This window comes from Ketobacter sp. GenoA1 (assembly GCF_003671475.1).
Taxonomy (GTDB): Bacteria; Pseudomonadota; Gammaproteobacteria; order Pseudomonadales; family Ketobacteraceae; genus Ketobacter.
On sequence record NZ_RCHM01000044.1, the window covers coordinates 230,687 to 288,357 of the forward strand.

Here is a 57,671-nt window from a genome sequence, read left to right on the forward strand (position 1 = left end):
TGTGGCAGGATTACCTGGAACAGTTAAAGCAGGCCGGGGCCAAACGGGAACCGGACATGATCGGCAGCTGGAAGCCACAATAGTCCGCCTGCCTCAGGCGGCTTTCTTTACCGTTTTACCCACGGCCTTGCTGTCTGCCTGCTGTAACGCCGCCACCGTTCGCTGAATACCTTCCTCCAGGGATACCCGGGGCTTCCAGCCAAAATCCCGATACGCCTTTTCAATTGAGAAATAATGATGGGTGACCATATAGCGCACGGAGAAACGCGTTAAGCCGTTTTCCGCATTCAGCGTACCGCCTTTCAAGGTATCAATGCCTTCTGCCAGGGCCGCCACGGAATAAGCCAACCAATAGGGAACCTTGCCGGTGATCGGTGGATACCCCAGCGCCACCAGCACCTTTTCAACAAAATCAAAAAACGCCATGGGTTCGCCATTGGTAATAAAATAGGCCTGTCCGCTCACCGGTGAGCCGTCCACCAGTTTATCTTCTGCCATCACCACCGCATCCACCAAATTGGACACATAGGTAAAATCCGACAGCTTATCCCGATTGCCGATGGCGCGTTTCAGTTTTCCCGCCTGCGCCTTTTGCAGAATGGCCGGCATAAACCGATTATCACCGGCACCGAACACCACATGAGGGCGAATCGCACAGCATTGGGTAACACCGGTGCCACTGAAAGCCAACACATCTTTTTCTGCCTGGATCTTACTGTCAGCGTACGGGGCCTGGGATATAGAGGAATAAGGCAGGGTTTCATCACCGTAGGCAATGTCCTCCCCCTCATAGACGGCGCTGGCGGAGCTGATGTACACCAGCCGCGCAATACCATGCCTGCGGCAGGCCTCCATCACATTGAGGGTTCCCTGGTGATTCACCGCCCAGATCACCGATTCCTGGTTGTGCTTGGTATGCACCAGGGAGGCATTGTGCACAATGGAATCCATGCCGGCGCAGGCATCCACCACGGCCTCCCGGTCACAAATATTGATGTCCAGGAAGGTTACGTCATCGTGAAAGGGCCGCCCGCCAAAATCCAGCACCGTGACATTATGACCGGCATCCAGCAAACCATTCACCAGGTTGCTGCCGATAAACCCACACCCACCGGTCACCAGAATGTTTCTCTTTTCCATCATCGCGTTCCTTTTTTATTAGATTGCTCAATCTACGCGTCAGTGCCAAACATCTGATCCCAGAATGGGAAGATGGAAGCGTAGTTACGGTTAAGGTGTTTACCATGATGAATATCGTGTTTCAGCGCCCAGAAATTGAATAACTTGAAAACCGGATGCGGCAACACCAGATTGGAGTGCACCAGAATATTCACCACATGATGAATGAAAAACACCAGCAGGAATGACACAGGACTGATGGGGCCGACTATGGCGATGGCCAGGCAGAGCAGCCCCAATCCCGCCAGATTTTCCACCGGATGCAGAAAAATGCTTTCCGCTGACGTGGGAAAACGAACATAGTGATGGACACCGTGCACGTGCTTCATGAACATTGGATGGTGCATGCCACGGTGCAGGAAGTAATACATAAAGTCATACAGCATTAATGCCGCCAGCACCTCGCCAAACACCAACACCCCCGGCACGGCTACGGAGAGGTGTTGATCGACTATGAGGCTGCCGCCAAAATAGGTAAACACAAAGGCAAAGAACGACAACGCCAACACCCCGTTCAAGCCAATATTGACGGCTTTACGGACGGTGCTGATGCGCTGCCGATCCGGTGTCCGAATGCGATAGCGGGCAAAACGCGGAGCCTGTACCGCCCAGGCAAAAAATGCCATCACCACACCATCGAACACCAGAATACAGGCCAAGGCAATGAAGAATCCGGTTGTCATTTTGATTACCTCCTGCTTGATGAGCCCGATATGGATAATCGGATCAATCTGAACAAACTGCCCAACTTCACCCATGGACGACTGGAATACATGAGGCGCACGGTCTCTCGCCCCTTGTCATAATCACCTGGCCGCACCGGAAACAGTTTGGGGGGAACACCAAAACCAAAGCGATCACTGAGCACAGCCTTTTGATTGGTGTAGGCACGCAGCCCGTCTCGCCCGTTCATGCGGCCAAAACCGGAATACTTCACACCGCCAAAAGGTAAATCCTGATTCAAATAGCAAAGCCCGAAATCGTTTATACAAGTAGCACCCGCCTCCAGTTGCGAGGCAATTCGCTCGGCCCGTTGCGCATCATTGCTCATCACGGTGGAATGCAATCCAAATTCGGTGCCGTTGGCCATCTCGATAGCCTCAGCTTCGTTCCGCACTTTGAACACCAGCATCACCGGGCCAAACACTTCGCGACAGGCAATCTCCATATCCGGTGTGACATCCACCAGGATGGTGGGTGGGTAGAACTGGCCATTGCCCCCATGGCGGAGTGCGCCACCGCACAATGCACGTGCCCCCTGCTGGATGGCGTTCCGCACCAGCCGGTCTATTACTTCGATTTGCAACGGCGAGGTAATGGCGCCCACATCAACATTGCCATGGCGATCCGGCACGCCCTGCCGCAGGGCGGACGCATGGCGCACCAGTTCGGTAACAAACCGGTCGTACACCGTATCGAAGACCAACAGTCGTTCCGCGGCAATGCAATTCTGCCCCAGGTTGATAAAGCTGCCGCCCAGGGCAGAATGCACGGCACGCTCCATATCCGCATCGGCACAGACAATAAACGGATCCTTGCCACCCAGCTCCATTACCACAGGGGTCAGGTGTTCGGCACTGCCTTCGATGATGCGGCGGCCATTGTTCACAGAGCCGATAAACAGAATCTTCTGCACACCGGCCCGCACCAGGGCCGCACCGGTATCGCCATAACCGTTGATGATCTGCACCAGATCCTTGGGGAACCCGGCCTGCTCCAGGGCCTGATCCGTAATGCGCTGAAATCGCGCACTGGACCAGGCCACCATTTCAGATGCCTTCACAATCACGGCATTACCCGCCATCAAGGGTGCCACCAGAGAGCTCACTATATTCTGCAATGGATAGTTCCAGGGAATAATGCAGGCCACCACTCCCAAGGGGTGGTACTCGATGCGGCCTTTCTTGTGCAGCAGCAGGCCAGAACGCACTGATTCCGGCCGTAGATATTTCTCCCCATTGCGGAGCGTCCACTTAAGCTTATTGCATATGGGAAGAATCTCGCCCAGCATGGCGTTTTCATAGGTCTTGCCGGAATCGGTAACAATTTCATTGCATAATTCATCGGCGTGCTGCAAAACAAACTCCATGATGTTTTTCAGCACAGCTCGGCGCTGGGCAAAAGTACTGCGCGCCCATTGTTGCTGGGCGGCCCTGGCCCTGGCAACACATGCCGGTACCTGTTCCGGCAAGGTCACCGCCACCTCGCCCAAACTCTCACCGGTGGCCGGGTTGATGCAGGGGATCGCATCGCGAACATCAGATTGCGCTTGATGAGGTGGAGACTTAATGGGGGCTTCTGCCGTCATAACTTATCCTTCCGCAGCTTCACGCTTGCTGTTGTTGGTTGAAGCGGTTTTGCTTCGCTTTTGTTGTTGTTCCGCCTTGGCTTGCTGCAATATGAAATCCGCCACGCGCCAGCCGATCATCATGCTGGGCGCATTGATCGCCGACACCGGTATATAGGGAATCACCGAGGCATCGGCAACCCGCAGGCCGGTCACACCCTTGACCCGCAACTGGGTATCCACCGGATGCTCAGCCGCCTCCCCCATGGCGCAACTGCCGCAAAAATGGAAGGTGGTCATAGTGGCACGTTTGATCCAGCCCACCACTTTATCCGGTTGCCGGTATCGATTGGCCTGCACCAGACCCCGACTTCCCCATTGCACCATCTCATCCTGTTGCGCGATGGCTTTCGCCATTTCCACTCCGGACAACAGCGTCTCGATGTCCGCCGGATGCCGGTAGTAAGCCGGATCAATCAAAGCCTGATCTTCGGGCCGGTTGGAGGCCAGCATCACCGAACCCCGCGACAGGGGTTTACCCAGTATCACCACGATGCCATAGACACGGGCCACATACGCCTGCAGGGGCGGCAGTAAAAACGCCCATGCAATCAATTTTCTGATCAGCTGCCGCAGCCAACGCTGTCGATACAGCAGGGCCGGCAGCAACATCAGTGGCAACATGCGTTGCATGGAACGCATGAGGGTTGACGGTGCCGAGAACAATACAAAGCAGGTATCCGGGTGAGATTTGGGGAGATGGCCGGCCGGGCTGACATGATGAAAGCCATACAACTGGGGGTAGTCGAAATCAATCGGGTGGCGGGCGCGATAGAACAGGCACACGTTGGGATGATCCTGCAGATTCTGCCCCACACCATCGGCGCGCTGTACCACGGCAATCCCGTGGCGCTGCAACTGCCAGTGGGGGCCGACACCGGACAGCATCAACAACTTGGGTGTTTCCAGGGCGCCGGCACAGAGCACAATTTCCTTGGCCGCCCGCGCCACACCCACTCGACCATCCCGTTCATATTGAACGGCAACCGCCCGTTTGTTTTGAAACAGGATGCGCTGGCAACGGGCGCGGGTGATGACGGTGAGATTTTTCGGTGGAGACTCCCGCACAAACGCGACATAAGAGCTGCGGCGGAAGGCACCGGCGTAATTCATATCGTTGTAACCGATAACCCCATTGAGATCGCCATCGTTCATACCATCTTTGCGACGAAAACCCAATGATTGCGCTGCACGAATGAACAGGTCAGTGAAATGGCTGCCCGCCCGCGGCCGGGGCCGCAGACGTTTTTCCAGTTCTGTGAACACCGGCACCACATCTTCCCACTGCCACCCCGTTGGCCATTGCGCGTAATCCTGCCGGTCGCCCCGGGTATACACCATTCCATTTACGGCGCCACTGCCCCCCATACCCGTTCCCGTACCTGCATACAGGGCACGCCGGGAGCAATTTTCCTGGGGCGCCGTCATGCGATCCCACATCAGGCGGTCATTTGCAAACGCCTCCTTGAAACCATCCGCGGAAAGCGTTTCCGGATTCAGATCAGCGGCAGCCCCGGCTTCCAGCAGCAGCACTCTGCCGCCTCCGGCTTGCGCCAGGCGAGCGGCGGCCACACAACCGGCTGAACCACCACCCACAACAATGTAATCGTATTCATCCGTGTTCATATTATCCTTTTACCAATTTCGCTATGGTGGCCGCGGAGGGCGTCAAACCCAACGCCGGCAACAGGCGCCGACAGAGGAAAGCCCGCATTTCAGCATCACTGCGTTTTTTCTCGCTTTTTATCGTCAACAACGACAACAGAAAGCGTGAAGTGACTTCCACTATTTCGTCCAGTTCATCGTCATCCACATTCATACCTTTGAAAATCAGCTTAAAAATGGAACGCCGAATATCATTGCCCTCTTTGGTCCGCAGGGCATGCTCGTTCATGATGTTGGCCAGCCCGGAATCGGACATCAGCTCCAATGAGGGCTCATGGGGCAGACGCTTAAGGGAAAACATCATGGCTTCAATGACCCGGCACTCCACCGATTCATAACGCTCAATGTGGCGCAACAACTTCTGGGCAAAACCATAGGCTGATTGCAATAACGCAAATTGCACCACTTCATCCCGGTTACTGAAGTAGCTGTACACCGTGGGCCGGGTAACCCCTGCCTCCTTGGCAATGTCGTTCAATGTCACCTTCTCAATACCCCAGCGTTTAACACACTGCACTGCGGCCTCCACGATGCGCCCCTGGGTATCGATGTTGTGGTTTTTGGCTGGCTTCATGATTCCACCTTACTGCTGATCATTGACTGCTGGCATTCGATAAAATCCGATTCTACACACTTTACATCTATACACAATATGTAAAGTCGTTTAGTATCAAAAAATCGAGGGAGCGGCGCCTTACCCCCACCACAACAATCAATAAGGGAGTATGAACCGATGGCAAATGCTGAAGCGTTCAATAACAATCACTTAGCCGGCAAGGAGCCCCCCGGGATGCGGGGCGGGCTGCCTCTGCTGGGCCACATCATCCCTTTCGCGCGCAATCCGTTTCTGTTCATGAAGCGGGTTTCGGATACCCTGGGTGAAATAGCGCAGTTCAGAATTTTCAACCAACGCATGATTCTGCTGACCGGTGATGACGCCAGCAAACTGTTTTATCGCTCCAGTGACAAGCAACTGGACCAATCGGCCGCCTACAAGTTGATGACCCCTATCTTTGGCGAAGGCATCGTATTTGACGCACCCATCGATCGTAAGAACCAGCAGCTGCGCATGCTGATGCCGGCGCTGCGTGGTGAAGCCATGCGCAACCACGCCGACAAAATCCTGATGGAGATCGAGGATCTTTCACAGCAGTGGGGCGATGAGGGTGAAGTGGACCTGGTGGCCGCCATGAAGCAGCTCACCATCAACACCGCCAGCCACTGCCTGCTGGGCAAAGAATTCCGCTATGAACTGACCGATGAATTCGCGGCCATTTACCATGATCTGGAAAAAGGGGTGAACGCCCTGGCCTACAGCTTTCCAAACCTGCCACTGCCCTCCTTCCGCAAACGGGATCAGGCCCGTCGCAAACTGCATGAGCTGGTGAAAGGCATCGTGCAAAAACGTGAACGACAAACCGACAAACCCACTGACATGTTCCAGATGCTGATCGACACCCATTATGATGATGGCAGCAAACTCAGCAGCGACGAGATCACCGGTATCCTGGTGGCGGCCATCTTCGCCGGCCACCACACCAGTTCCGGAACCGCCGCCTGGGTGTTACTGGAGCTGCTGAAGCATCCCCAGATACTGCAAGAGGTGCGCGAGGAACTGGACACCCTGTTCGGGGCCGATGGTGAGGTCACCTTCCAGCGCCTGCGCGAAGTCCCCAAACTGGAAAACACATTGAAAGAGGTACTGCGCCTGCATCCGCCATTGATTGTCCTGATGCGGCAGGTAACTGAGGATATGCCGTTCAAGGATTATGTAATTCGGGCCGGTGATATGGTCTGGGCCAGCCCACCGGTCACCCACCGTATGCAGCACCTGTTTACCAACCCGGAACAGTTCGACCCCGATCGCTATGCCGAAGCACGGGCAGAAGACAAAAACCTGATGGCCTACCAACCCTTTGGCGGCGGCAAACACAAATGTTCCGGCAATGCCTTTGCCATGTTTCAGATCAAGGCGATCTTTGCCGTGCTTCTACGGCGTTATGATTTTGAACTGGTGAATCCGCCAGACACTTATGTGGATGATTACGGTGAAATGATCGTGCAACCAAAATCCCCCTGCCGTATACGTTATCAGCGCCGCACGGTGCGCCCTGCCCACAGCGCCCACGCAACGCACAGCCACAGCGCCAGCATATCCTGCCCGCAGCCGCACCGGCCTGCAGAACGTTTCCGCATTCATGTGGACACTCAACTGTGCCAGGGACACGCCATGTGCATGGGGGAAGCACCACATCTGTTTCAGGTGGACGCCAACAACGAACTGCAGGTACTCGACTCTACACCCTTGATGCAGAATTTGGAGCAAGCGCAACAGGCCGTGCGAAACTGCCCCAACCAGGCCATCCGCATTGAACTCAACCACCACGAAGGAACTCCGTCATGACCGCCCAAGAAACCAATATTCCCGCCTGCACCCGGCAAGAACTGGAAGACATGGTGGAACGCTGGCTGCAAGCCAACCGTGACGCCGAACAAGAAGGCAACTGGACCAAATATCTGGGCCCGATGTATACCGAAGATGCCGAATACGGCTGGAATATCGGCCCCAACGAAGAGTTTATCGCCCACGGCCGCCAGGAAATCTGCGATATTGCACTGGGTTATCAGATGCGCGGTTTTGAACAATGGCAATACCCCTATCACGACATCATCATCGATGAAAAACGCGGCACGGTTATTGGCTTCTGGAAACAGCGGGCGCCCTACAAGCGGCCTGATGGCAGCGATTATGAAATTGCCGGCATAGGCGGTTCCTGGTTTGAATACGCCGGCAACTATCAATGGAAATGGCAGCGTGATTTTTTTGATCTTGGTAACGCCAAGGCGATGTTTTTCGAGCTGGCTGGCGCGGGGCTACTGGAACCCGTCGTCAAAGAAAAAATCCACCGCCAGGCGCAAGGTGAGTTACTGCCGGGCCACCGTAAACTGCGACCGGATCTGTCTCGCTGGCAAAAATTCCGCAATTTTTCCGCCATGGTGCGCATCGCCATGACCGGCAGGTAATCACCATGACATCACCCCCTGCCACGCTGGATAGCATCACACCCGGCTCCAACTTGTCGCTCTGGCTCTCCCCCAATTCGGATCGCGCCTGGGCGGAAAAGTTCTTTCTGGCCTACAGCCCGGTCTGGATGCTGTCCATGGGGCTGATGATGGTGACCGGCTGGCAGGGCACATTCAGTGATGGCGCCCTGTTATTGCACTCGCTCTCGGTCGCCCTGCCACTCTGGATTCTGCCCGCGCTGCTCTACCCGTCTGCGCGCCTCGGTAAACGCTGGCACAAGAGCTACTGGTTCAAAGCCAATCTGTACATCGGCCTATTCAGTATCTTTGGTAACTATTTCGGCTCGGAATATTTTTTTGATGTGCTGGGGATGGTCTACCAATTCCCCAACGCCACCACCACCCTGGACCCTGCCCTGGTTGGACATAATGAAAAATCCGTACCGGTGATCATGTATCTGTATACACACGCGTATTTCATGACTTATCACACCACCGCCGTTATGGTGCTGCGGCGGTTGATGAATTCCGGCCTGCCGTTCAAACCACTGTTGTTTCTGCCACTGACATTATTGGTGGGCTACACCTGGGCCTGGCTGGAAACCAAGGCCATGGCCAACCCCATGATGGCCACCAGTTTTTACTACGAAAACATGGAGGCCATGCTGGCCTTCGGTTCATTGATCTATGCCACCTACTTTATTGCCAGCTTTCCCATTTTCTATTTTATGGATGAAAGCAAAACTAAACCCTGGTCGTTGCTGCAGGTTAGCGCTGCCGGGCTCAGTGCCAGTATGCTGGTGTTTTATCTGCTTGAGATCTGCGCCCATCAGGTAAACAGCCTGTAGAATTGGCGCAACAAACAAAAACTTTGTCAGCATTAGCCAGTTAACCACGCTTGCTGCCCCTATCCACGCCCCCATAAACTGATAACATTCTAACTATTTCAATTTGGGGCTTGGGGTTATGGTGTGGTGCGCATCATTCAAACGCAATCTGTCGAGCGTCTTTGTTCGGCCGAGCAATAACATTGCCTATATTGATGGCCTGCGGGCCCTCAGCTGCCTGGGCATCATGCTCTACCACAGTTTTTTCCTGCTTCACCTGTTTGTACCGGAAGACACCTTTACTTTATTTGTGGAGCAGACACCCTTGCTCCTGTCCTGGATCTGGGGGCTGGATAAATCCGTCGATGTGTTTTTTGTTATCAGTGGTTTCCTTATCGGGCGCATGCTGTTCCGCGAATACAATCAAACGCAACGGCTGGATTTGAAAGCATTCTATTGGCGCCGCTATCTGCGCCTCACGCCGGTCTACCTGTTTGCCATGGTTGTATTTTATTTTCTGGCGGGGCCCGACTATTCACAGACACTGTGGGCCAACGTGCTGTACGTGAATAATTTCCTGCCCCTGGAATCCATGTCCATGCCCTGGACCTGGACCCTGGCGGTGGAAGAACAGTTCTATATCGTCCTGCCCTTGCTGCTTAGTCTGTTGATACTGCCGTTCCGACATGCCCTTGGCGTGCTGCTGGGATTATTCCTGCTCTCGTTCATCATTATCGGGCTGGTTGCCAGCAACGATGCACAGCTGTGGCATCAACCCTACCACCGGCTCTTTTCCGGAAAAGATAATATCATTCATTATTTCGACACCCTCTATGTAAACCTGCACACCCGTTTCGGCACCTTGATCTGCGGTGTCATTCTGGCTTACCTGACCGTCTACCGAGCACGGTGGCTGCAGCAGGTACTGTCCCGCCGCCTGCTCAGCACAGGGCTCACCGTACTGGCGCTTGTAGTGATGATCAGTGGCGTCATGCTCAACGGCAACAAACAGTGGCTGGGGGAATCACTGCATCTGGCACGGCTGAACCTGATCCTGGATCGGAACCTGTTCGGCATGGCCACCTGCTGGATGATTGTATTGTGCTCGGCACCCGGCACAACGGGGAAACTGGTGAATCGTTTTTTCAGTGCCCGCCTCTGGTATCCCTTTGCCCAGCTTTCCTATTCCATGTACCTGTTTCATTACATGTTGGCGGTACCGTTGGTATTGATGACGGTAAACATACTGAAGCACAGCCCGGGCCCGGCGCCCCTGATGCAGCATCACTGGTTTCTATTGATGTTTGTGGGATTGGTGCTGGTTACCGTGCCGGTCAGCCTGCTGACCTACACCCTGATTGAGCGGCCGTTTATCAATCTGCGCAAGCCCGCGGCGGCGGCAGCCGGCGGCACGGCCAAGGTTGCGGCCACTGCGTAGACCCTCAACACCGGCTTCAGTCCACCGCGATCTTATAGGTTTTCAGCAGTCCACCGAAGGTCAGTACCACTCGCGCCAGTGAGACAAAGGAATCCGGAATCGTCACTTTCAGATCACGCATCTTATCCAGGGCAATCCCCAGGATGTCGGTGGCTTCGTGCCGGCGCAGGTTTTCCTTGAGCACCAGTTCCGCCACTTCCTCAAACACACCCTGATCCTTGGCCACAAACCCGGCCTTGCGGAACAGCTCCCCCAGGGGCTGATCCGATTGAATACGGCCAAACAGCACCTGCAACAAGGTGGCATAGTGCCGGGTTTCATCCGGGGTCAGTTCGCCAATGGCGCCGTAATCCAGTACCGCAACCCGCCCATCCTGCATCACCAGAAAATTACCGGGATGGGGATCGGCATGATAGATACCAAAACTGGTGATCTGCTGCACATAACAACTGAGCAGCTCGCGCAGCAGATTTTCCGCCCCGGTCGGGTGCCGGTTGAGATAGTCGGTGAGCCGCATGCCATCAATCCATTCTGTTACCAATACCCGACTGGTGCTGAGCTGCTCATACATCCGGGGTACATAGATCAGATCCGCATGGGGTAAGGCGGAGAACTTGCGTAAATTGGATTCTTCGGTGAGAAAATCCAGCTCCTGCATGGTCATGGTAATAATCTGCTCCATCACCTGCTTGAGATCGAACTGACTGATCAACGGCGCACCAAACGTACCCAGCGCCTTGAATACCATGGAATCCTGCCGGAACAGCTTGCGGGCATGGGGCAGTTGCACCTTCACAGCCACCGGCTCGCCGGTCTTCAATACCGCTTTATGCACCTGGGCCACCGAAGCGGCGGCCACCGCCTGCTCATTGAATTCCGCAAACTGCTGGCGCCATTCGGAACCCCACTCGCGGGTCAGCACTTCGTCAATGCGGCGGAACGAAACCGGCTTGGCGTCATCCTGCAGTTTTTCCAGCTCCGCCACATACTGCATGGGCAGAATATCGGAGCGGGAACTCAAAAACTGGCCGAACTTGACCCAGATGGCACCGTTATCATGAAACAGCTGAGTGAGTTTGCGGGCGCCCTTGTGGTGGGTCTGCGCCAGCAACTTGCGCTGCTCCAGGGGAGACAACTCCCCGGCCTGATTGCGGTAGGCACGGTAGGATTGCTCGATCTCAATCCCCACCCGCGTTGCGCTCAGGTAGCGTTCTCCCCCGGTTACCACGGAGTTCACGGTATCAAATAGTTCGTTCAACATGCGGCCAACTCGTTATCTGCTGTTTCCGTATCGAGCCAATGCCTGGTCGATATCTCGTTATTATTATGCCATCGCTCGAATATACCGATTGTACTGTAATTTACCACGCCGGAATGGTCACCATTTGTGACTCAAACAACCACCCCCGTCACCCGGGCCAAATCGCCCATATTACTGATAAATCAGCCAGTGCGGCCGGCTCCGGGCGGCGCGGCAGTCTTGCTTCCGGCGCCCTAATCCGCGAAGATAGCCTCCGCACTTGGAGGCCCCTGATGTCCAACGAAAAAACCACCCATTTCGGCTTTAAAAACGTCCCGATCGAGAAAAAACAAAGGTATGTAGGCGAAGTGTTTCACTCCGTGGCAGCCAAATACGACATCATGAACGATCTGATGTCCATGGGCATACACCGCCTGTGGAAGCGGTATACCATCGAAATGAGTGGCGCCCGCCCCGGGCAAAGCATACTGGATCTGGCCGGAGGCACGGGGGATCTCACCATGAAGTTCTCCCGCATTGTGGGCGATGAAGGCAAGGTGGTGCTGTCGGACATCAACTCCTCCATGCTCAGTGTGGGCCGCGACAAACTGCTGGATCACGGCTACGCCGGCAACATCGAGTACATCCAGGCCAATGCGGAATGCCTGCCCTTTGCCGACAACACTTTCGATTGCATCACCATCGCCTTTGGCCTGCGCAACGTCACCGACAAGCAGAAGGCGCTGGAATCCATGACCCGGGTACTGAAACCCGGCGGTCGTCTGCTGGTACTGGAGTTCTCCAAACCCACCAACCCGGGCTTTGAGAAGGTCTATGATCGCTACTCCTTCAGCGTGCTGCCCCTGCTCGGCAAGCTGGTCACCAACGATGCGGACAGCTACCGCTACCTGGCGGAATCCATCCGCATGCACCCGGACCAGAAAACCCTCAAGCACATGATGCGCAAGGCCGGCCTGGACCGGGTGGATTACCACAACCTCACCGGCGGCGTGGTGGCCCTGCACCGGGGCTTCAAGTACTGATGGATACCCACCGCCAGTCCCTGATTCCAGCCTTTCTCACCGAGCAATTGGAGCGGGCCGCCAATCGCGCCCTGTACTACGCGCCGGTGACACGCCTGCAATTGACCAAATTGAAAGGGAAATCACTGGCCATTGAACTGCAACGCCCGCATTTTCCTCTGTTAATGGTGGTGGGCAAGCGCAGCCTCAGCTTTCAGAACCACTGGGAAACCGCCGCAGACGTCACCGTTCGCGGGCCTGCCGTGGCCCTGCTGCGTCAAATCGGCAGCCCCGACATCGGCCCTGCTGAGCTCATGCAACTGGGCATTGAAGTGGAAGGGGATCAACAACTGGCACAACAGTTTCTGCAGGTGATCCGTGATCTGGACCTGGATCTGGAAAGCGTTCTCGGGGACCTGATCGGCGATGTGGCGGCACACCAGATCAGCGATCTGGCCCGGGTGGGATTCGGTTGGTTGCGCACCACCGCCAGCACGGTACTCAATCAATCCCGCCACCTGCTGGCGGAAGAAAAAGAATGGGTGTTGAGCCCCCGTAAATTCCAGCGCTTCCAGCGCGATGTGGAAGACCTGCGGGCGGATACCGATCGCCTGCAGGCCCGTATTCAACGGCTGCATCAATCCCTGAACCCCACTGCCACAAACCACGAGCCTGAATCTTGAGACGCCTAGCCCGACTGTTCACCATCTTCACCCTGCTGGCCCGCTACCGCCTGGATGAACTGCTGCCCGACCACGCCGCCAGTACGCCGCTGAAATGGCTGATCCGCCTGCACCCTGCCGCCTGGACGGCATCCACCGCGGCTCATCCGTGGGCGCGGGCACGTCAAGCCATGGAACAACTGGGCCCGGTCTTCATCAAATTCGGCCAGTTACTCTCCACCCGCCACGACCTGCTGCCGGAAGAGGCCATTGCCGATCTGGCCAACCTGCAGGACAACGTGCCCCCCTTTGGCGAACAGGAAGCCATCAATATCATTGAGCGGGAGCTGAAGGGCGCCGTCGGGGACCTGTATGGCTCCCTGAGCCACACCCCCCTGGCCTCGGCCTCCGTTGCCCAGGTGCATGCCGGCACCTTGACGGATGGCCGCGAGATCGTGGTGAAAGTGATTCGCCCCGGCATTGAAAAGATTGTGGAGCGAGATCTCGCCCTGCTGCTCACCGGTGCCCGCTGGCTGCAACACCTGGCGCCGGAAACCAAACGCTTCCACCCGGTACAGGTGGTCAAGGATTATCGCCACATCCTGTTGGGGGAGCTGGACCTGGGTCAGGAAGCCGCCAACGGCGCCCAGTTCCGGCGCAACTTCGAAGGCTCCCCGCTGCTCTATGTGCCTGAAATCCATTGGCATCTGAGCACCTCCAAGGTGTTGACCATGGAACGGGTGTATGGGGTGCCGGTATCCGACACCGCGGCCATGCTGAAAGCCGGTGTCAGCATGGAACACCTGTCTGAAATCGGCGTGGAGATCTTCTTCACCCAGGTCTTCCGGGATAACTTTTTCCACGCTGACATGCATCCCGGCAACGTACTGGTGAATCTGAGCGATCCGCAAAACCCACAGTACCTGTCACTGGATTGCGCCATCGTCGGCACCCTGAATAAAGAAGAGCGCTTTCTGCTGGCGCGGCAGCTGATGGCGCTGCTGGACAAGGATTACGAGCAGATTGCCATTCTGTTGGTGGAAGCGGGTTGGGTTCCGGCTCACACCAAGATCCACGAGTTCCAGAATGCCCTGCGCACCGTGCTGGAACCGGTGCTGGAACGGCCCCTGCACGAAATCGAATTCGGCCCGGTGCTGATCCGCCTGTTCCAGACTGCCCGCCGCTTTGAAATGCAGGCATTACCGCAGTTTGTGTTGTTGGAAAAGACCCTGATTCACGTGGAAGGCCTGGGCCGCCAACTGTACCCTGAACTGGATATCTGGGAAATCGGCCGCCCCCTGCTGGAACAATGGATTCGTGACCAAATCGGCCCCAGCGCCATCATGCAGACCGTGAAACGCAATGCCCCGGCCCTGATTGAACAAATCCCCCATATTCCAAAATTGGCATGGGATGCACTGCAGGAAATGCGTAAACTGAGTGAAAACCAGCAGCAACTGCTGCGCCAGGTGGAAGAACGGCACCTGGGGCAGCTGCGCCGGGACCGCATCATTACCCTGTTGGGGCTAATTGGGCTAGGTGCCGGGGTGAGTTGGGGCCTGAATCCGCAGTGGCTGCCGGACTGGCAGCACATACCGGCAGGGGCCTGGATCAGCGGCACCATTGGTGTAACCCTGCTTTTGACCCGTTTGCGTGGCCACGGAAATAACTGATAATTTTTAACCAGGATGAGGAACAAGTTGCATGCTTGTCACATTGTTCTCATATAATGTTTTATGAATGACACATTAGCCGCACTGGACAAGGTGCTCACCGAACGCAAGCAGGCCCAGGCAGACAGCTCCTATGTGGCCAGCCTCTACCACAAGGGCCTGAACAAGATTCTGGAGAAAGTGGGCGAAGAGGCGACGGAAACCCTGCTGGCGGCCAAAGATGCGGAATCCAGCAAACACTATGATGACGTCATCTACGAAACCGCCGACCTTTGGTTTCACACGCTGGTGATGCTGCACAAGCTGGACCTGTCCTCGGCTGATGTTTTACAAGAATTGGAACGCCGCTTTGATTTGTCAGGGCTGGTGGAAAAAGCGAACAGAAACAAATAAAACGGGAGTAACCCAATGGGTTTTGGTGGTATTGGAATCTGGCAACTGTTAATCGTCCTGGCGATCATCCTTTTGATCTTCGGCACCAAGCGACTGCGCAATCTGGGTGGTGACCTGGGTGGCGCCATCAAGGGCTTCAAAAAAGCCATGAGTGAAGAAGAGAAAAAAGAAGAACAAGCCAAACTCAACGAGCAGCAAAAAGAAGGCGACGTCATCGACTCAACCGCTGAGAAAAAGAAAGACCAGGCCTGATCGTCCCTGAGGAAAACGCATGTTCGACATAGGCTTTTTTGAGCTGGTTCTGCTGGGTATTGTCGGCCTGTTGGTGTTGGGCCCTGAACGCCTGCCCCACGCGGTCCGAATGGGCAGTGCCTATCTGGGTAAAATTCGGCGGGCGGTTACCAGCGTGCGGGAAGAGTTCGAGCGCGAGGTGAACCTGCATGAAATGCAAGAGCGCCTCAAGCAACAGATGGAGGAAACCGGCCTGGATGATGCCCGCCAATCGTTGCAGGATCTCAAGCAACAGGTAGAAAATCCGGATCCGACCCCGGCAACCAGCAGCCAGCCTATGGACAACAGTATCGGCGGCAGCCTGCCTGCCCGGGAAGACGACGATCCGGATACCCGGCACAATCCCACTGTACCGGAAAACGAAGCAGAGCCCATGCCGGACCCTGCCCCTGAATCTTCCCCTGAACCTGCGGCCAACAAAGAATCCCCCAAAGCATGAGCAGACAGAAACCCAGTGCAGAACCGGAAGCCAACCTGACCCTGATCGGCCATTTGGTCGAACTGCGGGATCGGGTTATGAAATCGCTGCTGGCTATTCTGATCGTGTTTATGAGCCTGATTTACTTCGCCAACGACATTTACGAGCTGGTGGCCAAACCCATTCGGGATCAATTACCCGAAGGCACCACCATGATCGCCACCGACGTTACCTCTACCTTCTTTGCGCCATTCAAATTAACGCTGGTGGTGGCGTTCTTTCTGGCCATGCCGGTGATTCTGGGGCAGATCTGGCGTTTCATCGCCCCCGGCCTGTATGCCCATGAGCGCAAATTCGCTCTGCCCTTACTGGTGCTCAGCGTGTTGCTGTTCTACTCCGGTATTGCCTTCGCGCACTTCGTTATCTTCCCCCTGATTATGAATTTCTTTGTCATGGCCAGCCCGGAGAACGTCACCGTTACACCGGATATCGCCCAGTACCTGACCATCGCCCTGAAACTGTTCTTTGCATTCGGCCTGGCCTTTGAAATCCCCATTGCAACCATGCTGTTGATCCTGTCCGGGGTTACCACGGTGAAGGATCTGGCCTCCAAGCGGCCTTACGTGATTCTCTTCTGTTTTGTTTTCGGCATGTTGCTGACTCCACCGGATCCGTTCTCTCAATCCATGCTGGCAGTGCCCATGTGGCTGCTGTTTGAGATGGGATTGTTGATTGGGCGCCTGATCAAGCGCGGCCCAAAAGAAACAGAGGCAGCTACCACCGGGCAACTGGACAAAAGCGATTCTTAAGTGTTGTTGCCGCGACGGCCCCGCGTTACCATAACGTCAATTTCGTAAACACCAACCGGTTATTGTCACTGTATTGCATGCTGATTAAATTACTGCGCAATTCCGCCCTGCTGATCCTGTTGGGCTGGCTCCAGTTGAGTCAGCTACAGGTCATTGCGCACGAAGCAACCCATTGGCTTCACGACGGCACTCAGCTGTGTGATGACCTGCAACTGGCACACCACAGTCCCGCCCTGGTGGCGGCCCTTCAGATCGTTCCATCCATTGCTCCCCCCTCTCTGGAGTTTTTCCCACCGGCGCTGGTGCCATGGTTTGCCAGCAACCATCGCCCGCAGTTGGCCCGAGCCCCGCCCTACGCCTGATTAGTCCACCTTACATTCTCTACCACATTCTTATATTTAATCAGGAGTAAATTATGCTCACCTGTCGTCGTGCCTGCCTGTTGGTATTGGCACCTGTACTTACCTGCCCGCTGGTTTCCGCCCAAACCGGTTACGTCAGTGGCAATGAATTCAACCCCGCCATCAGCCTGATCCTGGATGGCCGCTATGCCCAGTATCACGATACGTTTGAATTGCCCGGCTTCCAGATGGGGCCGGAATCAGAACTGCCCGCCGAAGGATTCAGCCTGGGTCATTCGGAGCTGACCCTGAGCGCTAACGTAGACGATCAATTTTACGGGAGTGCCAGTGTCGCCATCGCCGAACACGATGGCGACACCGAAGTGGAACTGGAAGAAGCCTACCTGGAAACCCTGGGCCTGGGGTACGGTGCCACCGTCAAATTCGGGCGCTTCCTCTCCAGTATTGGTTATCTCAACAGCCAGCATGAACATGCCTGGTCCTTCTATGATGCACCGCTGATCTATACCGCACTGTTCGGCAAGACTCTCTACGACGACGGTGTGCAGGCCCGCTGGCTGGCACCCACCCGAATTTTTCTGGAACTTGGAGTGGAGTGGACCCGTGGCGCCCGCTTCCCCGGGGGCGAAAATGACGGCAACGAGGGTAAATCCCTGTTCATCAAATTGGGGGATGATCTGGGCACCACCGCCAGCTGGCAACTGGGTGCTTCCGCTTACAGTACCCGCTTTGCCGAGCGCAGCAGCGAAGGACATGCCCATGAAGAAGAAAGTACAGACAGTGCCGAGCTGATCATGGAAGACGGCGACGTCGATATCGTCGGTATGGATGCCGTATTCAAATGGGCGCCCGCAGGACAGCCCCGGCACCAGCAGCTGGTGCTGAGCGCCGAGTACTTGCAACGTAAAGAGTCGGCCACCAGCAACTTTATCGAAGATACCAACAGCCTGATAGCCGACTACGAAGGCAAGCAATCCGGTTACTATGTGCAGGCGGTATATCGCTTTCATCGCCAATGGCAAACCGGGCTGCGCTATGACGAGGTGAAACCGGACAATGACTTCACTGAACTGGAAGCCACCGGCATTGACATGGAGGAGTTCCTGGAAGAAACCGAGTTGGGCAGCGATGCAACCATAACCCGCAACAGTGCCATGCTGGCCTACAGCCCCAGTGAGTTCTCCCGTATTCGTCTGCAATACAATCACCGGGATTGGGATGAAGGGCGCGATGATCTCTGGGTGTTGCAATATACCATGAGCCTGGGCAGCCACGGCGCCCACCGCTATTAAGGAGAGCAAAATGAAAACACTCACATTCCTGATAGCACTATTGTTCCCGCTACTGTGCCGCGCCGAACTGGCGGTGTTTGCCTGTGAGCCTGAGTGGGCTGAACTCACCAGGCAACTGGGCGGCAGCAGAGTAAGCGTATTTGCAGCAACCAATGCGCTGCAGGCCCCCCATCACATTGAAGCCAGGCCCTCGTTGATCGCCAGGATGCGCAATGCAGACCTGGTGGTATGCACCGGAGCTGAACTGGAAGTCGGCTGGCTACCATTGTTGTTACGACGCTCGGGCAACCCCAAGGTACAAACCAATCAACCGGGTTATTTTGAAGCCGCCATGGTGGTGGAAAGATTGGCCATCCCCACCACCCTGGATCGCACTCAAGGGGACGTGCACGCCGCCGGCAACCCACATGTACACCTTGATCCAAGACGCTTGCTTACCATCGCCCGGGCCCTGGCCCAACGCCTCATGGAGCTGGACCCGGAGGGCGAGCCCCAATACCGGGATCGAATCGACGCCTTTGCAAGCGAATGGCAAAGGAGAATGGCCGCGTGGGAATCCAGGGCTACCCCATTGCAGGGAGCACAGGTGGTGGTGCAACACGAAGACTGGATTTACTTTAACGATTGGCTGGCACTAAACCAGGTGGCCACCATTGAACCCAAGCCGGGCATTCCCCCCAGTGCCGCTGACCAGAAGCGATTGCTGAACACGTTGTCTCAACAACCTCCGCAACTGATCATGCTGTCGGCCTATCAGAACGATAAAGCCGCCCGTTGGCTGGCAGATAAGCTGCAGGTTCCGGTGGTGGTACTCCCATTCACCGTGGGGGCTGATGAACACAGCGCTACCCTGCCGGCGTTGTTTGATCGTACCCTGTCCCTGCTGCTGCAGGCCCATGCACAGACAGCGGATCACTGAACCATGCAGTGGCAGGATATAGCCCTCATTGGCCCGGCCTTTGTGGCCGGGCTCATCGTGGTGTTCAGTCATGTACCATTGGGCACCGAGGTGGTGAAGCGCGGTATTATTTTCATCGACCTCGCAATCGCCCAGATCGCCGGCGTCGGCCTGCTGCTGGCTCAACTCCTGGATATCGCAAGCCCCATCGGACAGCAACTTGTCGCCGCCGGCACCGCCATTGGCGGCGCCTTGCTACTGACCTTCACAGAGCAACGACTGGGTCGCTACCAGGAACCCTTAATAGGCGTGCTGTTTGTGTTGGCTGCCTCGCTGGGATTGTTGCTGCTGGCGGGGGATCCCCATGGTGGTGAAGCGCTGCAAGAACTGCTCTCCGGCCAGATCCTATGGGTTACCTACGGGCAGGCGCTCACCTCCGCGCTGGTATTGGTTCCCGCAACCTTGCTGTGGCTGACACTGAAGAAGCGTTACAACAAGCAGGTATTTTACCTCCTGTTTGCCGTCATCATTACCGCCAGTGTGCAACTGGTGGGGGTTTATCTGGTGTTCGCGAGCCTGGTAATCCCCGCACTGGCAACCGTAGGCAGCCCCCGCTTAGGTATGACCATTGCGCTTATGCTGGGTGCGCTGGCCTACGGACTTGGCCTGTTCGCGTCTCTGCTTTGGGATCTACCCGCCGCCCCCATGATCGTCTGGTGCCTGGCCATCGTTGCCCTTCTGTATCTGGTGATCAGCCATGGCCTTGGGCAACAGCAGGGGCAGGAAGACACTACACCTGCAGTAAAAACGTAACCGGGCCATCGTTCACCAGGCTCACCTGCATGTCCGCGCCAAACTGCCCGCATTCAACCCGGGGCAGTTTGGTCACGGCCTGCGCCACAAAATACTCGTACAATTCGCGCCCCAATTGCGGTGAGGCACCGGCGGAAAACCCCGGGCGCATGCCCTTGGCGGTGTCCGCCACCAGGGTGAACTGCGACACCACCAACAACCCGCCACCGCAGTCCAGCAGGGAGCGGTTCATTCTGCCTTCCGCGTCGGCAAAGATTCGATAGTTCACCACCTTATGCAGTAACTTGTCGGCACTGGCCCGCCCATCGGTGCTTTCCACCCCCAGCAACAACAGTATACCGGCATCAATTTCACCAACGATGTCGCCGGCCACCGCCACCGACGCGGAACTGACCCGCTGAATTAATCCTTTCACAGGCCTTCCTCCACCGGCTGCAGCACCGTGGCCCGGCCATCACGCAAATAGGCCTTATCCACTTCCGTCAGGCGGTTCACCCGAATCAACCTGCGGATTTCCTTCACATACGCCTCGCCCCGTTCCGAATACTTCTCCAAACCGGCCGCCAGCGCTTTACCGGACAACGGCTGCTGCTGTTGACGCGCCTGTGCCCGCATCCGGCGCAAGGCCTTGTAGGCAGGATGTGTATTCAGGTTATGCATATAGGCCGCGATGGATTCAAAGGGGGTTTTGAAACTGCGAATACCATAGTTGCCCAGTTCTGTGCGCACCCGCTGCGGAGCGATGGCGTCGTCACCCCAGGTCCACTGACCAAACAGAGCGTTGCCTTCGCTGGCAAAACGCGAGGTACCCCAACCACTTTCAATGGCCGCCTGGGCCATGGCCAGCGAGGCCGGTACCACATCCACCCGCCGCAGCAACGTGTTAAACGCAGCCGCATCCCCAGCGGATTGGGGTGCCGTCACAGCGTATTCCGCGGCGATATCCTGCAGGTGCTTCCTATCCTGTTCTGCCCAGGCCCGGGTTTGCTGCATGGCCTCCACAAACGCACGCTGACGGGCGATGGTCTCATTGGCCCGCAGCACCATGGGCGTCAGCATAAAGAAGAAATATTTCTTTTTGTTTTCGGTGGAGACCGCTCCGGCGTAATGATCGCGCCAATGGTCCGGAATATGGGTCAGATACACACGGGGCACACTGCGATCCCCCTGCTGCCAATTGGCAACGGAATAATTAATGCTGTGAAAATACGCCACCACGTCATCAGGCTTGGTGAAGGTGACATGATCCCAGCCAGGTTGATTGGCGAACGAGCCAACCGTCCACAATGGAATCAACAATAAACACAACAGGGTTCGGGCAATCAGTTTCATTGATTTGGCATCCATCCAGGGATTTAGATCTGGATGCAGAGCGTATAAGAATAAAGAGACAATAATCAAGCGGGGCGGCAATGGTCATGAGCACCAAGGATCTGGTCGGCCTAACCGCTTTCGAACAGAGATGCCGTGGAAGTAAGTGACCAAGCTCATCAGGTTTACTGCGGGTTACATGACTTCAGGCTCGTTCAGCGCTATAGACAGAAGCGCATAAAAGACAGGCAACCCTAGCCGGCAACCCTTGCCACATTCTCTCTATCAAGAGCAACTTCACTCTTCTGACTTAAAAAAATATTCAAAACACCATATATTTGCGAACAATGTGTCTACTTGTTTTGAAACTTGGATTCCATCGGCTGTCTAGACGTAAGTCTCACCTCGGCAAATAAGAACATGCACAAAAGTGAACTGAAAGCGCCTTTAATACTGTCAGGATTGATTTTATTGTTTGGCTGTAGCTCAGGGTCTACTAAGCTTAGCATCACGACCATTGGTGCAGGAATAGTCACCTCTAGCCTCACTGGAATCGAGTGCGGTGGTAACTTCGAGTCCTGCTCCGCTGAATTTGACCAAAACGAAAGCATCACCCTATACGCCCAAGCAAGTGATGGTTATATTTTTAGTGGTTGGAGCGGAGACTGCTCAGGGATTGATAGTTGCACTATTAATATCACTGGAGCGCATGCCGTAGGAGCTTCATTTGTTGTCTCAGGCACAGACATTACCCCGCCATCTGAGCCGATCGGTCTATTAAATGCTGTAGACTCCTCTGAGATTTCAATTGCCTGGGAAGAATCGAGTGACGACATAACCGGCCAGTCTCAACTCACTTACAACATATATATAGCCGAGTCACGGGAGAACCTGCTGAATGATTCGAACCTCGCATACCAAGTAATGGGGAACGAACCACTCTACGTTAGCAAGCCCAATGCCAGCCCAGGCACAGAGTACTTTGCGGCAATTGTCGCTATTGATGAGTCCCTAAACCAAAGCACGGCCAGCATATCCCGCACTGTAACTCCAATGGATACCCCATCAATACGAGAAGACATCAGCATTTTTTTCTCCGACGAAGAAGGCTGGCCCCTTCCATACTACAACGAAGAGATCAGCTTGTATGAATTCATACTCCCCGCAACAACGCCCCTGCCAGTAGTCGGCAGTTACATCGCTTTCCCTTCAAGTGATGATGATAATGCATACATGCTAACTGCCGTAATTAAAATAATGGAAGAAGATACTCAATATGTATTAGAAGCCCGTCCAGCAATACTTATGGAGATATCAGATGATCTGAATATAACAGGATCTCACGAAATCAACCCTGGAAAAATTCAACTAACAACACCCGCTGCAGAGGATCTGGCCAAAACAAAAGCACCTAGGACATAGGTGCTTTTGTTTTCATTCCGTTATATTGCCCTGTCAACAATCAAGCAGGTTCAGAGCCAGGCGTTCAATGCTCCACATTAGCGGCCACCGCGCCGGCAGACAGGCTCACATCCAGATCTTCATACAGATGGGTAATGGCATCCATGCGCTTGAGCATACCGTTGGTGGTCACGGAAATCACATGGGGTACGTAGTTGCCATCCTCCAACTGCTCAAACCCGGTATTGGAAAACTGCCACTGGGCTTCCACTTTCTTCAGCGATGCGCGTATGTCAACGGTGTTCTTATCGAAGGCCATCAAAGTCGTCAGGCCCGCGCCGTATTCCGCCTTGGCTTTCTCAAAGGCCGCCACAGACTCCGCATCCCGGAAGCCCCAGGCATGGGCAAAATAGTAGGCTGCAATGCGCTGGGACAACATGCGCTGACGACCCGAGGTGTTCACCATCTTGGCAGAGGTACGCCCGGCATGGGCTTCCAGATCCAGTACCACCTGGTGGCAGGCCGCCAGAATGGCGTTGTTGCGGTCCAGGATTTTCGCGGCATTTTCCTTGCTCACCTTACCAATGGCCAAGGCGCGGTATTCGAACCAAAGATCTTCCACCTTGGACAGGGACGCACTGATTGTTTGCGAAGGTGCGTATTCAGTGAGTTCCTGGAATTGCTCTTCGAACAGGGCCACACTGCGGTCCAACTCATCCCGGGCTCGCACCACATCCACCTCCAGCCCCAGAGCCAGATAGTTTTTCATGATGTTTTGGGTAAGCATGCGTTGACGGCCCGCCTTGTTCAAGGCTGACCCCATAGTGAGCACTTCAGCGAAAGCCTGCACTGAAAAAACACACAAAAATAAAGCAACAACGGTGGATAAGATCGTATTACGAGGCATGGGTAACATCCTTTACTTCAAAACTGCACATTTACAGAGCAACTAGCAAATACTTGGCCAATATTAATTTGTCTAGCTGAACCGAACTCCCTTAACGATCAGTAAAGGCCGCACACGGGGATCCCGCAATGCGAATGCACGACAGTGTGATTGAGTTATCAGTGCAAAGGTGGTGGGTGCCCGCAGACAGCCGGGTAGAGGATCAGGCGCGGCTGTTTTGCTTGCGGGCCATTTCGTCGGTGGCTTTGATCAGGGCATTGACAATGCCCGGTTCCATGCTGGAATGGCCGGCGTCGCGGATGATGTTCAACTCTGAATTCTCCCAACTCTGGTGCAGTGAGATTGCCTGATCCATGGGGCAGATCATGTCGTAACGGCCGTGCACGATGATGCCGGGGATGTCCTGGATCGCATCCATGTTGTTGAGTATCTGGTTCTCTTCAATAAAGCCGTGATTAATAAAGTAGTGCACTTCGATTTTGGACAAACTCAATGCGGTATGGCCATCGGTAAACTGCCCCATCACGCTGGGATTGGGCCGCAGGGTTGCACAGCCGCCTTCCCACGCCGACCAGGCCTTGGCTGCCCCCATGCGTTTGAGTTCATTTTCACTGTTGAGCAACGTACTGTATCCCGCCAGCACATCATCATATTGCATGCCTTTTAGAGGACGCAGCAGCTCCTGCCACTGATCGGGAAAAATGCGATTGGCCCCTTCCCGATAGAACCAGCCGATGTCTTTGTCTCGGCACAGAAAGATGCCCCGCAGAATCATACCCAACACCCGTTGCGGATGGGTCTGGGCATACAACAACCCCAGCGTAGAGCCCCAGGAACCACCGAACAGCACCCACTGATCAATGCCCAGGGTTTCACGGATGGTTTCCATGTCATTGATGAGATCTTGGGTGCAATTGTTTTTCAGACTGGCGTGGGGCGACGAGCGGCCACAGCCCCGTTGGTCAAACAGGACGATGCGGTATTTTTCCGGATCGAAAAAACGGCGGTGAAAGGGCTCACAACCGGACCCCGGCCCACCATGCAGGAACACCACGGGCAGGCCATCCGGGTTGCCGCACTCTTCAATGTAAATACGGTGGGGCATATCAACGATGATACTGTGTTCTTTATAGGGCTTTATTTCTGGGTACAGTACCTGCATTCAACTCACTCCAACCGGACATCCAGTAACTGTAGCCTAAACCGTCGCACGCTGAAAGCAGAAGCGGTATAAATCAAGCGCTTAGCGGTGGCCTGATTTCCCCCACCGCGAATCTGCGCTAGGATAAGCCCGCCCTGGCGCCAGCGGAAGTCCGCCAGCCGAAGAGGATTAACCATGACCGATACCGCTCTGCTGCGATTGCAGCTGGCCGTATTCGCGCTGGTATCAGCGTGCTTTACCAATATCTACATCACGCAACCGGTTCTGCCGGTGTTACAGCAGGAATTCAACGCCAGCAGCACAACGGTTTCCTTTACGATCTCTGCGGTGGTGCTGGGCATTGCCCTGGCCAACCTGCCGTTTGGCGTACTGGCCGACAAACTGCCTATTCGGCCCATCATTGCAGTGGGGGTCGGTGCCATGCTGGTGGGAGGCCTTATTTGCGTACTCACCGACGATCTGTGGGTGTTGATCAGTGGCCGCTTTCTGCAAGGCTTGTTTGTGCCCGCCCTCACCACTTGCCTGGCGGCATACCTGGCCAAATCCCTGCCCCCAGAGCGCCTCAATGTGGTGATGGGCTATTACGTTTCCGCCACCGTGGTGGGTGGGCTGGGCGGACGCCTGCTGGGAGGCTGGCTGCATCCGCCCCTGCACTGGCGCTACGCTTTCATCTCCGCCGGGGTGTTTCTGTTGCTGGCCTGCCTGCTTGCCTTGCGCACCCTGCCCCGTCACGCCATCCGTACAGAGGCACAGGTAAAAACCGGATTTGGGGAGCTGCTACGGCGCAAGGATCTGCTGGCGCTGTTTCTCTGCGGTGGTGGTGGTTTTGCGCTGTTTTCCTCTACCTTTAATTTTCTGCCGTTTCGCCTGAGCGAACCGGCGTTCGGCTTCAGCACCCAGCAGATCACCCTGGTGTACCTGGTGTACATCATGGGTATCTTCATGGGGCCGCTGGCCGGGCGTATCGGCAACCGGCTGGGCAGCGGTACGACCCTGCTGATCGGCACCGCCACTCTGGCGGCTTCACTGGCATGTCTGCTGATTGTATCCGTGTGGGCGGTGGTACTTGGCCTGGTTCTGATGTGCGCGGGATTTTTCTGCGTGCACGCCGCTGCGGTGGGCGCCATCAATCGCAAACTGTCCGGTGGCCAGGGCCGTGCCAATGCCCTATACGTACTGTTCTATTATGTGGGCGGATGGGCGGGCATCACCGTGGCCGGGTTTGCCTACAGCGCCCTGGGCTGGAAGGCGGTTGTAGGGGTTGGATTCCTGTTGTTGCTGCTGCTGGTTAACGCCGGATTCAGTGAGCGGCGTAATCACCCCTGACCGTCACCAACAGACCTCAGCGCCTTCATCATCCACACAGAACTCTTTGCCAATGAATTCCGGGGTTTCGACACTTCGCTTGCGCAGGTTGGTCGGATTGACGAATTCCGGGATCTCAGGTGGGCCATAGGCGGACCAACATTTCACCCCCTCCTGATCCAGCACACAAATTTCACCTCTCAGCATTTCCATTTCCAGGGGTGGATACACAGTCGGCCCGTCCTCCGGCAGGAAGTTGGGCTTGCCCCAACAACTTATACCCTCATCGACAAGTGCACAGGCAGCGTAATCACTCACCGCCACTTGCTGGGGGTTATTCAGCGCTGGAACCTGTTCCACTTCATCTTGCGATGCTGACCAGCACCGGACCTCGCCATCACCTAAAATTGCACAAACGGCAAGCTCGCTCCAACCGCTGTCCACCAGTAAGGACGAATCCACAAACACCGCCTCGACTCTCTGCCCCGAATAAATAAACCCGGTCAGACACAAAAGTTGATCGGCACACAGCCCCGTATATTTCAGGTCGCACACGTCATCCGGGGTGCAATATTGATTATTCCAACCCAGGAATGTATAGCCTGGCGCCGGGGTTGCCGTGATTTCTACCAACTTGTTACCGATGGTCGGCGGGCTCAGTTTTACCGTCGCGGCACAGGATTCAGAGCAATCCACACCGGACGGGGAAGTAACTGACCCTTCACCAATGATCGTCAGGTTCAGCCCTGCATCCTTGGCGCCGCAGGCACTGACCAAAACAACAGAAAACATTAACAGCGCTTTTACAGCAAGCCCCTTTAATCCTTTACTCATATTCATTCCCTTGTAGGCGTTGGTGTGAGGTAGCAAGACGTTAATTCTTGCACCAGCGCCAGGGCAACACTTGTAGAAAAAGGCCAAAAGCAGGGGCATTCTGCACTTAACGCAACTCTGCCCTGACCCATTTATCGTTATCCTGAGACAACGTCGCCCTGGCATGGTCGGTCAGCACCTTCTGCCTCGCAAGCGCCAAGCGGACAGACGTTAAAATATGGGTACACAACCGGTCCTGCACCGCCGGGCGTGACAGCATCTCCCCATGACACCGAATCGGATCATCAGCTTTACGACTGCTGATTTTATCGGCCACGATCAGAAACAACTGTTCGCTTTCTGTGTTTCTGACCAGTGCCGCCAATGCGATTTGCGAATCACAGCGTTTGGCAAACTCAATCTTGAGTTCCTCAGTCAAATTCCCATTGCGGGCAAGTCCGATGGTGACCGTTTCGGAATCTGACATATATTGTTTCATCAAAGCAGGGTTATCGGTGTATTCAGCGGCAATCGCCCTGAGCTCTTCATCGTCAGCATGACAGATCAATTCGATAAACGGGGCATCACAGGTTCTGACATTGTTCTCCCTCCGGTACCAACGACCATTTCTCGCAGCGGCAATCCGCACCGTCTTATCTTCATCCATCAACATAGTTCGACGGATGCTTTCATCTTTCATTCTGGCGGCCACTACGGCACGAATCTTTGCCTCCGAATCACCGGCCAGACGATTCAGGATCTCACTCTCGGTATAACTGTTTTTGGCGACGCTAAGCCTGACGCTGGCTGCCCGATCACCTGACAGCTCTGCCAGAATCCGTTTATCGTCCGTTTTTTTAGCCAACCTTGCCCGTTCCGTAGCAGACCCCTGATTCACCAGGGGTTGAGCCACCGCTGGCCCGTCGCCCCCGGACAAACGCATTGAGGTTTGGGTTCGCACGGTGGTGGCCTTGTCGTTACTAAACTGTTCCAGCACCGACTTCGGTACTTTTTTATTCTTGGCGATTTGCTCCCGCACACCGGACTTTTCATCCCGGGCGAGCATTTCATAGAGAAACTGGATCAAATCACCCCGCTCCGCAAGCCGCTTGCGGGTGTTGGTATCTGCATCCAGAGCAAAGGGCAGCAAATCCAGCAACGGCGTGGTCCAGGAACTCACGGCCTGCGCCCGGCGTTTAGGGTCGTCACCGCGGATGTAATAACGCGCAATAAAACCGGGCGCGGCTTTCTCCGTCAACCACTTATCAATTTTCCATTCCCGGTAGGGGATGGGCTTAACATGGCTTTTTCCCTCCAGCAAAGCCAACGCCGCCAACGGGTTCTGACTATAATCCTCAAAGCAGTAATACGCGTAATGCACTATCAGGTTGTCCGGGCAGGACTCCGCGCGCGCGGCAATCCTGGAGACGAATAAATGGCGGCTCTTTGCGCCCTGTTGCAGACTGGTAAACTTACCTGTTTTCCTGGCGGCCAACGCTTCTCTAAGGTAGTAGCGCCAGGTCTTTTTGGCCCCCGCCTTGCCCGTGGGCAAATCCGCAACCAAACGCTCACGGACAGAATCATACTGGGTCATATTGGCCAGTTCGTAAGCGGCCCTGTCACCGGCCACCAGAGCCAATTGCAACTGTTGTTCCTCGCTTAAAGACGAATTGCTGGCCAGGGCCACCTGGATATCTGATATTTTTTGCTTTAACAATTTATCTATTACCGAAACCGGGGTTCTGGTATTCAATGCCGGTGCCGCACGCACCCATTTCAATTGATCTTCGGCCAGTCCGGTCAATAACGCTGCCGGGGCGTGGGCGTGGATTCCCGCAAGAAAGCGAATACAGGGATCATCATGCTGCCCCAACGCCATCAGTTTATCCTCGGGTGTATCAACATCCGACGCCAATGCAGCCAGCTGTGCAAAATTCAGCGCTTCGATTGCGGTATCGGCCAAACCGGGCGCTGCACTGGCCTGCGTGCGGGCCTGAACAATCACGTCGTCCGGGCAATTCGGATGTTGCTGAGCAAGCCCGGCAATCTCCTGATCATCGTCCATGGCTAAAGTGGCCAAGGCACTTCCGGTTGCCGAAGCGTTTTCGGCCAACACCTTGCGTACGGTTTTCGCGCTATCGGCTGCTAATTTTTCCTGGATATCTGCCGGCAGATCAGTACGCCCCGCAATCACCTTGCGCAATGGTGCACTTTTGGATTCAAGGTAATCTCGAATCAGATATTCCGGAATCGGCCCCAGCGACATGATATACCTTTGATAAGCGCCGTTTCCGTGCTGCATAATGTACTCAGCTTTATGGATTTCCGGTTTGGCGGCAGAAATCTCACCGCTCCACTTCGAATAGGATAACCTGGGTTGTACGCTGCTCTGATCCTGCCAATGTTCCTGGGCCTGATACTCGCTTAACGCAGGATTGGTGGCAGCGATCTCCGGCAGAAATTTCCAGAATTGCAGGAACAGCAGATAGTCACAGGCGGGATTTCGGGCGATGGTTTCAGCCATCTCCCTTTCACCATGATGTTTGGCCAGTAACACCCGCAAGGTGTCTGAAGCGGTGTTTGGATCTTTCGCCAGTACTAAGTCCTGCTCATATTCCGGTTGTCTCTGGTACATCGTTTCTCCTAATTCAAACGTGTGACATCCCCAAAAGGAAAATGGTCAACGGCGTCATCGGTGGCCACCCATAGAACCGGAATATCCGGTGCTTTGTCAGGAAAGGTACCGTAGCCATCGGTCAAATAAATACACAGGGCCTGCTCAAACGGATCGCGATGTTTCTCCAAGTGGGAAAAGAAGCAGGTAAAATCCGTCCCGCCGCCACCTTCTGCAACACCAACACGGATACTCGCATCCAGTGCAAATGGCCCATAAACCTGTGCATCCACAAAATACAAATGACCCTGAATGGCGTGATAACAACGCGCTATGGATTCCACTTCAGCACGAAACCGGGCCAACTGATCGTCCCCGATGGAGCCGCTTGTATCCATCACCACATGCACGTTAAGGGACTCACTTTGCAGTTCATCCAGATACAACCCCTGATGAATGAAACGACGGTCGAAACCTGAGTAATCGCAAGGCGTTCTACTCATATAGCGCCACAACACCGTCCGCCAATCAAGCTGGGGATCCAGCACTTCATCAATAGCGCGCTCCAGCCCTGCAGGAATAAATCCCTGCTGCTGATGGCTCATCCTATTCACCACCAACGCCTGTCGCAGGGCGCGCTCCCAATAGGCAGAGTTTTGATGCTGTTGCGCCTGTGACATGGGATGTTGCTGCCCGTCCGCTACCAGCAGATCACTGACGCCGGGGTATATCACCTGCAGCGTATCAACCGCACTGGATGGATTGTGGCTGCCAGTGGAATCGGTGACAGCTTGATCCTGATTGGCCTGGTGCCGGGAACAGTCTGTTGCCGCTGAGTCGGACTCAGCTCCCTGGGCAACCGCAGTGACTCCCTGAGCGGCCATATTCCTGGCCCGGCTCAACAGTTTGGAATAAACAAACTCCACGCTGCAATCGCCATAGCGTGGATCAATCGCGGTGTTTGGCGGCGCTTCAAAGTGACTCTCCACGATAATCTGGTTCACCACGATATCCGCCGCAATGTTCCAGATTTCAGCAATACGCGAGCCACAACGCCGGGGATGGTTTAACGCGCAATGCAATGTGAGATGAAGCAGTGTACCGACCCGTTCTGTGGCTTTTAAATTGGAAAAATAACGGGGATTCAACCTGGCCGTACGGCCATCGGTGGTAAATTGGCGGATTCGATCATCAAATTCATAGCGCATATACAGCGACAACGTTGCGAAAAAAGGATGTTCCCGACGCAACTTGATCAGATACGCACTGATGAGCTGATCCATGAACCCCTACTCCGACATAAGCCGGGTGAATTCCATAAGAAAGGCTTTCAGGTTCGGTTGCTCCATCAATGCGGCATGCACAGGGGCCAACTCTCCACGCCCACGCAGCAATGGAAACAGATCCGTTGCATATAACTGTACCCACTCGGCCGGCGCTCTCTCTACCAACCAGTTAAAACTGTTTACCACATCCTCAGTCTTTTTGGCCCGGCCGACCAATCCCATTATGCTGGCATAACGCAGTGAGGGCTCGCCGGGAAATTCAATACGGGTGTTGCCTTTTATGACCTGGTCCAGATCGGGCGTCTTATCCAGAATCTCCATAAACGCATAAAACTCCGATGCCGGTCCAATCCCAACGGCGGGTGCGATATCCAGTCCGGCAGCAAACAGCACATTGGCCATTTCCCAGCTGCGGGGTGATGGCCATGCGTTTTCGCTTTCATTCAGTTTATGCAGCAGATCCTGACGGAACGCAACGAAAGCAATGAGTTGATCACTGAACTCATTGGCAAAGGCATAGGATCTGAAGTCGTCAATGGACGCTTCCACATGCAGATGAATAAACCGGTTAGCCAGTGGGCTGGGCATATCGAATACGGCGGAGCGATCTTCTTTTCGATTACCCGCGGCCCAGACAAACCAGCCATCCGGCAATCGGTAATTCCCCACCTTACGATCCAGAATCAGTTGTTGTGCCACGCCCTGCATCGCAGGAGGTGCCATGTTGATCTCGTCCAGGAAAAGAATGCCGCTGCCATCCTGGGGCAAAAATTCTGGCGGCAACCAAGTGGATTGCTGATCCTTCGGAACCGGCAGGCCGCGCAAATCAGTGGGGGCCAGCTGACTGAGCCTTAAATCAATAAAACGCAAATCACTCTGCTTGCAGCAACTTTCCACGATGCTGGATTTTCCTATACCCGGTGCCCCCCAAATCATGACACTCAATTTAATCTGTGCTTCGATTAATGCAGACAGGTACTCCTGGAGCTTACTCGGTATCATGGCGTATGGGCCGTCCAAAAATACAATTTATTTATTAAAGACTAGTCAAAAGACAGTGGTTTGTGCAGCAACAACCAGCATCAAGCTGTGACTTCTCTCACAAATCAACTGTCTCAGAATGATCGGCACTAGCCCTGCCAGGCACCCGCTCCCACCAGAGACACACCGCCATCCAATGCAATCACATGACCGGTCATATAGGCGCTGACCGGGGAACACAACATCAATGCCATCTCTGCCATTTCCTGCACGTTGGTGACCCGCTGCAGGGGAATACGTTGTTTCAAGGTTGCGCCGCCGTCACCGCCCATAAACAGGTTACCACCCACGGTATCCGCCACATATCCCGGTGACAGGCCATTCACCCGCACACCCTTGGGCCCCCATTCAAGTGCCAGCGTTTTTATCAGCATTTCGATGCCGGCCTTGGCAGAACAGGCGTGGGATTGCAGGGGCATGGGATTGACCGCCTGTGGTGCGGATATGGCGATCAGGCTGACATCGGCTGCGGCAAAATGTTCGCTGCCGGCGCGAAACGTGTTGAAGGTACCTTTCAGATCAATATCAATCACCGCCCCAAACCCGTTGGCGCTGAGCTGACTGGCCGGGGCAATAAAATTACCGGCGGCCCCGGCGATCACGATGTCATAGGGGCCGAAGGTATTCGCACCTTTGGCTGCGGCGGTTGCCAGGGCATCGTAATCCCGCACGTCGGCGGAACAACCCAGTGCTTTGCCGCCCATTGCGGCAATCTCAGCGGCGGTTGCATCGAGTTTTTCCTGGCGACGGCCCACCAGCACCAGATTGGCACCGTGACGGGCAAAATGCAGGGCAATGCCTTTATTGATGCCACTGCCGGCACCGGTGATGAGCGCGGTTTTACCGGCCAGAAGGTTGGGCTGAAACGGGCTGGAAGCGGATCCGGACATGATGGTTCACCTCATGATGTTTTTTATTGTGGCCATATAGCCTGTTGTTACTGCATGGGTAAACCTATCATCGATTACGCCCGCCCTTAATGACGAAATAGCGCAGCCGGTTGTCCGTTTCGGTGAGCCCGGGTCAAGGGCAAATCAATACAGACTCACCTTGACCGTGTTGGGCAACAGCAACCCAGTGTCACCGGTGGCGCCACACACCTGGCTGACACTGATCAGGGAATCGGTACTGACGTTGAACACATCCAGGTTGTCACAATGGCCTTCGGACTGACTCATCAAAATGGGCAGGCACAAAAAGTCACATTGCTGGGTATAGGTTTCCACCCGTTTCGGTTCTTTCATAAAGCGGGTTTTGGTGCCCATGGGCGTGACAAAATCGTGGAATACCTGGCGGGTCACGGTAAAGGGTACACCCAGACTGGAGGAGCCCACCACCAGACCGCTGACTTGCCCGGTCATGCCCTGGTAGCTTACCTGCAACAAGCCGTTGGCAAACTGTTTGCGGTGGGTATAGCGAATGTTCACCATATCCTTGCCACCCAGATGATGATACTGCAACAGTCCGTCGGCACTGATCATCAGAAAATGCGCGCTGTCGAGCTTCACCCCCAGCAGATTCAGGCTGGCGTTATCCCCCCACAACAGAATACTGCCATCCGGGCCAACGGACTGGCCGTCGATAAACTCGTACTCGGTATTTTCGAATTCCCACTGGGTATTGCCCGCCAAATCGGTGACCCGCACATTCTGGTTGCTGCGGTTGAACAACGCGGGGCGATTCAAAGATACGCCAATCAGATCTTCATTTGCGGGTAAACTGAAGCGGGACACTTCATTGCGCAATTCATCAAAGGCCACCACCTCACGGCCGGCAGCGGATTCCACTTCCAGCATCAGTGCGGTGTATCCATAGGCGCCCGTCACGGAGGTGGCCGACGGCAATGTCAACAGTTCACTGGCACCCGTGCTGAAGTCCATCAGCAACACCCAGCCCTCATCATTCACAGCACCGAAGGCGGCCAGTTTCTGGCCCAACACCGGCACCACATCCACCAACAGGCGTGTTTGCGCTTCCAGTGGCAGCATGCTGCCCGGCAGCGGGGTGATCTGATGCAGGTTGGCATCCACGATCATGGCACCGGCCAGGGTGTCACCCACCAGCAACAGCTGTCCACCCGGCAGATCCAAAGCCCGTTCCGTTCCGGTGAGGGCAAGCACCAGTGTGGTTTCCTGAACCACCATGCCGTCTGCATCATAGGTGGCAATGTGCAACCCGTCGCTTTGCTCGGACACATGCACAACGTTGCCGGTTGCATCCAGCAGCACCTGATTCAGATTATCCGGATCAACGGCAACATAGGCCATCCATTGCGCGGCCGTGGCCATACATCCCAACAACAGCGCAGCAAAACACGCAGGCAGCAACAGCCTGAGCTTGAAAGAATCACCCGACATAAGAAAACCCCAATAAAATGATAGTGTTGTATTTCTGCTAAATATTTTTATTTATTCAGGATCCTGCCGCATGGCGGCGTAGAGCGCAGACATGCTGACTGCATCATCATCGCCCTCTTTAATGGTAATATCAATACTGGTTTTCACGCGCCCGTTCTGCTCATAACCGGTCAGAATCTGGTGACGCTGCTCATCAGTAATGGTGGTGCGGGCCCGTAAGGTTCCTCGCACCGGTTTCAGGTAGGCCACCTCACCCTTGGCCAACCACACACTGGGCAGATGCCCGGCATCCATTAGGGTAAGGTGTAATGCACTCCAGCCCGTCATGGCACCCACGCAGTAGAGACTGCCACCAAAGGCTGTGCCATGAGTATTAAGATTGGGCTCCAGGGGGGCCTCCACCACCACGGTGGAGCCATCCCAGGAAATCACGTCAATCCCCATATGGGTGATCAGGGGCACCTGCTCCTTGAGCTTGGCGCGGACGTGATCAAGCTTGTTCATTACACCCGCCCCGTCAGATCAAGCCATTCAACAAAGCGTCGGTGCGCTCACGGCGGCGCTTGGCCACCGCCACCGGATCCACCTCCACCACTTTTTCATCCGGCGTCACCTTAAACAGGGGCTGCCCCTGTTTGACGATGGCGCCGTCGATGTTCTCCAGCAGCAGTTTATCGATGGTGCAGGCAAAGGGTGCCACCACCTTGTTGAACATCTTCATTACTTCGATGATGTAGATGGGCTGACCGGCTTCCACATGGGTGCCTTCCTCCACAAACGGCGGTGCGCCGGGCACTTCACGGCCGTAGAACATACCGCCGCTCACCGCCACAATTTCATCCGCTTTGGTGGCCGGAGGCGGCACCAGCACTTTCATCATGCGTGCTTGCAGTTCCTCATCGTGCAGTGACTCAGGAATGTAGACAGTCAGATCCTCGTTCACTTTCAAATCGTAGAAACCGACTTCGTTAGCCAGTTTGGGCAGCGCACTTACCACTTCCATCCCGGCCTGGAAACCCACGTGAGCAGACTGGATTTGAGTCCAGGTGGCCTCATCCACGCCGCCCTGGGGTGCGTCTTCCGCCAGCAATGCATTGAGCTTCAACCAATCGGATTCCCCCAGTTTTTCTTCCAGCTCACCATAGAACTGCAACCCTTTTTGCAGCACGTCGTTGTCGTGCTTCCAGATACACTCGGCAGCAGGCAGATCAGCGCGGTAGTCCATATTCAGGTAGTGATAGGTTTCATCCAGCACCTGAATGGGGTTGCGGGTCCAGACCACCTTGTCACCATCGAACTGCACATTGGCCTTGTTCAAGCTCAACCAGCCGGAGAACACGTGGGGATTCCGGGTCAGAATATCCAGCGCCCGCAGCAACAGGGTGTGTTTGCGCTCCATGGCTGCATCGATAGCCTGCATGGCAGCCTGCAAACTGTCACCGGTACCATGGGCTTCGGCCACCTGTTTCTTGTAGATGGCCTTGGCATGGTTGAAGGCATATTCCAGATCGAAATCGGCATTGGCTTCTTTCACCAGACCCACCAACGTCAGATAAGGCATGACGAACTTGGTGGTGGACTTGGCGTGTACGTTTTCTGCCAGGAACCAATGCACCAGCCCGTAGTGGAACTGCAGGTTGGTGGACAGGTTCTCACCGCTCATTTTGGTGCGGCGCAATAACTCGGCCATGGCGTTGTAGCTGTCCACACGGTTGCTGCCCACGGACAGCAACAAGGCGATGTTACTGTCATAGGCACCCGCCAGGTGATACTTGATGAACTGATTGGTGTCCGGGTTGCGGGCACTGATGCCCTGATCATCGCGGATCTCATTGGCAATGGGGCTGGACCAGTACTCAATAACCCCGCCGGCATGGGGCTTCAACGCCGCATTGGTGGCGTTCAAGCGGGCTTCCACGGATGCACGCTCCCGGGGAATACGCTCCGGCTTGGGTAGCTTCTTGCCATGACGTGCCAGCAGGGTCATGGCTTCCACCAGAGAATCCACCAACAGATAGTCGTTGGGGTCTTCGGGGTTGGCAAACTTCAAGGTGTAACACAGCTCGGATACCCGATGCTCCACCTGAATCCGGGTGTTCATTTCCATAAAGAAGTGGCTGTCTTTGTCAACGATACACTCAAATGTTGACACGGAATCCAGGCCTACCGCCGCCCCGAAACGCTCGGATTCCTGTTCCATTTTCTGCAGGATCACCAGATCGGTTTTCAGGGCCTCTGCTTCTGCGCTTTTACCGGCCGCTTCCGCGCGGGCAATGGCTTCTTCCAGCATTTCACTGGTGTTGGAAATTTCCAGCAGTTTCTGTTCATGCATCTGCAGAGAGCAGTCACGGGCGCCCAGAGTCGTACACCATTCGCCGTTACCAATTACCTGAATTTCCTGGTGACGGGTGGTTTCGATGTTCAATTCGATGAGCACGTTCTTATTGTCGCCCACACCGGTGGTTTTAACTTCCTGTAGAATTTCGATCAGCTTTTCAGCCGCCTTCTCCGAGGCTTGCCTGATGCGATCATCCAGCTCGCCATCGAAGGCCGACGGGGATTGCAGAATACGCTGGCCCTTACCGCCACCACCGCCGATGGCTTTCAGGCGCACCCGGTTTTCCGGATAACGACCAAACACTTCGGCCACCCGCACGATGGCTTCGGCACAAATCTCATCGGTGCTGATGATGTCCATGGACCTGGCGTAGGATGCGTTCAGCACGGCGTCGGCAGCATCTTCCAGGGCAACGCTTTCTTCCCAATTGGAGGCGTCAACAGTCAAGCCTTTTTCTTCGGCCAGCGCCCGCAGGCCGGCACGGTCACCCACCTTGCGAATCAGAGTCAGGCTGGTGAGGTTATCGATACCGGGTGTGGTGGAGACATCATTCAGCAGGGCCGTGCGCTTGGCTTCATCCTTGGCACCAGCGCCCCGCACAGTGGCGGAACAGGGGCCGATAAAATTCAGGCCGGCGTTCTCCAGTGCGCTCACCAGCGCTTCATCCTCTGCCATGAAGCCGTAACCGGCAAACACGGAATCGTGGCCGTTTTCCTTGGCAATACTGATGATCTGCTGAATGCGCTGGGTGCGCTCATCTTTATCCACACCGGTGTAATCGGGTACCCGGTGCACGCGATCGGGATTGGCAATCTGGCGCAACTCCGGTGCCAGCGCATTGTTGTAGGTAATGGAATCTTTTTCGGAAAGCAGGATGCCGTAATCGGTGATGCCCATCTCTTCCCAAACGTCCATCACTTCCTTACGAATGGGGCCGCGACAGATAATCAGCGGTTTCATGTCGCTGCAATCAAACTGGCTCACCCACGGGGAATCGGTAGCTTGTCGGCGGCGGTCTTTGTTCACCAGCGGGTTGTTGGTGTAGTTTTCGTTGCTCATCTTCTAAATCCTATAATTTCTCTACTGCCTGTCAGGTCAGGATGCCGATTAATGGAATTCGCGTTGCACGCCGCCCATGGGCTTGGCTTCATAATGACGCAACAGGAAGTTGAGATTTTGCGCCAGGCTTGAACGCAGATCGTAAGGCATGACCAACTGGGAGATGGAGCCCAGGCTCAGCGCCTCTTTCGGGTTCATCAGCTCTTTCTCGTACTGAGCCGAGTACATGGCCTCTTGCTGTTTAACCCATTCGGCAACTTCTGCTGTAGCCTGCTCTCTGGCTTGGGCCTCCGATCCACCGGCGGCCTGCAGCTGATTGGTGCGTTCAGCGATCTTGCCATTCACAGCAGCACGCACCGCAGCCAGTTCTTTCTTGAAGACAAACTCCTTACCGGCATTCCCCATCACCGCCAGGCGGGTGGTGGGCAACGCCAGCACCACGTCGGCACCGGTGGCATAACTGTTGAACGCAGCGTAAGCACCACCAAAGGCGTTGCGCACAATCAACAGAATACGGGGAGTACGCAGATCGATGATGGCATCGAGCATGGCGCGCCCGGCCTGGACGATACCGTGACGTTCCTGATCCGTGCCGGGCAGGAAGCCGGTGGTGTCCTCGATGAACACAACCGGTATGTTGTACAGGTTACAGAAGCGGATAAAGCGGGCATTTTTGTAAGATGCCGCAATATCAATCTGGCCGGAGGACACAGCACTGTTGTTGGCCACCACACCAATGACGTTGCCGCCCATGCGGCCAAAGGCGCAGATGGTGTTCTGGGCACGGTCGGGTTGGAATTCAGTGTAATCACCGTGATCGCAGATCTGCTGAATCAGGATACGAATATCGATGGGCGTGTTGTAACCGGAAGACGAATTGAATGCTTTCTTGAATAGAATATCCGCATCCCAGGTTTTACGATCCAGTGGATCAGAGGTTTCCAGATACGGTGCCATGGTGCTGTTATTATCCGGAAAGTAGCGCAGCAGCTCTTTGGCTTTGCGCAAGGCAGACACCTCATCGGGTACCACGAAATCAGTCACACCGGACTGGCCATGCACACCGGGCCCGCCCAGCTCATCGGCGCTGACATCCTCACCCAATACCGACTTCACCACCCCCGGGCCGGTCAAGCCGAAGAAGGTGTCCTGGGGCTGGATCATAAAGCTGCCCTGACGGGGCAGGTAGGCGCCACCCCCGGCGTTGTAGCCGAACATACACATAATACTGGGCACCACACCGCTGATTTTACGCAGGGCGGTGAAGGCTTCGGCGTAGCCATCCAGGCCGCCCACACCCGCCGGGACAAAGGCGCCGGCGGAATCGTTCATGCCGATCAGGGGAATGCCACGCTCACCGGCCATTTTGATCAGGCTGGCCAGCTTGCGGCCGTTGGTGGCGTCCATGGAGCCGGCACGTACGGTAAAATCATGGCCGTACAGCGCCACATCGCGGCCTTCTATATTGACGATGGCGGTGACGATGGAAGCGCCATCCAGGTTCTTGCCCCAGTTCTGGTAGAGCACGATGGGGTCTTTGTCGGTGAGAACACGAATCCGCTCCCACACGGTCATGCGCTTTTTCAGATGCTGCTTTTCAATGGCTTTGACCCCGGCAGCCGTCTCTGGACGCTGCATGATCTCCCAGCCTTCTTTCAGGGATTCTTCATAGATACCGGGCTCCCGGACGATCTCGCCTGGAATTTTAAATTCTTTGGTTTCCGGTTCGTGAAAGGGGTTTTCCAATGATGGAACAAGCTTCTTCTGTATTCCCATGCTGTTACACGCTCTTTGGTTGAATCGCTGGAACTGTTCGCGGCTTTTCAGCAGTCTTGGGCGAGGGATCACCTCAAGCCAAAACCGGGATAGCAGAAAAACCTATTTAAGATCAGCGAGTTGTGTGCCGATATTAAAAAATCTGTATCTTGAGGGTGCTGCATTATTCAATTGCTTGACCGCAGAGTCAATTACCGTTTAGCTCATTCAGGCTGATGAAAAACAACACTGATGCCAATCTGCTCGTGGTCGGTACGCGGTTTTGGGGCCAGCCAATACCCCATTGAATTTACGGGCATTTTGCGCTCCCCAAGCCCCCCAGGACAAAAAGGTCGGCCATTATCCCATAGTTGCTGGCCATTTTCAGCTTTGTATTTTCGGGGCCTGTAGCCCCATAATGCGCGCCATGAATGTGATACTCATCCAGCCCCGGGAATGGGGCAGCAACAGCACCCACGGCCAGATTGTACTGGGCGGCGAACGGCATCGGCACATCCGCACCGTGCTGCAACCGGTGGTGGGTGATCAATTGCGGGTGGGGCTGCTTGGAGGGCATCTGGGCATGGGCCTGGTGCAGGCGGTGGATGAGCACAGCATCACCCTGGATGTGGCCTTCACCAGTCCGCCGCCTGCGGCATTACCCGTAACGTTGGTGCTGGCGCTGCCACGGCCCAAGGTCTTGCGCCGGACACTGCAGGCCTGCGCCACCCTGGGGGTGAAGGAAATCTACCTGATCAACAGTTATCGGGTGGAAAAAAGCTATTGGCAAACCCCGTTTCTGGAACCGGAGGCGGTGCAAAAATCCCTGCTGCTGGGGCTGGAACAGGCCCGCGACACCATCCTGCCCAGAATCCATCTGCGCAAGCGCTTCAAGCCGTTTGTGGAAGATGAACTGCCTGCCCTCGCCGCCGGCAAGGCCGCCTGGACCGCGCATCCGGTGCCGGACGCACTCCCCTGCCCCAGTACAATCAACGAGCCCTGCCTGCTGGCGGTGGGGCCGGAGGGGGGCTTTATCCAGTACGAAGTCGAGAAACTGGCAGCCGCCGGCTTCCGCACCATCGGCCTGGGCCCCCGTATTCTGAAAGTGGAAACCGCACTCCCCGCCCTGCTGGGCAAACTGTTCCTCTAGCAACACCCAGCAACACCCAGCACCACCGCTCGGGTATGCAACCCCAGACTTTCCTCCTTCCTAGACCTTAAAGGCGCCGAGGATGGATTTCAGCTGGGTGGCCTCCTGTGCCATGTCCTGGCTGGCCTGGGCGGTATCCTGCGCCTGGCGTGATGCCTGATCCACCGAATCCCGAATATCATGGATATTCTGGTCGATTTCATGAGCCACCTGGGCCTGCTGACTGACGGATACCGCTATCTGGCTGGTCATCTCCACCACCTCAGAAAGATCCTGCCGGATTTCATCAAACACGGCACCCACGGAACGGGAATCCTCCACGGTACTGGCCGCCACCTCACTGCTGTGCTCCATGGCGGTCACCGCCTGGTCGATCTTCTTCAGAAAATTATCGATGATGGCTTCGATGTTGCCGGTGGAATCCTGGGTGCGCTGCGACAGGGAACGCACTTCATCCGCCACCACCGCAAAGCCCCGCCCCTGCTCGCCAGCGCGGGCGGCCTCGATGGCGGCATTCAACGCCAACAGATTGGTCTGGGCAGCGATGGATTTAATCTGGTCAATGACCTGGGCGATTTTCTGGCTGTCCTGGGCCAGTTCATTGATGGTGGCACTGGTAAGCTGAATATCATCGGACAGGGAACTCACCTGTTGCAGGGAAGCACCCACCTGCTCACTGCCACGTTGCGCTTTGCCACTGGTGGTGGTTACCGCATCCTCGGCGCGCTTGGAGTAATCCGCCACCCCCTGCACGGTGTTGGTCAGCTCGCTGATGGCCGCCGCCACCTGTTGGGTTCGATCCGTCTGCGCCTGCATACCGGCACTGCTGTGTTGCGAGTACCCACGCACGTTTTCCGCCAGGTTCATCACTTCATCGGCGCTGGCCGATACCTGGGTCACCAGCTCGCGTACCCGCTCAGTGCTGAGATTAAAGCGCATAATAAGGCGCCCCATTTCATCATTGCTGCGCTGCTCAAGACGCACGGTCATATCCCCTTCCGCCATGCGTGCAGCACCACTGCGCACTTGCTCGATGGCATCGTTCAAGGCCACATAAAACGACGCGTAGGCGTAGGCGGTCAGCAACAGGAGAAACACCAGCCCCACCACCAACTGCACGGTACGGTACACCACAGCCTGTTCTTTGGCGGCAATGTTCTGCTCGGCCAGCGTCAGTAACTGATCACCGAATGCCATCTGCTGATCCATGGACTGGGTCATGCGATCAAAGTAGGCCTGCCAACCAATATCAAACCTGGCCGCCATCACCACCTTTTCATCCACAAAGTTGCGGGTTGCGGCAATCTGCTCTATCAGAGAGGCCAGCGCCGGGGCCACCGTTGCAGCGCTCTCCGCGGGCAGAATATTGTCAACGGTAACCGGAAATTCATTTTGGAACCGTTCCAGTGCAAACAGGTTTTTTTCCAGCGCCTCCAGGGTAAAACCATCCAGATAGGCGTAGGTCAGGCCGTAAGAACCGATGGCCCGCAAGCGGCTGTTCAGATCGCTGAGCCGGACCAGGTGCCGTGTGACCAGATCCAACATACCCGCCACCGCCTTATCACTTTCCAGATTCAGGCGGCTTTGTTCAAACTGGTACTTGATGATGGCCTGCAGCGTGGTCACCGGGCCGTTCATGGCACTGTAGGTAAACTCCGGCCCCTCTTCATTGTTGACAGCGATCTCACTGAGCCCCGCCACCTGCTCCCGCAGGCGCGCCATCTGCTGCCGGAAGCCATCATCCCGGGCAAGACGCTGTGGCAGCGCCAGCACCCGGTCAATGGCCGACAACGCCTGGCGGGTTAGCGCCTGCTCTTTGTCGCGCGCATCCGGTTGGCGACGAACATTGGATACCACCCGCATATCACGTTGCTGTTCCAGCAGGCGCTTGACCCCCATCAGCTCCGCAATCAGCGTGAGCCCTTCTCTCTCCCGCTCTGCATTTTGAACCTGGATGGTGGAATCGCGCACCATGATTGCGCTGAAGATCAGCAGAGGTACGTAGAACAACAAACTGATGATAACGAACTTCTTGGCGAAACTAACCCGTGAGATCAGGGCGATACCGGGCCCCAAAAGCGACTTCATGGACAACAACCTCGGTTATTATTTTTTAACGCTGCATTATTGGAGTATAGCAACGCTGGGCAAAGCGCCAGCTGCTGCGTCTGCCCGGGATTGGTCTATTCTGTAGAGAGGAGTGGCGGATCACTCCGCCGGTTGATAATCACAGGAGCGCAGCGTATGAATCACAAGGAAAGCCTGGAAATCGCAGAGAGCCTGAGGCGTCAGGCGCGTAAATCAGTGTCCAAGTTCCAGACCGAGCTGGACTTGAAAGGCGGTTTGGTGGATGCGATGCGCAACTACGGTGAAAGCGCCTTGTACGGCAGAATTATGCTGGAATTACTGGAGCCTATTTTTAACGCCCTGGAACGGGAGGATGTGAAGCAGGCAGAGAAAGACATTGAGCGCTACCTGGCCGAGCGCAATGAATTCCTCACCGGCATGAAACCCTGGGTACCCAGCTCCACGGATCTGATGGACAACATGCTCAACATGGTTAACGCCACCGTGATTGCCGACCTGATCGAGTCATTCAAGGATTAGAAATCCCTGCGGGGCCGGCAAGCTCGGTAAAAAATCATTTCACACCGTCACAAACATTTCCGTTATCCTTCCCATAGGCCGGATTTTTGTTCGATCCGGCCAGCCGTGTGCCGCCACCGGCTACCCAAAACCAAAATCGCAATAAAAACAATAACTAGGCTGCAACCGTCTGATTATGTTACTGAAGACAAAATTCTACGCACCACCTATCCGCGACAATGCCATCCCCAGGCAGCGCCTGTTGCAGCGCCTGGGATCGCCACAACCCGGCCAGGTGACCCTGATCCATGCCCCCGCCGGGTATGGCAAGACCACCCTGGCAAAACAATGGCTGGACACCCTGGGCAATCCCTATTACTGGCTGTCCCTGGACCCGCAGGATAACGAGCCCCAGCGCTTCTGGCGCTATGTGTGCGCGGCACTGGGCCCGGACATTGCGGATAAAGCACAGGCCCAGTCAGCAGAAGATCACATCATCAAGCTCATTAATTATTGCCAAGATTGCGCCTCAAAAACGCTGCAGGTGCTGGTCATGGACGACTTCCACTGCATCCAGGAAAGTCACCTCATGGAACAGGTAAGTTGGTTCTTGGACCGCCTGCCCCGCAACCTGCACATCGTGATTACCTCCCGCTGCTTACCGCAGATTCACGTACCCCGGCGCCGGGTGCGCCATCAGCTGATTGAAATCGCTGCCCAGGAGCTCTGTTTTCAGTCCACCGAAACCGAGCGTTTTCTGCAGCAAACCCTGCGCCTGAACCTGCCCGCCGACACCATCCACGCGCTGCACAATCAGACCGAAGGCTGGGCAGCGGCGCTGCAATTGGCGGGGTTGTCCATCAAGGATGACGATTCTGCACAGGCGCAATGGCTGACCCGCAGCCGCAACCAAACCATGATGGACTATCTGGCGGAGGAAGTGTTGGCCAGCCAACCGGGCTCCATTCAACAGTTTCTGCTGCACGTCACCCAGGTACGTCGCTTCAACCTGCCACTGTGTGAGTTCGCCCTCTCCGACCTGCCTGACTGCCCGGTGAAAGAGAGTCTGCAGCACCTGCAACAGAACAACCTGTTCCTCATCCCTCTGGATGAAGACGGCGTCTGGTTCCGCTTTCACGACCTGTTTCGCGAGAACATCCAAAACCTGGCGCGCAAACTGATTCCGGATTCCCTGCGCCAGTTCCTGCGCCAGTCCGCCAACTGGTTTATGACAGCCGGTGATGCAGAGGAGGCCATCTACTGCCTGATTCAGGCGCAATTATGGGATGACGCCGCCGACCTGATCGAGGAATTGGGCGTATCGCGCATGCTGGCAGGCAAAAATGAATCCCTCAACTGGTGGCTGAACCGTTTGCCGGAGCACACCATAACGCAACGGCCCAAGCTGGCGCTGATCAAGGCCTGGACCCTGTTTTGCACCGAACGGGTAACCGAGGCCGAGCCGTACTTGAATCAGGCAGACCAGCTGCTGCAAGGCACCGACCACGCCGCACTGCGTACCCAGATTCTGGTGTTTCGTGCCCATATCGCCCGCTTCCGCGGTGATGAAGAGAACGCCGCACACTGGTCTGCGTTGGCCATGAAGCAATCCGCCGCCCAGGCGCAGGATCTCAACGCCGTCACCCTGTTTGCCATGGGGCTTGAGCAATACCAGAACGGTCAAACCCACCACACACGCACGTATATGGAGCAGGCCCTGAGTGCCGCCTACCAGGAACAAAACTATTTTTGCGCGCTGTCGGTGTCGATCATGCTGGCCCATGTGTACTTTCAAAGTGGATTTACCCCCAAAGCCCTGGCGGTATTGGAAGAAACCCGCCACTGGCTGTTGCAGCACGGCCAATGCGAGGCACAACTGGATCACTGGCAGAATATTCTTTACGTCACCATCTATCGGGAAACCCGGCAGCTGACGAAAGCGCGACAGGCCCTGCACCCACTGCTGCAGTTGCAACAGGAGGGGGCTGAAAACGGCCATAGCGCGCTGATCAATCTGATGCACGCTGTGATTCTGGCCGGTGAAGGCCGGTGGGAAGAGGCTTTCGCCTGCACCGCGGCGGGCGAAAACCAGATGGCTCAGGATCAAAGCCACTGGTCCGCCATGTCCCCTGATCCGGAGATGATTCGCGCCATTCTTCACCTGCAAAAAGGCGACATTGCGCAGGCCTTACAATGGGCCCGGGACAACGAAGCGCGGCTGCAGGGCAACCTGCGCTTTGCCACCGAAGAAGAACGCATCATTCTGGCGCGCTGTTACGCCCTGAACGGCGAGCGGGATAAAGCGCTGACGCTGCTGGAACAGATAATCGACGCGACCACCCGCCAGGGGCGACTGATCAACAAAACCAGGGCATTACTGACCATTGCCATCGTCCACAGTCATCACCGGGAATGGGACGCCGCGGCCGATGCCCTGCTCAACGCCATCCGTTGCGCCGCCACGGCGCAGTACTACCAGATGTTCTTTGATGAGCATTCCTTTTTACAACCAGCCCTGTTGCGCCTGCAGGAACAAGGGCATCAGGGCTGGTGGCAGGCGGCCATCGTCAACTCAGCAGCAGAAAACCCTCTGCCGGAGCCCCTCACCAACCGGGAGTTGGAAGTGCTCAACCTGATCGCCGTTGGCCATCGCAATCAAGCCATTGCCGATTCGCTGCACATCGCCCTCACCACCACCAAAGCCCACATCCGCCACATTTACGAGAAGATGGCCGTGCAAAGCCGCACCCAGGCCGTGGCCCGGGGCCGCGAGCTGGGATTGATTCAGTAAGCGTTCTCTCTCGATCAGGGGCTCTCTGTTGATTGGGGGCTACCTGTTAATTGGTCGCGCCGCCTACAGAATATAGGGAATCACCGCCCGCCGATCTTTGGGGTAATCGCTGAAGGTTTCCTGATACCAGCGATGATTGGCCAACGCCCTGGGGACCAGATTGGCCATAGTGAACACCACGAACGACAATCCCGCCAACGACCAACTGGCCAGGGCAAACCCGCTCCAGGTAATGATTTCACCCAGATAATTGGGCATGGACACCCAGCGGAAACCAAGGCCATAGGGGATCTGATATTCACCGGGGTTGTTCTGCCGCAATGCCCGCAGTATGCGATCGGATTGCTTGTTAAGAAAATAGCCGAACGCAAATAACACCACTCCGCCAATAAAGCGTGGATCGGTCAGCCAATCCTGCGTCAGATGATCCGCATAGTGAGAAATGTAGGCGCCGTTCAGATAGCCATTGATGCCGCAATACAGTGAGCCCAGCGCAATCACCAGCGCAGTGGTGCGGGAACCCGGTTTCACCCTGATCTGAAACGGATAAATAAACGAGCGATGCACATAATGCAGTTGCCACATGAGCATCAGCAGCAGTGGTACCGGCTGCCATGCCTGCGCACCGGAAAAATAAAAATAGAAAAACACCAGGCTGGCGGGCGATTCCATCAACACCCAACCCAAGCGCACGGGAATGGTTGGCCCCCAACCGCTGCTCTGGTGCCGGCCATAGGGTGCATTAACAAACAACAACAGCAGCACGGTGATCAGCGCACTGGCGAACACGGCCACCAACAGGGCATTGAATACAAAATTTTCAGTCATGATCTGGCCATACGAAACAACAACCAGGCCAGCAGCGAGAAAGCAATGCACTCCGTAACGGGTAACACCCACCACTCGCGAAACGGCCCATGGGGAAAGAGCACAGTGCCAACACGCATCAGCCCCAGCAACAACATGCCCAGGGCCGATGCCGACAGTAACTGCGCGCGGCCGACACCGGCCTCATCCGCGCACGCCAGAACACGCCCCCACACTACCAGGGCAGCACCGGCCGTGGCCAGGCTATACAAGATCATGCCTGGATCCACCACACCGGCCTGCTGCAATGCAGCCTCCGACTGGAACCACTGCGGCATGGGCAAATACAACAGATAAACTGCCCACAACGCCACACCCAAGCCGATCAAGACACTGGAAAACACTTTCAGCCCGGGGGCTGCGGCACCGCCGGTCATGCTTCCAGGGCCGCCGCGTGGGTATTGCTGGCCGATTCCTCACCTGCCATCGGTGCTGCCATTTTTTGTTCGGGAATGGGGTTAAAGGCGTCGACGGAATAGGTTCTGGATTCATTCCAGGTATCCGGCACATCGGCAATATCCACATAGAACTGGTTATACCACTGACGTAGCTTGTGAATGGGGCCATCGCCATCACACAGCACCGGATTATCCACCCGCTTCTTGGTATGCCAGAACGCCACGTCTTCAAAAAATGCCTGCTGGGTCAGTTCCACATAGCCTTTCACCATGGCATCGCAATCGGCCTGGCTCATGCCGGGGAACAGTTTCACCATCACCCCGAAGCGCAAGTCAAAACTTTCGGTGGAGGTGGGAATATGGCTCACCAGTAATTTGGACTGTACCGGCACGCCGTTCATCTCGCCGCTCATCTCGGTAATCATATAGGCGGGGCCATAATAGGTTGCCGTGGTGGTGAGAATGGAATCCCCCGCCAACCGCGGGCTTTTGCCTTCCATGTGTTGCACACACATGTGCTTGTGAAAGGTGTTTTCAAATTTCAACGCGGCCGAGGCATGCACCGGGCCAAAGTGAGCCTTGTCGGCCATGTTGTCCACCAGCTCACGGCAGTTGGTCTCGATGGGGATCAGCACCATCTCCCAATCCGACCACTCACCATTACCACATTCTTCAATCAGCGGTGGCAACTGCTCGGCAATGGGCAGATTATTTTCAGGGTCGTGATACACAAACGCCATGCCGTTGCGTTCCAGGGTGGGCCAGGGTTTGATGCAGGCTTTGGCCGGGATTTTTTTGGCATAGGGAATATCGTCACACACGCCATCCTCCCCCCAGCGCCAGGCATGCATGGCACAGCGAATGGAATTGCCTTCCACATAACCCTGCGCCAGATCCGCGCCCATATGGGGGCAGTAGCCATCGAGTACGATCAGCTGGTTATCTTCACCCCGGTAGGCCACCAGCTTGGTGCCGAAGTAATTCAGCGCAACCGGTTTACTGCCGTAATCCACCGCCTTGCCCAAACAATACCAACCACGGGCGTAACGTTCTTCAACTGGGGCGGCTTCTATTCTCGCGTACTTGCTCATGATGCTCTCCTCCGGGGCGTCGATCTTTTTTTATTGTGATGTGCTCATCGATGGCGTCACTATAGCGCCATTTCCCACTTAAGTATACAGCGTATACTTAAAAGCAAAACTTCTCTCCCGTCCACGCTACTATCGCCCTTGTATTTTTGCAACCATAATGCAAATATAGTTTTATAATAACAAAACCTGATACAACTACGCCTGATAAAACAACGCTCCATAAGAGGACAGCACATGACCGATTCGGCCCACATGAAGCAAGCGGTTGAAAACTATATCAAAGCCATCAGCACAGAAGATTTCGACATGATCCGTGAGATCTATGCCGACAATGGCACGGTGGAAGACCCGGTGGGTACACCACCCCACGAAGGCATTGATGCCATTATGAAATTCTATAGTGCGCTGAAAGGCATGGGCGTAAAACTGGAACTGACCGGCGCCATTCGCTGCGCCGGCAAGGCGGCGGCGTTTCCCTTCCAGGCCAAAATCGGACCGGTGACCATGGAGGTCATCGACGTGTTCGAATTCGATGACCAGGGCAAGGTGGCATCCATGCGGGCTTATTGGGGAGCTGAAAATCGCTACTGAGGAAACAGTCGCCCCAGCGGCAGAGTGAGCGGGGTGCGCGATCTTCCACCCCGCCTGCCCTGCGTCTGCTGATCACCATCACATGGCTGAACGGGTCACATGGCTGAACGGGAGCCGCCATCGATAAAGATATCTTCACCACTGATGTAACTGGCTTCACTGGAACCCAGGAACGCCACCAGTGCCGCCACTTCTTCCGGCGTGCCGCGACGGCTTAAGGGATGCAGATTCGCCAGCAGCCGTTTGTTGATGTTTTCAGGGAAACGGATATTGGCCACCAGTGGTGTTTCAATGCCACCGGGGCAAATGATATTGGCGCGGATGCCGTCGGCCTCAAACTCCTGCGCCATGCATTTGGTGATGGCTGCCACCGCTGCTTTGGAGGCACAGTAGGCGGTTTGATACGCGGTCATCACCTTGGCATTCAGTGACGCAAAGTTGATGATGTTACCTTTGGTTTTGCGCAAATGCGGAATCGCTTCACGGCAAATGATGAAGGTGCAGTTGAGATTGATGGTCATGATGCGATTGAAGATCTCGCTGGTCAGCTCTTCCAGATGATAAAACCCGGCGATGCCCGCCGCGTTCACCACCACATCAATCTGGCCGAAAGTATCCACTGCTGTTTGCACCAGCGCCTTGCAGGAGGCCTCATCCATGGCGTTGAAGGTAACCGCCCGACACACACCGCCGGCGGCATCGATTTCCGCTGCGGTGGCCTGATTGCCTTCCTCATTCACATCCCCCAGGATGACTTTGGCGCCCTCGGCCGCCAGGCGTACCGCTGCTGCTTTCCCCATGCCGGAGGCGGAGCCCGTTACCAGGGCAACCTTGTCTTCATATCGTTTCATTGTTGTCTTACTCCAATATTTTGTTATTGGTTTGCAATCGCCGGCAAGACCGTTCCGGTGACGGCAGCAATCTGTTCTGATCTAAACAGCATAGCCGCCATCCACAAACAACAGTTGGCCGGTCACGTATTTTGAACGGTTGGAGGCAAAAAAAGCGGCGGCTTCGGCGATGTCCTCCGGCTGCCCGAAATGTTTCAGGGGCAAGGTGGAAAGCACTGCCTCTTTCCAGGCTGCATCAAACACACCTTCCGCTTCCAGCCGCTTGAATATGCCGGTTTCAATCACCCCCACCGCCACACTGTTGGCGCGGATGCCGTGCACACCTTCCTCTTTCGCCAGGTATTGCACCAACGCCTCATTGGCCGCTTTGGGTGCCACCGACAACACATCACGGGGCGGGGTTCGGCCCAACCCCGCCGATGAAATGTGCACCAGCGAACCACCGCCATGGGCACGAAAATGCGGAATAATATTTTTTACAATACGGAAAAAACCGTTCAGATCCCCGGCAATCACCTCTTCCCACTGCGCATCGGTGACATCCGCCAGAAACGGCTGCTTGATATCCGATCCGGCCGCCACCACCACGCTGTGCAGGCGCTTATGCCGCTGTGCCGCCTCGGTAATGGCCTGAACAATTTGCGCCTTATCTGCAATATCCACCTGATGAATGGTGCAGGCCACCCCCAACTCGGCGATGGTGGCCGCCGCCGCTTCCGCCCGCTCCCGGTTGGAGCGGTAGGTAATGGCAACGTCGCTGCCACCCTGGGCGATGCGGGTGGCAATGGCGGCACCAATGCCACCGCTGCCGCCGAATACCAGGCTGGCACCTTGATCAAATTCCTGAGCGAGCGTCATATCCCTATCCTCTGTGTTGGTTAAACCTGAACCGCCGGCTGGGGCGACTTACCAGGCGCTGCGGTGGCTCTGCTGATCTGCGCCACATCCTGCTGCTTGGCCGCGTGCCTGGCCGCCAGATAACCGAAGGTCATGGCGGGCCCCAGGGTGGCACCGGCGCCGGGGTATTTGCTGCCCATCACCGATGCGGCAGAGTTACCAATGACGTACAAACCGGGAATCACCTCACCGGATTCATCCACGGCACAACCGTTGGGGTCGGTCAGTATGCCGCCCTTGGTACCGATGTCACCGGGGTGAATGGGCAAGGCATAGAACGGCGCCTCCGCGATGGGGGCAATGCAGGGATTGGGGTGGGTGCGGGCATCGCCGTAGTAGCGATCGTAGTAACTTTCACCGCGATGGAACTCCGGATCAACACCGCTTTTGGCGTATTCATTGTTTTTGCGCACCGTTTCCTGCAATCCTGCAGCATCCACTCCGATTTTTTCCGCCAGGGCCTGCAGGCTGTCGGCTTTCACCAGCACGTCCCACACCCGCTTGGCAATGCGGTTATCCGGCATGGAATAGCCCGGTGGTATGGGGCCGAAGGGAAATTTCTTGCGGAAGGTGGCATCAAACACCACATAGGAAGGAAACGTCGGTTCCTGCGGTTTGTTCTGGGTATAGAACGCAAGGCCCGATTCCAGATAAGGGGCCGCTTCATTCTGAAAACGCTTACCGGCTTTATTCACGATCACCAAACCCGGCAGGGAGCGTTCGGCAAAGATGACATAGGGGCGATCCCACTTTGGAATTTTTACCGAGGGAGCCCACCAGGCGTGTGCCATCAAATCGGTTTGGGCACCGATCTTCATGGCCGCCTGAATGCCGTCGCCGGTATTGTTGGTTTGCGATCCGCTCCACTCCGGGTTGGTGGGCTGGGGCAGATACTGCTTGCGCATTTCCAGGTTATGCTCAAAACCGCCGGCACCGATCACCACCCCTTTGCGGGCTCGCACCCGCAGCGGGCGCCCCTCTTTATTGATCACGGCCCCCAACACCACACCGTTTTCCTCGATCAGGGATGCCATGGGGGCGTTCAACCACAGCGCGATGCCCTGCTCCAACATGGACCAGCGCAGGCGGCCGATAAGGGCGTTGCCCATGGTCAGGCGCCGGGAACGTTTGCCCTGCAGGCGGCCGGGGATATCCAGGTAGTAGCGCAACGCCATCATCACGGCGGTCCACATCCAGCCTTTGGCCTGGGTCAGAAACGCCCGCCCTTCTTTCATGGTCATGGTGAGTTTGCCGGCCACCAGCACCTGGGGTGGCGGTTCCCGCAGTTGGCGAAACGCCTGTTTCAGATGGCGGGCATTCACCGGCAGGGGTTGGTGGGTGCGGTGGCCTTCTTTACCACCGGGCATCTCCGGATAGTAATCCGAATAGGGTACCGGCTCGAACGCCACCCGGCTGTGGCGCGCCAGGTATTCCAGCATCTCGGGGGCTTTTTCCACGTAGGCACGCAGGCGCGCCTCCGACACCTCATCGCCGATCACCGCCTTTAGATAGGTAAGCGCCTCTTTGGCAGAATCCTGTACCCCCTCGGCGCGGGCGTAATGGCTGTTGGGAATCCAGATACCGCCCCCGGACATGGCCGAGGTACCGCCATACTGCGCGCTTTTTTCCACCACCAGCACGTCTTTACAACCTTCCACCCGGGCCACCACCGCCGCCGTCAACGCACCGGCTCCAGAGCCAACCACCAGAACATCCACCTCCTGATCAAATTGACTGTTATCCTGTGATTCAACGGCGCTGACTGGCATGGGCTTTCACCTCTTGTTTTGGCGTTTTTATTATCTCCGTTGCGCTCATTATAAGTTTTCAGAACATTTATGCAATAATATTGCAAATTAATTGTATATTTGATTTGCTATAGCCATATCATCCAAAAACAACAACAAGGACACCGCCATGACAGGGGACACAATGTCGAGCATGACACCGAATGGAATCAGCTATTTAAAAGGGCCCGCCAACCAGCCACTGCTGAGCGAAACCATCGGCCAGTGCCTGGACCGGATCACCGCCGGGCACCCGGATCACGAAGCATTGGTGGTTCGCCACCAGGGGATTCGCTGGACCTATGCCGAATACCTGCATGAAATCAACCGGCTGGCCACCGGCCTGCTGAACCTGGGCGTAAAACCGGGTGACCGCATTGGTATCTGGTCCCCCAACCGGGTGGAGTGGTGCCTGACCCAGTTTGCCAGCGCCAAAATCGGCGCCATCATGGTGTGCATCAACCCGGCCTACCGCCTGTACGAACTGGAGTACGCTCTGAACAAGGTGGCCTGCAATGTCATCATCAGCGCAGAACGTTTTAAAACCAGCGAGTATCTGACCATGCTCAACCAACTGGCTCCGGAGCTGCAGCACTGCGCCCCGGGCCAGCTGAACGCGGCCAAACTGCCCCACCTCAGCACCGTGATTCGAATGGGGGACACAGCAAGCCCCGGCATGTACAACTTCGATGCGGTATGCAGGCTCGGCACCGAATCCGACTACAGCCGCCTGCAGGCCCTGAGCCAGCAATTGCAGCCCACCGATGCCATCAATATCCAGTTCACCAGCGGCACCACCGGCAGCCCCAAAGGCGCCACCCTCACCCATTCCAATATCCTCAACAACGGCTATCAGGTGGGTCAGGGGATGCACCTGACCGCGCAGGATCGCTTATGCATTCCGGTGCCCCTGTACCATTGTTTCGGGATGGTGATGGGTAACCTGGCCTGCCTCACCCATGCCGCCACGGCCGTATTCCCCAGTGAGGCCTTTGAACCGCAGGCAGTACTGGATACCGTGCAGGCAGAACGCTGCACCGCGCTGCATGGAGTACCCACCATGTTCATCGCCGAGCTGGACAGCCCCGGATTCGATCAATACGATCTGTCCTCCCTGCGCACCGGCATCATGGCCGGCAGCCCCTGCCCGGCGGAGGTCATGCGCAAGGTCATCGCCCGCATGCACATGCAGGATGTCACCATCATGTATGGCCAGACGGAAACCAGCCCGGTCAATCATATGACCGCCATCGACGCACCATTGGAGAAACGCTGCGAAACCGTCGGCAAAGTGGGCCCCCACCAGGAAGTCAAAATCATCGACAGCGACGGCCACACCGTGGCGTTGGGTGAGAAAGGCGAGCTCTGCTGCCGCGGCTACTCGGTGATGCAGGGTTACTGGGATGATGAGGAGAAAACCGCGGACACCATCGATGCCGATCAGTGGCTGCACTCCGGCGATCTGGCGGTCATGGATGACGAAGGCTACGTACGGATCGTGGGCCGCATCAAGGACATGATCATCCGGGGCGGGGAAAACGTTTACCCCCGCGAGGTGGAGGAGTTTCTGTATACCCACCCGGACATACAGGATGTGCAGGTATTCGGCATACCCGACAGCAAATACGGCGAGGAAATCTGTGCCTGGGTCAAAACCCGCCCGGGTGCCACGCTCACCGAGGCAGACATCAAAGACTTTTGCCGCGACCAGATCACCCATTTCAAAGTGCCCCGCCACATCCGCTTTGTGGAGGAATACCCCATGACGGTGACCGGCAAGGTGCAGAAATTCAAGATGCGTGAAGCCATGGTCAGTGCGCTGCAAGGGGCCACGGCAACGGCATAATGCCTGTTTCGATATAAAAAATGGCGGCTTTTTTGCAGACATTTTGCAAATTTCGCTACAATAGCGAGGCCGCTGTGGTTAGCCGCCACCCGGTTTGATCCTAAACACAGGTTTGATTCCACATACAGGAACCTACATGAGCGTCACCAAGACCAACACCTTTATGCAAGCCGGCAGCCGGGGTAAATCCCGCCGTGGCCGCACCCCCTCCATTGATATGGAAAAAATTGAAAACGCGGTCAGGGAGGTGGGAGCCCAGATGGAAGACATCTCCATGAAGGATGTGGCGGACTATCTGGGGGTCAACGTCACCACCCTGTATCGGCATGTGGGCGGCATTGACGGCCTGCGCCGGATTCGGGCATCGCTGTCGCGCAGCGACCTGCCGGCCCTGCCACCCGCGAAGGGGCACACCTGGCAGAGCTGGTTGAAAGTTCTGGCGGATTACTACCGCCAGGCGCTGCTGCAGCACCCGGATCTGCTGGATTTTGTGCAGGCCGCACTGGATCCGGATTTTCTCAACCTGGAGCAGGAAGCCAGCATTCTGGTGAAGTTCGGTTTTGAACCCCGGGCCGCCCTGCTGGCCCACAGTTTTCTCATCACCACCATTACCGGCTATGTGCAACAAGAGCTGCAGACCATCGAAGAAGCACGCAGTGGTTATGCGCCGTACTACAGCCGGCTGTTCCAGAATCTGGATGCCCACCCCGATCGCCTGCCCACCCTCAGCACCGTCAACCTGAGCCAGCGGGATCTGGATCGGGATGTGAACTTTAAATCCATTATTCACTATGCCATTGCCGGTATCGCCTGCCAAAAAGGTGCCCCCAGCGACCCGGATAAAAAGCTGTAATTAAAACCCATTGCTGTAGAGACGCGCCCACTAATGGCTGCCAATAAACTTCGTAAAAGTGCCCTGTCACGGGACAAGATCGTCAACGCTGCCTTCAAACTGGCCATGAAGGATCCCCTGAACGCCCTGAGCATGCGCAAGATCGCCACGGTTCTGAAAGTGACCCCCATGGCCATCTACAAATACTTTGAAGATAAAAATGAACTGACCGCCGCGGTGATCGACAAGGTGATGCTGGAAAGCCGCCTGGTGCCCGACGACATCGATCCCAAGGATTGGCAGCAATGGCTGCGCACCTCGTTTCTGCGCATGTGGGATGCTTACGCCAGCGCCCCCAACATGATTCAGTACATGACCCACGCCACCAGTTTCGGCCCCGCCGTATTGCGTTGGCAGAACGAAACCCTGGGCGTACTGATCAACGCCGGGCTCACCCCCAAACAGGCGCTCACCGCCCACGCGGCCCTTTCCGAACTGGCCACCGGCAGCAACATTCTGATTCCGGTGCGGGAGCAAGGCATCGAAACCGTGTTCCCCAGCATCTGGCAAGCCATTAAAAAAGGCACCGTGCCGGATATGGAAGACATCAGCAACGCCCAGTCCACGGTGGAAGCCTACCCCTGGTTACTGATGTGCGGCCAGGCCATGATGGAAGACATGCACGACAGCCGCCGTGCCTTCACCAACGAAATGGATTTGATCCTGAACACCCTGACCCACCAGATCAGCGACAACAAAAAACAGCTGAAAAAGAGCAGGAAACAGTAGCGGCACCGCCAGCACTCCCCCGGCCCTCCTCACCCCACGGCGTCAGCGGCATCCAGCGGATAGACATGAACCGGGATGAATTTGTGGTAGGGCGTCCGTGAAAACGGATCACAATGGGTTCCCGACACCAGCCGATTCAACTGCGGGCCCTGCGGGTCACCATTATTGAAGCGCGCACCATAACCGTGGGGCAGCGTCACCACCCCCGGCTGCACGCTGTCATCCAGGCTCACCACCACCTCGACCTGGCCATGGGCGGATTCACAGCGCGCCCGATCCCCCGCTTTTAAACCCAGGGTGCGGGCATCCGCCGGATGCAGACGCAAGGCACCATCGTGATCCACCTTGCGCCATCCGGGGTCGCGGAAAATCTGATTGGCGTTGTAGCTGCGCCGCTCCCCCGCCATCAGAATAAAGGGATAGTCCAGGGCCGGGTCTGCATATTGGCCAAGCCGCTCCCATTCCGCCAGCATCTCGGGAATCTGCAGATGAATTTTCCGGTCTTTGGTTTTCACCAGCGATCACACCTCATCAAACCGGTGCACACTGAACACCACACCGGAGCGCTGCGCCAATATGGTTTTAAACAGACGCGCTCCCAGCGTCAGCCGGTTGCCCCGGTGACCGGCCCGACGTACCGCCTGGGGAAACTGATTGGCGTAAGCCAGGCACAGGGGCAGCAACAACGCCGCCGCCGCGGCACCCTGTGGCAACTGCGGCCCCAGTGTGCGATACAGCAACGAGGCGGCATAGGGCACCCAATGACGCTGACGGGCCAGGGTAGCCGCCAGCGCAGCCATGTACCCCAGGTGCAACCCGGCCCGGGGTTCATGGCGCGCCACCCGTGACAGCCACGGCAGGGAGGTGGGCAGCTCCCCCATGTATTCCAGCAGCCGGGTATAAATCTCCGGCTCCGGCAGAGTACTGGCAAAGGGCTTGAACAGCGGGTGCCGCAGGTGAAAGGCGTTGGCAGGAAACTCCAGGTTGAAACCGGTGAATTCCCATTTTTCAAACTGCGATGCGGCCGGCAACACATAGTGCGCCAGGCGCGCGGTTTCGGTCATCGCCACATCCACCACCACCAACAGTTCCAGGGCGCCAAAGGCCGCTTCATAGCGGGCGGTATCCGCCCAGGTCAACAGCGGATTGCAACTGTCCACGATCATCGCCCGAATACGGTCCTCACCGGCCTGCAGAATCTCATCCGGCAGAATGTTGGGCGGCAAAATGCCGGACACCGGAAACATCTGATGATAGGCGCTGCTCTTGATACGCGGATTGCGTTCATCGGTGTGGGACAGTATCGGGATCAGGCTGCTGTGGAGATTATTGCCGCCGGGTTTACCGAAGTGCCCGCACAGCAGGTAAAACAACTTTTCCAGATAACCGTTCAGGGTGGTGTGCAATGAATGCTGAATCCCCAAATCCACCCGCATACATCCGGCCCGGGCCCGGGCATAACCCCGGGCCACTCTATAGACATCCGCCTCGGG

53 protein-coding genes (2 of these 53 running past the window's edge) are annotated in these 57,671 nt (G+C 56.0%); 25 read left to right on the forward strand and 28 right to left on the reverse strand.

What is annotated here, in order from left to right; translation table 11 throughout:
* On the forward strand, positions 1-83 hold the final stretch of the coding sequence (locus tag D9N13_RS20295; protein WP_290593761.1) for a DUF971 domain-containing protein. Its footprint begins 289 nt before the window's first position; only the last 83 of its 372 coding nucleotides appear in the window; its start codon lies beyond the left edge, outside the window; the stop codon is at positions 81-83.
* Between the two features lie 10 nt (positions 84-93).
* Here D9N13_RS20295 and D9N13_RS20300 read toward each other — a convergent pair whose 3' ends face one another.
* Genes D9N13_RS20300 through D9N13_RS20320 form a run of 5 tightly spaced genes read right to left on the reverse strand, consistent with a single transcriptional unit; the run spans position 94 to position 5,765 of the window.
* Positions 94-1,143 (reverse strand): NAD-dependent epimerase/dehydratase family protein, encoded by a 1,050-nt coding sequence (locus D9N13_RS20300; RefSeq protein ID WP_290593762.1) that lies wholly within the window; start codon positions 1,141-1,143, stop codon positions 94-96.
* A 29-nt stretch (positions 1,144-1,172) separates the two neighbouring features.
* Entirely contained in the window at positions 1,173-1,862 is a 690-nt protein-coding gene (locus D9N13_RS20305; protein WP_290593763.1) for a sterol desaturase family protein, read from the reverse strand.
* Between the two features lie 5 nt (positions 1,863-1,867).
* Positions 1,868-3,487, reverse strand: coding sequence for an aldehyde dehydrogenase family protein (locus tag D9N13_RS20310; protein WP_290593764.1), 1,620 nt, complete (start codon positions 3,485-3,487; stop codon positions 1,868-1,870).
* A 3-nt stretch (positions 3,488-3,490) separates the two neighbouring features.
* Entirely contained in the window at positions 3,491-5,152 is a 1,662-nt protein-coding gene (locus tag D9N13_RS20315; protein WP_290593766.1) for a GMC family oxidoreductase, read from the reverse strand.
* 1 nt (position 5,153) lies between these two features.
* Positions 5,154-5,765 (reverse strand): TetR/AcrR family transcriptional regulator, encoded by a 612-nt coding sequence (locus tag D9N13_RS20320; protein WP_290593767.1) that lies wholly within the window; start codon positions 5,763-5,765, stop codon positions 5,154-5,156.
* Between the two features lie 159 nt (positions 5,766-5,924).
* Here D9N13_RS20320 and D9N13_RS20325 point away from each other — a divergent pair, with 159 nt between their 5' ends.
* The 4 genes from D9N13_RS20325 (at position 5,925) to D9N13_RS20340 (ending at position 10,480) form a co-directional block, all read left to right on the forward strand.
* Positions 5,925-7,595 carry a cytochrome P450 gene (locus D9N13_RS20325; RefSeq protein ID WP_290593769.1) on the forward strand — a complete coding sequence of 557 codons (1,671 nt, stop codon included), beginning with the start codon at positions 5,925-5,927 and terminating at the stop codon, positions 7,593-7,595.
* Positions 7,592-8,215, forward strand: coding sequence for a hypothetical protein (locus D9N13_RS20330; RefSeq protein WP_290593771.1), 624 nt, complete (start codon positions 7,592-7,594; stop codon positions 8,213-8,215). Before D9N13_RS20325 ends, D9N13_RS20330 begins: the two co-directional genes overlap by 4 nt.
* Positions 8,216-8,220: 5 nt before the next feature.
* Positions 8,221-9,063 (forward strand): hypothetical protein, encoded by an 843-nt coding sequence (locus D9N13_RS20335; protein ID WP_290593773.1) that lies wholly within the window; start codon positions 8,221-8,223, stop codon positions 9,061-9,063.
* Positions 9,064-9,181: 118 nt separating this feature from the next.
* Positions 9,182-10,480, forward strand: a complete 1,299-nt coding sequence (locus D9N13_RS20340; protein ID WP_290593775.1) for an acyltransferase family protein — start codon at positions 9,182-9,184, stop codon at positions 10,478-10,480.
* 16 nt (positions 10,481-10,496) lie between these two features.
* On the opposite strand, the gene D9N13_RS20345 is transcribed toward D9N13_RS20340, so the two are convergent.
* Positions 10,497-11,741 carry an ABC1 kinase family protein gene (locus tag D9N13_RS20345; protein WP_290593777.1) on the reverse strand — a complete coding sequence of 415 codons (1,245 nt, stop codon included), beginning with the start codon at positions 11,739-11,741 and terminating at the stop codon, positions 10,497-10,499.
* Between the two features lie 272 nt (positions 11,742-12,013).
* Here D9N13_RS20345 and ubiE point away from each other — a divergent pair, with 272 nt between their 5' ends.
* The 11 genes from ubiE to D9N13_RS20400 all read left to right on the forward strand — a co-directional run bounded on the left by ubiE (position 12,014) and on the right by D9N13_RS20400 (position 20,353).
* A complete protein-coding gene (gene ubiE / locus D9N13_RS20350; protein WP_290593779.1) occupies positions 12,014-12,763 on the forward strand; it encodes a bifunctional demethylmenaquinone methyltransferase/2-methoxy-6-polyprenyl-1,4-benzoquinol methylase UbiE in 750 nt (249 codons plus the stop codon).
* Complete coding sequence (locus tag D9N13_RS20355; protein ID WP_290593781.1) at positions 12,763-13,425, forward strand: SCP2 domain-containing protein; 663 nt, start codon at positions 12,763-12,765, stop codon at positions 13,423-13,425. The genes ubiE and D9N13_RS20355 overlap by 1 nt, the downstream gene beginning before the upstream one ends.
* Positions 13,422-15,077, forward strand: coding sequence for a 2-polyprenylphenol 6-hydroxylase (ubiB, locus tag D9N13_RS20360; RefSeq protein ID WP_290593783.1), 1,656 nt, complete (start codon positions 13,422-13,424; stop codon positions 15,075-15,077). Before D9N13_RS20355 ends, ubiB begins: the two co-directional genes overlap by 4 nt.
* Positions 15,078-15,140: 63 nt before the next feature.
* Positions 15,141-15,470, forward strand: coding sequence for a phosphoribosyl-ATP diphosphatase (locus D9N13_RS20365; RefSeq protein ID WP_290593785.1), 330 nt, complete (start codon positions 15,141-15,143; stop codon positions 15,468-15,470).
* A gap of 15 nt (positions 15,471-15,485) precedes the next feature.
* Positions 15,486-15,722, forward strand: a complete 237-nt coding sequence (gene tatA, locus D9N13_RS20370; protein WP_290593787.1) for a Sec-independent protein translocase subunit TatA — start codon at positions 15,486-15,488, stop codon at positions 15,720-15,722.
* Positions 15,723-15,741: 19 nt separating this feature from the next.
* A complete protein-coding gene (gene tatB / locus D9N13_RS20375; protein ID WP_290593789.1) occupies positions 15,742-16,200 on the forward strand; it encodes a Sec-independent protein translocase protein TatB in 459 nt (152 codons plus the stop codon).
* Positions 16,197-16,988, forward strand: a complete 792-nt coding sequence (gene tatC / locus D9N13_RS20380) for a twin-arginine translocase subunit TatC (RefSeq protein WP_290593790.1) — start codon at positions 16,197-16,199, stop codon at positions 16,986-16,988. Before tatB ends, tatC begins: the two co-directional genes overlap by 4 nt.
* Positions 16,989-17,065: 77 nt before the next feature.
* The gene (locus tag D9N13_RS20385; protein WP_290593791.1) at positions 17,066-17,350 is read left to right on the forward strand and encodes a hypothetical protein; all 285 of its coding nucleotides are present in this window, start codon (positions 17,066-17,068) and stop codon (positions 17,348-17,350) included.
* A 53-nt stretch (positions 17,351-17,403) separates the two neighbouring features.
* Entirely contained in the window at positions 17,404-18,642 is a 1,239-nt protein-coding gene (locus D9N13_RS20390) for a hypothetical protein (protein WP_290593793.1), read from the forward strand.
* A gap of 10 nt (positions 18,643-18,652) precedes the next feature.
* Entirely contained in the window at positions 18,653-19,561 is a 909-nt protein-coding gene (locus D9N13_RS20395) for a metal ABC transporter substrate-binding protein (protein ID WP_290593795.1), read from the forward strand.
* A gap of 3 nt (positions 19,562-19,564) precedes the next feature.
* Positions 19,565-20,353: a metal ABC transporter permease gene (locus D9N13_RS20400; protein WP_290593797.1), complete on the forward strand. Its 789-nt coding sequence runs from the start codon at positions 19,565-19,567 to the stop codon at positions 20,351-20,353.
* Here D9N13_RS20400 and dtd read toward each other — a convergent pair.
* The gene (dtd, locus tag D9N13_RS20405; protein WP_290593799.1) at positions 20,331-20,768 is read right to left on the reverse strand and encodes a D-aminoacyl-tRNA deacylase; all 438 of its coding nucleotides are present in this window, start codon (positions 20,766-20,768) and stop codon (positions 20,331-20,333) included. The genes D9N13_RS20400 and dtd overlap by 23 nt on opposite strands.
* Positions 20,765-21,685: a glucosaminidase domain-containing protein gene (locus tag D9N13_RS20410; protein ID WP_290593801.1), complete on the reverse strand. Its 921-nt coding sequence runs from the start codon at positions 21,683-21,685 to the stop codon at positions 20,765-20,767. Before D9N13_RS20410 ends, dtd begins: the two co-directional genes overlap by 4 nt.
* Before the next feature lie 399 nt (positions 21,686-22,084).
* On the opposite strand from D9N13_RS20410, the gene D9N13_RS20415 reads away from it, so the two are divergent.
* On the forward strand, positions 22,085-23,086 hold the full coding sequence (locus tag D9N13_RS20415; protein WP_290593803.1) for an InlB B-repeat-containing protein: 1,002 nt from the start codon (positions 22,085-22,087) through the stop codon (positions 23,084-23,086).
* 64 nt (positions 23,087-23,150) lie between these two features.
* Here the strand turns inward: D9N13_RS20415 and D9N13_RS20420 are convergent, their stop codons facing one another.
* Both D9N13_RS20420 and pip read right to left on the reverse strand, forming a co-directional pair.
* On the reverse strand, positions 23,151-23,972 hold the full coding sequence (locus D9N13_RS20420) for a type IV pili methyl-accepting chemotaxis transducer N-terminal domain-containing protein (protein WP_290593805.1): 822 nt from the start codon (positions 23,970-23,972) through the stop codon (positions 23,151-23,153).
* Between the two features lie 202 nt (positions 23,973-24,174).
* Positions 24,175-25,134 (reverse strand): prolyl aminopeptidase, encoded by a 960-nt coding sequence (gene pip / locus D9N13_RS20425; RefSeq protein WP_290593807.1) that lies wholly within the window; start codon positions 25,132-25,134, stop codon positions 24,175-24,177.
* 174 nt (positions 25,135-25,308) lie between these two features.
* On the opposite strand from pip, the gene D9N13_RS20430 reads away from it, so the two are divergent.
* The gene (locus D9N13_RS20430) at positions 25,309-26,460 is read left to right on the forward strand and encodes an MFS transporter (RefSeq protein ID WP_290593809.1); all 1,152 of its coding nucleotides are present in this window, start codon (positions 25,309-25,311) and stop codon (positions 26,458-26,460) included.
* A gap of 3 nt (positions 26,461-26,463) precedes the next feature.
* Here D9N13_RS20430 and D9N13_RS20435 read toward each other — a convergent pair whose 3' ends face one another.
* The 9 genes from D9N13_RS20435 to D9N13_RS20475 form a co-directional block, all read right to left on the reverse strand.
* A complete protein-coding gene (locus D9N13_RS20435; RefSeq protein ID WP_290593811.1) occupies positions 26,464-27,372 on the reverse strand; it encodes a hypothetical protein in 909 nt (302 codons plus the stop codon).
* A gap of 7 nt (positions 27,373-27,379) precedes the next feature.
* Positions 27,380-29,887, reverse strand: a complete 2,508-nt coding sequence (locus D9N13_RS20440; protein ID WP_290593813.1) for a hypothetical protein — start codon at positions 29,885-29,887, stop codon at positions 27,380-27,382.
* An 8-nt stretch (positions 29,888-29,895) separates the two neighbouring features.
* The gene (locus tag D9N13_RS20445) at positions 29,896-31,149 is read right to left on the reverse strand and encodes a DUF2201 family putative metallopeptidase (RefSeq protein WP_290593814.1); all 1,254 of its coding nucleotides are present in this window, start codon (positions 31,147-31,149) and stop codon (positions 29,896-29,898) included.
* Between the two features lie 6 nt (positions 31,150-31,155).
* On the reverse strand, positions 31,156-32,154 hold the full coding sequence (locus D9N13_RS20450; RefSeq protein WP_290593815.1) for an ATP-binding protein: 999 nt from the start codon (positions 32,152-32,154) through the stop codon (positions 31,156-31,158).
* A 128-nt stretch (positions 32,155-32,282) separates the two neighbouring features.
* A complete protein-coding gene (locus tag D9N13_RS20455) occupies positions 32,283-33,083 on the reverse strand; it encodes an SDR family oxidoreductase (protein WP_290593816.1) in 801 nt (266 codons plus the stop codon).
* 144 nt (positions 33,084-33,227) lie between these two features.
* The gene (locus tag D9N13_RS20460; RefSeq protein ID WP_290593817.1) at positions 33,228-34,550 is read right to left on the reverse strand and encodes a hypothetical protein; all 1,323 of its coding nucleotides are present in this window, start codon (positions 34,548-34,550) and stop codon (positions 33,228-33,230) included.
* Between the two features lie 51 nt (positions 34,551-34,601).
* Entirely contained in the window at positions 34,602-35,054 is a 453-nt protein-coding gene (locus D9N13_RS20465; protein WP_290593818.1) for a YiiD C-terminal domain-containing protein, read from the reverse strand.
* 13 nt (positions 35,055-35,067) lie between these two features.
* The gene (locus tag D9N13_RS20470; protein WP_290593819.1) at positions 35,068-37,947 is read right to left on the reverse strand and encodes a biotin carboxylase N-terminal domain-containing protein; all 2,880 of its coding nucleotides are present in this window, start codon (positions 37,945-37,947) and stop codon (positions 35,068-35,070) included.
* Positions 37,948-37,995: 48 nt separating this feature from the next.
* The gene (locus D9N13_RS20475) at positions 37,996-39,723 is read right to left on the reverse strand and encodes an acyl-CoA carboxylase subunit beta (protein ID WP_290593820.1); all 1,728 of its coding nucleotides are present in this window, start codon (positions 39,721-39,723) and stop codon (positions 37,996-37,998) included.
* A 406-nt stretch (positions 39,724-40,129) separates the two neighbouring features.
* Here D9N13_RS20475 and D9N13_RS20480 point away from each other — a divergent pair, with 406 nt between their 5' ends.
* Positions 40,130-40,852, forward strand: coding sequence for a 16S rRNA (uracil(1498)-N(3))-methyltransferase (locus D9N13_RS20480; protein ID WP_290593821.1), 723 nt, complete (start codon positions 40,130-40,132; stop codon positions 40,850-40,852).
* 60 nt (positions 40,853-40,912) lie between these two features.
* Here the strand turns inward: D9N13_RS20480 and D9N13_RS20485 are convergent, their stop codons facing one another.
* Positions 40,913-42,940: a methyl-accepting chemotaxis protein gene (locus D9N13_RS20485; protein WP_290593822.1), complete on the reverse strand. Its 2,028-nt coding sequence runs from the start codon at positions 42,938-42,940 to the stop codon at positions 40,913-40,915.
* A 156-nt stretch (positions 42,941-43,096) separates the two neighbouring features.
* On the opposite strand from D9N13_RS20485, the gene D9N13_RS20490 reads away from it, so the two are divergent.
* Positions 43,097-43,459 carry a hypothetical protein gene (locus tag D9N13_RS20490; protein WP_290593823.1) on the forward strand — a complete coding sequence of 121 codons (363 nt, stop codon included), beginning with the start codon at positions 43,097-43,099 and terminating at the stop codon, positions 43,457-43,459.
* 175 nt (positions 43,460-43,634) lie between these two features.
* A complete protein-coding gene (locus D9N13_RS20495) occupies positions 43,635-46,229 on the forward strand; it encodes a LuxR C-terminal-related transcriptional regulator (RefSeq protein ID WP_290593824.1) in 2,595 nt (864 codons plus the stop codon).
* Positions 46,230-46,292: 63 nt separating this feature from the next.
* On the opposite strand, the gene D9N13_RS20500 is transcribed toward D9N13_RS20495, so the two are convergent.
* Genes D9N13_RS20500 through D9N13_RS20510 form a run of 3 tightly spaced genes read right to left on the reverse strand, consistent with a single transcriptional unit; the run spans position 46,293 to position 48,585 of the window.
* On the reverse strand, positions 46,293-47,057 hold the full coding sequence (locus D9N13_RS20500) for a DUF1295 domain-containing protein (RefSeq protein ID WP_290593825.1): 765 nt from the start codon (positions 47,055-47,057) through the stop codon (positions 46,293-46,295).
* Positions 47,054-47,473 carry a hypothetical protein gene (locus D9N13_RS20505; RefSeq protein WP_290593826.1) on the reverse strand — a complete coding sequence of 140 codons (420 nt, stop codon included), beginning with the start codon at positions 47,471-47,473 and terminating at the stop codon, positions 47,054-47,056. Before D9N13_RS20505 ends, D9N13_RS20500 begins: the two co-directional genes overlap by 4 nt.
* Positions 47,470-48,585: a Rieske 2Fe-2S domain-containing protein gene (locus D9N13_RS20510; RefSeq protein WP_290593827.1), complete on the reverse strand. Its 1,116-nt coding sequence runs from the start codon at positions 48,583-48,585 to the stop codon at positions 47,470-47,472. The genes D9N13_RS20505 and D9N13_RS20510 overlap by 4 nt, the downstream gene beginning before the upstream one ends.
* Positions 48,586-48,819: 234 nt before the next feature.
* On the opposite strand from D9N13_RS20510, the gene D9N13_RS20515 reads away from it, so the two are divergent.
* Positions 48,820-49,176 carry a nuclear transport factor 2 family protein gene (locus D9N13_RS20515; protein ID WP_290593828.1) on the forward strand — a complete coding sequence of 119 codons (357 nt, stop codon included), beginning with the start codon at positions 48,820-48,822 and terminating at the stop codon, positions 49,174-49,176.
* A gap of 95 nt (positions 49,177-49,271) precedes the next feature.
* Here the strand turns inward: D9N13_RS20515 and D9N13_RS20520 are convergent, their stop codons facing one another.
* From D9N13_RS20520 to D9N13_RS20530, 3 genes are all read right to left on the reverse strand, one after another.
* On the reverse strand, positions 49,272-50,027 hold the full coding sequence (locus tag D9N13_RS20520; protein WP_290593829.1) for an SDR family NAD(P)-dependent oxidoreductase: 756 nt from the start codon (positions 50,025-50,027) through the stop codon (positions 49,272-49,274).
* Between the two features lie 81 nt (positions 50,028-50,108).
* Entirely contained in the window at positions 50,109-50,885 is a 777-nt protein-coding gene (locus D9N13_RS20525; protein ID WP_290593830.1) for an SDR family NAD(P)-dependent oxidoreductase, read from the reverse strand.
* A gap of 20 nt (positions 50,886-50,905) precedes the next feature.
* Positions 50,906-52,693 (reverse strand): FAD-binding protein, encoded by a 1,788-nt coding sequence (locus D9N13_RS20530; RefSeq protein ID WP_290593831.1) that lies wholly within the window; start codon positions 52,691-52,693, stop codon positions 50,906-50,908.
* A gap of 148 nt (positions 52,694-52,841) precedes the next feature.
* Here D9N13_RS20530 and D9N13_RS20535 point away from each other — a divergent pair, with 148 nt between their 5' ends.
* The 3 genes from D9N13_RS20535 to D9N13_RS20545 all read left to right on the forward strand — a co-directional run bounded on the left by D9N13_RS20535 (position 52,842) and on the right by D9N13_RS20545 (position 56,178).
* Positions 52,842-54,557, forward strand: coding sequence for an AMP-binding protein (locus D9N13_RS20535; RefSeq protein ID WP_290593832.1), 1,716 nt, complete (start codon positions 52,842-52,844; stop codon positions 54,555-54,557).
* Positions 54,558-54,693: 136 nt separating this feature from the next.
* Positions 54,694-55,410 carry a TetR/AcrR family transcriptional regulator C-terminal domain-containing protein gene (locus D9N13_RS20540; protein ID WP_290593833.1) on the forward strand — a complete coding sequence of 239 codons (717 nt, stop codon included), beginning with the start codon at positions 54,694-54,696 and terminating at the stop codon, positions 55,408-55,410.
* A 33-nt stretch (positions 55,411-55,443) separates the two neighbouring features.
* Entirely contained in the window at positions 55,444-56,178 is a 735-nt protein-coding gene (locus D9N13_RS20545) for a TetR/AcrR family transcriptional regulator (protein ID WP_290593834.1), read from the forward strand.
* Positions 56,179-56,207: 29 nt separating this feature from the next.
* Here the strand turns inward: D9N13_RS20545 and D9N13_RS20550 are convergent, their stop codons facing one another.
* Together D9N13_RS20550 and D9N13_RS20555 are read right to left on the reverse strand one after the other, a co-directional pair.
* Entirely contained in the window at positions 56,208-56,693 is a 486-nt protein-coding gene (locus tag D9N13_RS20550) for a molybdopterin dinucleotide binding domain-containing protein (protein WP_290593835.1), read from the reverse strand.
* Positions 56,694-56,699: 6 nt separating this feature from the next.
* Positions 56,700-57,671, reverse strand: the 3' portion of a protein-coding gene (locus tag D9N13_RS20555; RefSeq protein WP_290593836.1) for a molybdopterin-dependent oxidoreductase. It continues 810 nt past the right edge of the window; the window shows 972 of its 1,782 coding nt (coding positions 811-1,782); its start codon lies beyond the right edge, outside the window; its stop codon occupies positions 56,700-56,702.

What these genes read in the sequence shown, in the direction of transcription:
- D9N13_RS20300 (WP_290593762.1), bottom strand. Translation starts at nt 1,143, where the DNA reads ATGATGGAAAAGAGAAACATTCTGGTGACCGGTGGGTGTGGGTTTATC.
- D9N13_RS20305 (WP_290593763.1), bottom strand. Translation starts at nt 1,862, where the DNA reads ATGACAACCGGATTCTTCATTGCCTTGGCCTGTATTCTGGTGTTCGAT.
- D9N13_RS20310 (WP_290593764.1), bottom strand. Translation starts at nt 3,487, where the DNA reads ATGACGGCAGAAGCCCCCATTAAGTCTCCACCTCATCAAGCGCAATCT.
- D9N13_RS20315 (WP_290593766.1), bottom strand. Translation starts at nt 5,152, where the DNA reads ATGAACACGGATGAATACGATTACATTGTTGTGGGTGGTGGTTCAGCC.
- D9N13_RS20320 (WP_290593767.1), bottom strand. Translation starts at nt 5,765, where the DNA reads ATGAAGCCAGCCAAAAACCACAACATCGATACCCAGGGGCGCATCGTG.
- D9N13_RS20325 (WP_290593769.1), top strand. Translation starts at nt 5,925, where the DNA reads ATGGCAAATGCTGAAGCGTTCAATAACAATCACTTAGCCGGCAAGGAG.
- D9N13_RS20330 (WP_290593771.1), top strand. Translation starts at nt 7,592, where the DNA reads ATGACCGCCCAAGAAACCAATATTCCCGCCTGCACCCGGCAAGAACTG.
- D9N13_RS20335 (WP_290593773.1), top strand. Translation starts at nt 8,221, where the DNA reads ATGACATCACCCCCTGCCACGCTGGATAGCATCACACCCGGCTCCAAC.
- D9N13_RS20340 (WP_290593775.1), top strand. Translation starts at nt 9,182, where the DNA reads ATGGTGTGGTGCGCATCATTCAAACGCAATCTGTCGAGCGTCTTTGTT.
- D9N13_RS20345 (WP_290593777.1), bottom strand. Translation starts at nt 11,741, where the DNA reads ATGTTGAACGAACTATTTGATACCGTGAACTCCGTGGTAACCGGGGGA.
- ubiE (WP_290593779.1), top strand. Translation starts at nt 12,014, where the DNA reads ATGTCCAACGAAAAAACCACCCATTTCGGCTTTAAAAACGTCCCGATC.
- D9N13_RS20355 (WP_290593781.1), top strand. Translation starts at nt 12,763, where the DNA reads ATGGATACCCACCGCCAGTCCCTGATTCCAGCCTTTCTCACCGAGCAA.
- D9N13_RS20365 (WP_290593785.1), top strand. Translation starts at nt 15,141, where the DNA reads ATGAATGACACATTAGCCGCACTGGACAAGGTGCTCACCGAACGCAAG.
- tatA (WP_290593787.1), top strand. Translation starts at nt 15,486, where the DNA reads ATGGGTTTTGGTGGTATTGGAATCTGGCAACTGTTAATCGTCCTGGCG.
- tatB (WP_290593789.1), top strand. Translation starts at nt 15,742, where the DNA reads ATGTTCGACATAGGCTTTTTTGAGCTGGTTCTGCTGGGTATTGTCGGC.
- tatC (WP_290593790.1), top strand. Translation starts at nt 16,197, where the DNA reads ATGAGCAGACAGAAACCCAGTGCAGAACCGGAAGCCAACCTGACCCTG.
- D9N13_RS20385 (WP_290593791.1), top strand. Translation starts at nt 17,066, where the DNA reads ATGCTGATTAAATTACTGCGCAATTCCGCCCTGCTGATCCTGTTGGGC.
- D9N13_RS20390 (WP_290593793.1), top strand. Translation starts at nt 17,404, where the DNA reads ATGCTCACCTGTCGTCGTGCCTGCCTGTTGGTATTGGCACCTGTACTT.
- D9N13_RS20395 (WP_290593795.1), top strand. Translation starts at nt 18,653, where the DNA reads ATGAAAACACTCACATTCCTGATAGCACTATTGTTCCCGCTACTGTGC.
- D9N13_RS20400 (WP_290593797.1), top strand. Translation starts at nt 19,565, where the DNA reads ATGCAGTGGCAGGATATAGCCCTCATTGGCCCGGCCTTTGTGGCCGGG.
- D9N13_RS20410 (WP_290593801.1), bottom strand. Translation starts at nt 21,685, where the DNA reads ATGAAACTGATTGCCCGAACCCTGTTGTGTTTATTGTTGATTCCATTG.
- D9N13_RS20415 (WP_290593803.1), top strand. Translation starts at nt 22,085, where the DNA reads ATGCACAAAAGTGAACTGAAAGCGCCTTTAATACTGTCAGGATTGATT.
- D9N13_RS20420 (WP_290593805.1), bottom strand. Translation starts at nt 23,972, where the DNA reads ATGCCTCGTAATACGATCTTATCCACCGTTGTTGCTTTATTTTTGTGT.
- pip (WP_290593807.1), bottom strand. Translation starts at nt 25,134, where the DNA reads ATGCAGGTACTGTACCCAGAAATAAAGCCCTATAAAGAACACAGTATC.
- D9N13_RS20430 (WP_290593809.1), top strand. Translation starts at nt 25,309, where the DNA reads ATGACCGATACCGCTCTGCTGCGATTGCAGCTGGCCGTATTCGCGCTG.
- D9N13_RS20435 (WP_290593811.1), bottom strand. Translation starts at nt 27,372, where the DNA reads ATGCCCCTGCTTTTGGCCTTTTTCTACAAGTGTTGCCCTGGCGCTGGT.
- D9N13_RS20440 (WP_290593813.1), bottom strand. Translation starts at nt 29,887, where the DNA reads ATGTACCAGAGACAACCGGAATATGAGCAGGACTTAGTACTGGCGAAA.
- D9N13_RS20445 (WP_290593814.1), bottom strand. Translation starts at nt 31,149, where the DNA reads ATGGATCAGCTCATCAGTGCGTATCTGATCAAGTTGCGTCGGGAACAT.
- D9N13_RS20450 (WP_290593815.1), bottom strand. Translation starts at nt 32,154, where the DNA reads ATGATACCGAGTAAGCTCCAGGAGTACCTGTCTGCATTAATCGAAGCA.
- D9N13_RS20455 (WP_290593816.1), bottom strand. Translation starts at nt 33,083, where the DNA reads ATGTCCGGATCCGCTTCCAGCCCGTTTCAGCCCAACCTTCTGGCCGGT.
- D9N13_RS20460 (WP_290593817.1), bottom strand. Translation starts at nt 34,550, where the DNA reads ATGTCGGGTGATTCTTTCAAGCTCAGGCTGTTGCTGCCTGCGTGTTTT.
- D9N13_RS20465 (WP_290593818.1), bottom strand. Translation starts at nt 35,054, where the DNA reads ATGAACAAGCTTGATCACGTCCGCGCCAAGCTCAAGGAGCAGGTGCCC.
- D9N13_RS20470 (WP_290593819.1), bottom strand. Translation starts at nt 37,947, where the DNA reads ATGAGCAACGAAAACTACACCAACAACCCGCTGGTGAACAAAGACCGC.
- D9N13_RS20475 (WP_290593820.1), bottom strand. Translation starts at nt 39,723, where the DNA reads ATGGGAATACAGAAGAAGCTTGTTCCATCATTGGAAAACCCCTTTCAC.
- D9N13_RS20480 (WP_290593821.1), top strand. Translation starts at nt 40,130, where the DNA reads ATGAATGTGATACTCATCCAGCCCCGGGAATGGGGCAGCAACAGCACC.
- D9N13_RS20485 (WP_290593822.1), bottom strand. Translation starts at nt 42,940, where the DNA reads ATGAAGTCGCTTTTGGGGCCCGGTATCGCCCTGATCTCACGGGTTAGT.
- D9N13_RS20490 (WP_290593823.1), top strand. Translation starts at nt 43,097, where the DNA reads ATGAATCACAAGGAAAGCCTGGAAATCGCAGAGAGCCTGAGGCGTCAG.
- D9N13_RS20495 (WP_290593824.1), top strand. Translation starts at nt 43,635, where the DNA reads ATGTTACTGAAGACAAAATTCTACGCACCACCTATCCGCGACAATGCC.
- D9N13_RS20500 (WP_290593825.1), bottom strand. Translation starts at nt 47,057, where the DNA reads ATGACTGAAAATTTTGTATTCAATGCCCTGTTGGTGGCCGTGTTCGCC.
- D9N13_RS20505 (WP_290593826.1), bottom strand. Translation starts at nt 47,473, where the DNA reads ATGACCGGCGGTGCCGCAGCCCCCGGGCTGAAAGTGTTTTCCAGTGTC.
- D9N13_RS20510 (WP_290593827.1), bottom strand. Translation starts at nt 48,585, where the DNA reads ATGAGCAAGTACGCGAGAATAGAAGCCGCCCCAGTTGAAGAACGTTAC.
- D9N13_RS20515 (WP_290593828.1), top strand. Translation starts at nt 48,820, where the DNA reads ATGACCGATTCGGCCCACATGAAGCAAGCGGTTGAAAACTATATCAAA.
- D9N13_RS20520 (WP_290593829.1), bottom strand. Translation starts at nt 50,027, where the DNA reads ATGAAACGATATGAAGACAAGGTTGCCCTGGTAACGGGCTCCGCCTCC.
- D9N13_RS20525 (WP_290593830.1), bottom strand. Translation starts at nt 50,885, where the DNA reads ATGACGCTCGCTCAGGAATTTGATCAAGGTGCCAGCCTGGTATTCGGC.
- D9N13_RS20530 (WP_290593831.1), bottom strand. Translation starts at nt 52,693, where the DNA reads ATGCCAGTCAGCGCCGTTGAATCACAGGATAACAGTCAATTTGATCAG.
- D9N13_RS20535 (WP_290593832.1), top strand. Translation starts at nt 52,842, where the DNA reads ATGACAGGGGACACAATGTCGAGCATGACACCGAATGGAATCAGCTAT.
- D9N13_RS20540 (WP_290593833.1), top strand. Translation starts at nt 54,694, where the DNA reads ATGAGCGTCACCAAGACCAACACCTTTATGCAAGCCGGCAGCCGGGGT.
- D9N13_RS20545 (WP_290593834.1), top strand. Translation starts at nt 55,444, where the DNA reads ATGGCTGCCAATAAACTTCGTAAAAGTGCCCTGTCACGGGACAAGATC.